53 protein-coding genes and 4 tRNA genes (2 of these 57 running past the window's edge) are annotated in these 57,671 nt (G+C 50.2%); 12 read left to right on the top strand and 45 right to left on the bottom strand.

Annotation, left to right across the window (positions count from 1 at the left end):
* The 7 genes from C508_RS0105395 to C508_RS0105365 all read right to left on the bottom strand — a co-directional run.
* Positions 1-239: the start of a M20 metallopeptidase family protein gene (locus tag C508_RS0105395; RefSeq protein ID WP_018702522.1), read on the bottom strand. 928 nt of this gene lie to the left of the window's left edge; 239 of the gene's 1,167 nt are visible here — the first part of the coding sequence; it begins with the start codon at positions 237-239; the stop codon falls past the left edge of the window.
* A 350-nt stretch (positions 240-589) separates the two neighbouring features.
* A tRNA-Glu gene (locus tag C508_RS0105390) sits at positions 590-664 on the bottom strand.
* 8 nt (positions 665-672) lie between these two features.
* Positions 673-747: transfer RNA gene (locus C508_RS0105385), tRNA-Ile, on the bottom strand.
* A 56-nt stretch (positions 748-803) separates the two neighbouring features.
* Positions 804-879, bottom strand: a tRNA-Asn gene (locus C508_RS0105380).
* A 61-nt stretch (positions 880-940) separates the two neighbouring features.
* Positions 941-2,044 carry an RNA polymerase sigma factor RpoD gene (gene rpoD / locus C508_RS0105375; protein ID WP_018702521.1) on the bottom strand — a complete coding sequence of 368 codons (1,104 nt, stop codon included), beginning with the start codon at positions 2,042-2,044 and terminating at the stop codon, positions 941-943.
* A gap of 39 nt (positions 2,045-2,083) precedes the next feature.
* Positions 2,084-3,874: a DNA primase gene (dnaG, locus tag C508_RS0105370; protein WP_018702520.1), complete on the bottom strand. Its 1,791-nt coding sequence runs from the start codon at positions 3,872-3,874 to the stop codon at positions 2,084-2,086.
* A gap of 177 nt (positions 3,875-4,051) precedes the next feature.
* Positions 4,052-5,056 carry a deoxyguanosinetriphosphate triphosphohydrolase gene (locus C508_RS0105365; RefSeq protein WP_018702519.1) on the bottom strand — a complete coding sequence of 335 codons (1,005 nt, stop codon included), beginning with the start codon at positions 5,054-5,056 and terminating at the stop codon, positions 4,052-4,054.
* A gap of 88 nt (positions 5,057-5,144) precedes the next feature.
* Between C508_RS0105365 and C508_RS0105360 the strand changes: the two genes are divergently transcribed.
* Both C508_RS0105360 and C508_RS0105355 read left to right on the top strand, forming a co-directional pair.
* Positions 5,145-5,627 carry an LptA/OstA family protein gene (locus C508_RS0105360; RefSeq protein WP_018702518.1) on the top strand — a complete coding sequence of 161 codons (483 nt, stop codon included), beginning with the start codon at positions 5,145-5,147 and terminating at the stop codon, positions 5,625-5,627.
* Positions 5,628-5,875: 248 nt separating this feature from the next.
* Positions 5,876-6,976 carry a glycerol dehydrogenase gene (locus C508_RS0105355; RefSeq protein ID WP_018702517.1) on the top strand — a complete coding sequence of 367 codons (1,101 nt, stop codon included), beginning with the start codon at positions 5,876-5,878 and terminating at the stop codon, positions 6,974-6,976.
* Between the two features lie 68 nt (positions 6,977-7,044).
* Here the strand turns inward: C508_RS0105355 and glyS are convergent, their stop codons facing one another.
* The 26 genes from glyS to lepA all read right to left on the bottom strand — a co-directional run bounded on the left by glyS (position 7,045) and on the right by lepA (position 34,484).
* A complete protein-coding gene (gene glyS, locus C508_RS0105350) occupies positions 7,045-9,105 on the bottom strand; it encodes a glycine--tRNA ligase subunit beta (RefSeq protein ID WP_018702516.1) in 2,061 nt (686 codons plus the stop codon).
* On the bottom strand, positions 9,098-9,982 hold the full coding sequence (gene glyQ, locus C508_RS0105345; RefSeq protein ID WP_026319374.1) for a glycine--tRNA ligase subunit alpha: 885 nt from the start codon (positions 9,980-9,982) through the stop codon (positions 9,098-9,100). Before glyQ ends, glyS begins: the two co-directional genes overlap by 8 nt.
* Positions 9,983-10,352: 370 nt before the next feature.
* Positions 10,353-11,111, bottom strand: coding sequence for a DNA repair protein RecO (recO, locus tag C508_RS0105335; RefSeq protein ID WP_018702514.1), 759 nt, complete (start codon positions 11,109-11,111; stop codon positions 10,353-10,355).
* Complete coding sequence (locus tag C508_RS0105330) at positions 11,108-12,397, bottom strand: hemolysin family protein (RefSeq protein WP_245553718.1); 1,290 nt, start codon at positions 12,395-12,397, stop codon at positions 11,108-11,110. The genes recO and C508_RS0105330 overlap by 4 nt, the downstream gene beginning before the upstream one ends.
* 125 nt (positions 12,398-12,522) lie before the next feature.
* The gene (locus C508_RS0105325) at positions 12,523-13,122 is read right to left on the bottom strand and encodes a DUF502 domain-containing protein (protein ID WP_018702512.1); all 600 of its coding nucleotides are present in this window, start codon (positions 13,120-13,122) and stop codon (positions 12,523-12,525) included.
* A gap of 3 nt (positions 13,123-13,125) precedes the next feature.
* Complete coding sequence (era, locus tag C508_RS0105320) at positions 13,126-14,025, bottom strand: GTPase Era (protein WP_018702511.1); 900 nt, start codon at positions 14,023-14,025, stop codon at positions 13,126-13,128.
* The gene (locus tag C508_RS0105315) at positions 14,018-14,425 is read right to left on the bottom strand and encodes a cytidine deaminase (protein ID WP_018702510.1); all 408 of its coding nucleotides are present in this window, start codon (positions 14,423-14,425) and stop codon (positions 14,018-14,020) included. The genes era and C508_RS0105315 overlap by 8 nt, the downstream gene beginning before the upstream one ends.
* The gene (ybeY, locus tag C508_RS0105310) at positions 14,422-14,865 is read right to left on the bottom strand and encodes an rRNA maturation RNase YbeY (RefSeq protein ID WP_026319373.1); all 444 of its coding nucleotides are present in this window, start codon (positions 14,863-14,865) and stop codon (positions 14,422-14,424) included. Before ybeY ends, C508_RS0105315 begins: the two co-directional genes overlap by 4 nt.
* On the bottom strand, positions 14,789-16,993 hold the full coding sequence (locus C508_RS17875; RefSeq protein WP_018702508.1) for an HD family phosphohydrolase: 2,205 nt from the start codon (positions 16,991-16,993) through the stop codon (positions 14,789-14,791). Before C508_RS17875 ends, ybeY begins: the two co-directional genes overlap by 77 nt.
* Entirely contained in the window at positions 16,990-17,991 is a 1,002-nt protein-coding gene (locus tag C508_RS0105300; RefSeq protein ID WP_018702507.1) for a PhoH family protein, read from the bottom strand. Before C508_RS0105300 ends, C508_RS17875 begins: the two co-directional genes overlap by 4 nt.
* Before the next feature lie 17 nt (positions 17,992-18,008).
* Positions 18,009-18,347 (bottom strand): hypothetical protein, encoded by a 339-nt coding sequence (locus C508_RS0105295; protein WP_018702506.1) that lies wholly within the window; start codon positions 18,345-18,347, stop codon positions 18,009-18,011.
* Between the two features lie 3 nt (positions 18,348-18,350).
* A complete protein-coding gene (floA, locus tag C508_RS0105290; protein ID WP_018702505.1) occupies positions 18,351-19,352 on the bottom strand; it encodes a flotillin-like protein FloA in 1,002 nt (333 codons plus the stop codon).
* Positions 19,349-20,638: an NfeD family protein gene (locus C508_RS0105285; RefSeq protein WP_018702504.1), complete on the bottom strand. Its 1,290-nt coding sequence runs from the start codon at positions 20,636-20,638 to the stop codon at positions 19,349-19,351. Before C508_RS0105285 ends, floA begins: the two co-directional genes overlap by 4 nt.
* Before the next feature lie 88 nt (positions 20,639-20,726).
* A complete protein-coding gene (locus C508_RS0105280; RefSeq protein WP_018702503.1) occupies positions 20,727-21,179 on the bottom strand; it encodes a GatB/YqeY domain-containing protein in 453 nt (150 codons plus the stop codon).
* A 23-nt stretch (positions 21,180-21,202) separates the two neighbouring features.
* Positions 21,203-21,379 (bottom strand): 30S ribosomal protein S21, encoded by a 177-nt coding sequence (gene rpsU / locus C508_RS0105275; protein ID WP_018702502.1) that lies wholly within the window; start codon positions 21,377-21,379, stop codon positions 21,203-21,205.
* A 100-nt stretch (positions 21,380-21,479) separates the two neighbouring features.
* Positions 21,480-21,827: a histidine triad nucleotide-binding protein gene (locus tag C508_RS0105270; RefSeq protein WP_018702501.1), complete on the bottom strand. Its 348-nt coding sequence runs from the start codon at positions 21,825-21,827 to the stop codon at positions 21,480-21,482.
* Positions 21,828-21,920: 93 nt separating this feature from the next.
* The gene (gene mtaB / locus C508_RS0105265; RefSeq protein WP_018702500.1) at positions 21,921-23,234 is read right to left on the bottom strand and encodes a tRNA (N(6)-L-threonylcarbamoyladenosine(37)-C(2))-methylthiotransferase MtaB; all 1,314 of its coding nucleotides are present in this window, start codon (positions 23,232-23,234) and stop codon (positions 21,921-21,923) included.
* Positions 23,222-23,971: a 16S rRNA (uracil(1498)-N(3))-methyltransferase gene (locus C508_RS0105260; protein WP_018702499.1), complete on the bottom strand. Its 750-nt coding sequence runs from the start codon at positions 23,969-23,971 to the stop codon at positions 23,222-23,224. Before C508_RS0105260 ends, mtaB begins: the two co-directional genes overlap by 13 nt.
* 1 nt (position 23,972) lies before the next feature.
* Positions 23,973-24,911 carry a 50S ribosomal protein L11 methyltransferase gene (prmA, locus tag C508_RS0105255; RefSeq protein WP_018702498.1) on the bottom strand — a complete coding sequence of 313 codons (939 nt, stop codon included), beginning with the start codon at positions 24,909-24,911 and terminating at the stop codon, positions 23,973-23,975.
* A gap of 141 nt (positions 24,912-25,052) precedes the next feature.
* Positions 25,053-26,189: a molecular chaperone DnaJ gene (gene dnaJ, locus C508_RS0105250; protein ID WP_018702497.1), complete on the bottom strand. Its 1,137-nt coding sequence runs from the start codon at positions 26,187-26,189 to the stop codon at positions 25,053-25,055.
* A gap of 22 nt (positions 26,190-26,211) precedes the next feature.
* On the bottom strand, positions 26,212-28,053 hold the full coding sequence (gene dnaK, locus C508_RS0105245) for a molecular chaperone DnaK (protein WP_018702496.1): 1,842 nt from the start codon (positions 28,051-28,053) through the stop codon (positions 26,212-26,214).
* A gap of 72 nt (positions 28,054-28,125) precedes the next feature.
* The gene (grpE, locus tag C508_RS0105240) at positions 28,126-28,671 is read right to left on the bottom strand and encodes a nucleotide exchange factor GrpE (protein ID WP_018702495.1); all 546 of its coding nucleotides are present in this window, start codon (positions 28,669-28,671) and stop codon (positions 28,126-28,128) included.
* Between the two features lie 28 nt (positions 28,672-28,699).
* A complete protein-coding gene (locus tag C508_RS0105235) occupies positions 28,700-30,274 on the bottom strand; it encodes a TCP-1/cpn60 chaperonin family protein (RefSeq protein WP_018702494.1) in 1,575 nt (524 codons plus the stop codon).
* A 23-nt stretch (positions 30,275-30,297) separates the two neighbouring features.
* A complete protein-coding gene (hrcA, locus tag C508_RS0105230) occupies positions 30,298-31,326 on the bottom strand; it encodes a heat-inducible transcriptional repressor HrcA (RefSeq protein WP_026319370.1) in 1,029 nt (342 codons plus the stop codon).
* Between the two features lie 117 nt (positions 31,327-31,443).
* On the bottom strand, positions 31,444-32,610 hold the full coding sequence (hemW, locus tag C508_RS17870; protein WP_018702492.1) for a radical SAM family heme chaperone HemW: 1,167 nt from the start codon (positions 32,608-32,610) through the stop codon (positions 31,444-31,446).
* 77 nt (positions 32,611-32,687) lie between these two features.
* Positions 32,688-34,484: a translation elongation factor 4 gene (gene lepA / locus C508_RS0105220; protein ID WP_018702491.1), complete on the bottom strand. Its 1,797-nt coding sequence runs from the start codon at positions 34,482-34,484 to the stop codon at positions 32,688-32,690.
* A gap of 187 nt (positions 34,485-34,671) precedes the next feature.
* Between lepA and C508_RS0105215 the strand changes: the two genes are divergently transcribed.
* Positions 34,672-34,756 (top strand) — tRNA-Leu (locus C508_RS0105215).
* Positions 34,757-34,989: 233 nt separating this feature from the next.
* On the opposite strand, the gene C508_RS0105210 is transcribed toward C508_RS0105215, so the two are convergent.
* Positions 34,990-35,874, bottom strand: a complete 885-nt coding sequence (locus tag C508_RS0105210; RefSeq protein ID WP_018702490.1) for a YitT family protein — start codon at positions 35,872-35,874, stop codon at positions 34,990-34,992.
* A gap of 40 nt (positions 35,875-35,914) precedes the next feature.
* On the opposite strand from C508_RS0105210, the gene C508_RS19360 reads away from it, so the two are divergent.
* The gene (locus tag C508_RS19360; protein ID WP_018702489.1) at positions 35,915-36,607 is read left to right on the top strand and encodes a M48 family metallopeptidase; all 693 of its coding nucleotides are present in this window, start codon (positions 35,915-35,917) and stop codon (positions 36,605-36,607) included.
* A gap of 15 nt (positions 36,608-36,622) precedes the next feature.
* Here the strand turns inward: C508_RS19360 and C508_RS0105200 are convergent, their stop codons facing one another.
* The 3 genes from C508_RS0105200 to dat all read right to left on the bottom strand — a co-directional run bounded on the left by C508_RS0105200 (position 36,623) and on the right by dat (position 38,834).
* Positions 36,623-37,504, bottom strand: a complete 882-nt coding sequence (locus tag C508_RS0105200; protein WP_018702488.1) for a DMT family transporter — start codon at positions 37,502-37,504, stop codon at positions 36,623-36,625.
* A gap of 63 nt (positions 37,505-37,567) precedes the next feature.
* The gene (locus C508_RS0105195) at positions 37,568-37,909 is read right to left on the bottom strand and encodes a hypothetical protein (RefSeq protein ID WP_026319368.1); all 342 of its coding nucleotides are present in this window, start codon (positions 37,907-37,909) and stop codon (positions 37,568-37,570) included.
* Between the two features lie 73 nt (positions 37,910-37,982).
* A complete protein-coding gene (dat, locus tag C508_RS0105190) occupies positions 37,983-38,834 on the bottom strand; it encodes a D-amino-acid transaminase (RefSeq protein WP_018702486.1) in 852 nt (283 codons plus the stop codon).
* A gap of 195 nt (positions 38,835-39,029) precedes the next feature.
* Between dat and C508_RS0105185 the strand changes: the two genes are divergently transcribed.
* The gene (locus C508_RS0105185) at positions 39,030-40,148 is read left to right on the top strand and encodes an acyltransferase (protein ID WP_026319367.1); all 1,119 of its coding nucleotides are present in this window, start codon (positions 39,030-39,032) and stop codon (positions 40,146-40,148) included.
* Positions 40,149-40,218: 70 nt separating this feature from the next.
* Here the strand turns inward: C508_RS0105185 and C508_RS0105180 are convergent, their stop codons facing one another.
* Genes C508_RS0105180 through C508_RS0105170 form a run of 3 tightly spaced genes read right to left on the bottom strand, consistent with a single transcriptional unit; the run spans position 40,219 to position 42,460 of the window.
* Positions 40,219-40,419, bottom strand: a complete 201-nt coding sequence (locus tag C508_RS0105180; protein ID WP_018702484.1) for a putative signal transducing protein — start codon at positions 40,417-40,419, stop codon at positions 40,219-40,221.
* A gap of 40 nt (positions 40,420-40,459) precedes the next feature.
* A complete protein-coding gene (locus C508_RS0105175; RefSeq protein ID WP_018702483.1) occupies positions 40,460-41,650 on the bottom strand; it encodes an FAD-binding protein in 1,191 nt (396 codons plus the stop codon).
* An 18-nt stretch (positions 41,651-41,668) separates the two neighbouring features.
* Entirely contained in the window at positions 41,669-42,460 is a 792-nt protein-coding gene (locus C508_RS0105170) for an electron transfer flavoprotein subunit beta/FixA family protein (RefSeq protein ID WP_018702482.1), read from the bottom strand.
* Between the two features lie 93 nt (positions 42,461-42,553).
* Between C508_RS0105170 and C508_RS19800 the strand changes: the two genes are divergently transcribed.
* A complete protein-coding gene (locus C508_RS19800) occupies positions 42,554-43,207 on the top strand; it encodes a YdcF family protein (protein ID WP_027936739.1) in 654 nt (217 codons plus the stop codon).
* Here C508_RS19800 and C508_RS0105165 read toward each other — a convergent pair.
* Entirely contained in the window at positions 43,113-46,514 is a 3,402-nt protein-coding gene (locus C508_RS0105165) for a DNA polymerase III subunit alpha (RefSeq protein ID WP_018702481.1), read from the bottom strand. The two genes, C508_RS19800 and C508_RS0105165, sit on opposite strands and share 95 nt — an antisense overlap.
* Before the next feature lie 137 nt (positions 46,515-46,651).
* On the opposite strand from C508_RS0105165, the gene C508_RS0105160 reads away from it, so the two are divergent.
* The 6 genes from C508_RS0105160 to C508_RS0105130 all read left to right on the top strand — a co-directional run bounded on the left by C508_RS0105160 (position 46,652) and on the right by C508_RS0105130 (position 54,738).
* Entirely contained in the window at positions 46,652-46,921 is a 270-nt protein-coding gene (locus C508_RS0105160; RefSeq protein WP_018702480.1) for a metal-sensitive transcriptional regulator, read from the top strand.
* 13 nt (positions 46,922-46,934) lie between these two features.
* Complete coding sequence (locus tag C508_RS0105155; RefSeq protein ID WP_018702479.1) at positions 46,935-49,331, top strand: heavy metal translocating P-type ATPase; 2,397 nt, start codon at positions 46,935-46,937, stop codon at positions 49,329-49,331.
* Between the two features lie 112 nt (positions 49,332-49,443).
* A complete protein-coding gene (locus tag C508_RS0105150; RefSeq protein WP_018702478.1) occupies positions 49,444-50,316 on the top strand; it encodes an ABC transporter substrate-binding protein in 873 nt (290 codons plus the stop codon).
* 51 nt (positions 50,317-50,367) lie between these two features.
* The gene (locus C508_RS0105145) at positions 50,368-52,299 is read left to right on the top strand and encodes a peptidase U32 family protein (RefSeq protein ID WP_018702477.1); all 1,932 of its coding nucleotides are present in this window, start codon (positions 50,368-50,370) and stop codon (positions 52,297-52,299) included.
* 242 nt (positions 52,300-52,541) lie between these two features.
* A complete protein-coding gene (locus tag C508_RS0105140; protein ID WP_018702476.1) occupies positions 52,542-53,834 on the top strand; it encodes an aspartate aminotransferase family protein in 1,293 nt (430 codons plus the stop codon).
* A 211-nt stretch (positions 53,835-54,045) separates the two neighbouring features.
* Complete coding sequence (locus tag C508_RS0105130; protein WP_018702475.1) at positions 54,046-54,738, top strand: RsiV family protein; 693 nt, start codon at positions 54,046-54,048, stop codon at positions 54,736-54,738.
* A gap of 34 nt (positions 54,739-54,772) precedes the next feature.
* On the opposite strand, the gene C508_RS0105125 is transcribed toward C508_RS0105130, so the two are convergent.
* The 4 genes from C508_RS0105125 to C508_RS0105110 form a co-directional block, all read right to left on the bottom strand.
* The gene (locus C508_RS0105125) at positions 54,773-55,861 is read right to left on the bottom strand and encodes a mandelate racemase/muconate lactonizing enzyme family protein (protein WP_018702474.1); all 1,089 of its coding nucleotides are present in this window, start codon (positions 55,859-55,861) and stop codon (positions 54,773-54,775) included.
* 60 nt (positions 55,862-55,921) lie between these two features.
* Positions 55,922-57,133 (bottom strand): threonine ammonia-lyase, encoded by a 1,212-nt coding sequence (ilvA, locus tag C508_RS0105120; RefSeq protein ID WP_026319366.1) that lies wholly within the window; start codon positions 57,131-57,133, stop codon positions 55,922-55,924.
* 17 nt (positions 57,134-57,150) lie between these two features.
* The gene (locus tag C508_RS0105115; RefSeq protein ID WP_156817576.1) at positions 57,151-57,534 is read right to left on the bottom strand and encodes a RidA family protein; all 384 of its coding nucleotides are present in this window, start codon (positions 57,532-57,534) and stop codon (positions 57,151-57,153) included.
* A 78-nt stretch (positions 57,535-57,612) separates the two neighbouring features.
* Positions 57,613-57,671 carry the 3' portion of a cell division protein SepF gene (locus C508_RS0105110; protein WP_018702471.1) on the bottom strand. 364 nt of this gene lie beyond the right edge of the window, so only the last 59 of its 423 coding nucleotides appear in the window; its start codon lies off the right edge, out of view; its stop codon occupies positions 57,613-57,615.

Here is a 57,671-nt window from a genome sequence, read left to right as displayed (position 1 = left end):
AGCAGCGCATCCATGTCCGCACGCACGGCAATGGTTTTACCAGGTAAAGCTCCTTTTATATCCGCAACAATTCCAGTTCCAGCTGCTTTCTTAGGCTGCAATCCCCATTCCATCAACAAAGCCATTATTTTTTTCTGGGTTTCAAATTCTTTGCAGCTCAATTCCGGATTTTTCCGAAATTCACGACGCCATGCAATAATCTCATCTTTTTGGTTCAATACAACCGCTTTAAAATCCATTTTTCATCCACTCCTCGAAAATACGCTTTCTGCACAGACATGTTTTGAAAAATAGTTTCATTCAATAGTATAATCAGGCAAAAGAACGCAATAAATATAAACAAAGTATACTAGAAATGAACTTTCGCCACAATGCGCATTCTCTTCCTTAATTCTTACCAAAGCGGTGTACATCGGTTGCCACCAGCGGGAATAGGCTTTTTTGTCTTGTTCCCTCAAAAATACTTAAAGATCCGCTGATTTAAGAACGGCTCCAGCAAGCAAGGTCTTACATGATAAAACACAAAGGCGCGCTTTCTCTGCAAGAAAAAACGCGCCTTTGTGTTTTATCGAAGTTACCTTATGCAATTTGGTGACCCGTAAGGGAATCGAACCCTTGTTCCCGCCGTGAAAGGGCGGTGTCTTAACCGCTTGACCAACGGGCCATTTCTAGTGGTGGGCCCACCTGGGATCGAACCAGGGACCGGCCGGTTATGAGCCGGCTGCTCTACCGCTGAGCTATAGGCCCTAATGAAGGAGAAAACAGGTTTTCCCGAAAGAGAAAGCCTGTTCATTATACGAAAATGGCTCCTCGAGTAGGACTCGAACCTACAACCCCGCGGTTAACAGCCGCGTGCTCTACCGATTGAGCTATCGAGGAATGCTGTCGACGTAACACATTATAATTCAGGAAGCCCTGTCTGTCAAGGGCCTAACCAGCTTTACTCCAGAAAATCCTTCAGCTTCTTGCTCCGGCTGGGATGACGAAGTTTCCGCAATGCTTTCGCTTCGATTTGGCGAATTCGTTCACGAGTAACGCCAAAATGCTGCCCAACCTCTTCCAAGGTGCGAGCTCGGCCATCATCAAGCCCAAAACGAAGACGCAATACCTTCTCTTCTCGCGGCGTCAATGTTTCCAAAACTTCTTCCAGCTGTTCCTTTAGAAGCATAAATGATGCTGCTTCAGCAGGCGCCGGAGCGTCCTGGTCTTCGATAAAGTCTCCCAAATGAGAGTCTTCCTCTTCCCCGATCGGCGTTTCCAACGAAACAGGTTCTTGGGCTATTTTCATAATTTCCCGTACCCGTTCTACGCTGATTTCCATTTCCTTGGCAATCTCTTCCGGCAACGGTTCCCGTCCCAGATCCTGCAACAAGTGCCGCGACACGCGAATCAGCTTGTTAATGGTTTCCACCATATGCACGGGAATACGAATAGTACGAGCCTGGTCTGCAATCGCCCGAGTAATAGCTTGGCGAATCCACCATGTCGCATAGGTGCTGAATTTATAGCCTTTATTATAGTCGAATTTCTCGACCGCTTTGATAAGTCCCAAATTGCCTTCTTGGATCAAATCCAAAAACAACATGCCTCTGCCGACATAACGCTTGGCAATACTGACTACAAGACGCAAATTGGCTTCGGCTAAACGCCGCTTTGCCTCTTCGTCACCTTGTTCCATCCGCTTGGCCAAAGCAATCTCATCATCTGCCGTCAACAGCGGCACCCGGCCAATCTCTTTTAAATACATGCGGACCGGATCGTCAATACTGATTCCCTCCGGAATAGACAAATCAATGTCTACTTCCTCATGCTGCTCATTATTAGCATCTGCGTCTTCAATAATTTCAACTTCCGCTATTTCATCGACAATCTCGATGCCTTTGTTGGAGAAAGACTCATACATATCGTCCATTTCGTCAGCCGAAAGCTCTTCATTTTGCAAGCTGTCCATAATTTCTCCATACGACAGGACGCCGCCTCGTTTTTCGCCTCGCTCCAACAACGAATCCATTTGTACTTCTGGACGTACTTTTTTCTCTGTCATTGCCTTGTCTCCCTCCTCCCACACAAATCATCGGTTTGATTATCGTGTGAACGCATTTGCATGCAATTGATCAATCTCATGTTTAATTCGCTGACTTTCTGCTAATTCCTGCAAAAAGCGGCTATCCCCCAAACGTTCTAATTCATCAGCCCTCAGGCGATGTTGCTCATACCTGCGGCGCAAGGCCGCAATATGCATGGTACGGATGCAATCGTCGACAAAAGCAATTCTATCTCCTTCCGGCAAAGGCTGTAAGGCAATCCCGGAAATAAAGCTTTGTTGCTTCTCCTGCAGCGAATGAAGCCAGCGTTGCAGACTTCCCTCGCCTTGTCGTTGCTGCATATATAGAGCGGAAAACAATTCCCGACATACAGGATCTACTAGATCTTCCTCAGGTAGTTGCGCTTCTACATAGGAAATCAGCGCTTCTTCTTCCAAAATAAACCGTAACAACAATCGCAAGGCCTCTTGCTCCGCATTTCGGTTTTGTTTGTTAACTACAATGGGCCTTCCCATTCTTCCTGAGGTATTGCCAGCGCTTTTTTTCACTTCCGCCCGAATAGCGGTTTCATCAATCTCCAGCATCTCCGCCATTTTGCGAATGTATGCGTCTGCTTCGACTGCGCTGTCCGCGCTGGCCAGCAGCGAAGCCATTTCAGAGACTACAGCCACCTTGCCCGCCAATGATCCTATATCTTGTTTACGAAGCGCATAACGAAGATGAAATTCCAGAAGCGGCAGAGCATCCTGCAGCAGTTGTTTAAATTCATCAGCGCCATGTCGCCGTAAAAACTCGTCAGGATCTTTGCCGTCAGGCACAGCAACTACTTTCAAAACCGCGCCGCAGTCCTTAACCGTATGCAACGCGCGCAAAATCGCTTCTTGTCCAGCGTTATCGCTGTCATACGCAAAAAGCATTTCTGTCGCTACTCTAGCTAATTGCTTAGCCTGCTGCGGGGTAAACGCAGTTCCCAGCGAAGCCACTACTTGCGAAAAGCCAGCCTGGTGCGCTGCAATTGCGTCCATATATCCTTCGACAACCACTGCCTGTTTTCCTTGCTTAATTGTAGGCACTGCCAAATGATATGCATATAAGACATGGCGTTTATTAAATAATGTCGTTTCAGGAGAATTTAAATATTTCGGATGGCTATCATCCAAAACCCGACCGCCAAAACCAATCACACGACCTTGATAATCCCAAATGGGGAACATCAATCGATTACGGAAACGATCATAGAGTCCGCCTCGAGATCGCTCCTGAGCCAACCCGGCTTCCAGCAAGGAAGCTTCCGTAATCCCCCGACGCGTAAGAGCGCTAACAAGCTTGTCCCATTGCGGCGGTGCAAAACCCAGTTGAAACTTTTCTATTGTTTCATCCGTAATACCCCGTCGCTTTAAATATTCGCGCGCATCTTTGCCATAATTGGTCTTGGTTAGGCAAGAGTGGAAAAAATCTCGCGCTAACATATTGACCTGGAACTGCGTTTGCCGCGCTTTCTCTCGTTCCAGCTCTTGCGGCGAACGTTCCTGCTCCGGCATTGGTATGTGCAGCTTTTCGGCCAATAATTTCACAGCTTCCGGAAATGTAATGTTTTCCACTTTCATTAAAAACTGAAAAACATCTCCGCCAGACTGACAGCCAAAGCAGAAAAAAAATCCTTTATCTTCGGACACTGAAAAAGAAGGAGTTTTTTCCTGATGAAACGGGCAGCACCCCCAGTGGTTACGCCCTTTTCGTTTCAGCGGCACATAATCAGAGACAACACTGACGATGTTGCTTTCCGAGCGCAGCCGTTCCAAAAAGCCTTCCCGTACAGCATCCCTCATGAATTCTCACTACCTATTTCTTAATTTTTCTTTAAAATACCGGTCATCCATGCCGGTTTGTTAGTATTCTACATCTCCAACCATATTCCTGCAGAAAAGATACAATCCTAAAAAAACAGTTTTTTCTTTCGATTCAAACAGTACCTTGCAGCAAACCACACATATTGTACTTATTCTTTATCTGCTATAGCCATGTCCCCAACGGACCGGAATAAAAAATCGTTCAAACAGATGAATTGCGTACTGATCCGTCAAGCCGGCAATGTAATCTACCACCGTAGTTTCTCGGCCCCACTGCGCCTCTCTTTCCTGGAATTCCAGAGGCAGCTGCTCTGGATGTTTCAAAAAAAAGGCAAAGAGATTTTGGATGACATACTGGCCTTTTTGTCTCTCCTCTTCTAATGGAGAAGCCCGATAAATTCGCGCAAACATAAACGCTCGAAACTCATCCATAGCCTGCTGAACTGTTGGAGAAAAGCCAATTTCCCCCTTGCTTTGAGACTGCTCAATCATATCGCTCACCATAACAGTAATCATATCTGATGTCTTAGTTCCCAAATGCGTTTTTACAAAATCAGGCAAGTCCTGAGGCTGCAGCATGCCAGCCCGAATGCCGTCATCATAGTCGTGACATAAATATGCCACCCGATCGCCTCGCCGTACAATGCCGCCTTCTAGCGTCAAAGGTTCTTCAACGCCGGTATGATGCAAAATCCCGTCACGAACTTCTCTTGTCAAATTCAATCCTTGTCCATTTCGCTCTAAATAATCTACGACACGCAAGCTTTGCTCGTTATGACGAAAATGTCCAACAAGCTGGCACAGCGCCTCTTCACCGGCGTGACCAAAAGGCGTATGTCCTACATCATGACCTAAGGCAATCGCCTCCACCAAATCTTCATTTAGCGCAAGCCCTCTGGCAATTGTTCGGGAAATCTGCGCTACTTCCAGGCTATGAGTCATTCGCATGCGGTAGTGGTCTTCCGGTGCAATATAAACCTGCGTCTTGTGCTTCAAGCGGCGAAACGATTTACTATGAATAATTCGATCTCGATCTCGCTGAAAAGCGGTGCGAATCGGACACTCCTCTTCCGGACGCTGCCGAGTCGCTTTCTGGCTGTAACTTGCATGAGACGCCAATATCTTTTGTTCTAATTCTTCACTGCGCTCGCGAAGCTTCATCACGCCATTCCCTCCATCGTCCTTCCTCTTGTGCTATAATAAAGGAAACTAAGCTTCTATTTGTAAAATAGGAAAGGAAGGTTATACTATGAAATCAACACACATTTGGGCAAGTATTTTTGCTTGCTTTCTGTTTCTTGCTTCGCTAGCTCCGGTCGCATCGGCAGCAGTTCCTGTCATTCAAGCCGATCAGCAATATTTCGATATCAAAAGCGGCCTGCATGTCTTAAAAGGAAATGTGACAATCAGCCATAACGGGCGTGTTGTCACCGCTGGCGAGGCGCGAACCAATATGTTGGAAGTCTGGGCTTCCGACAATGTCACCTTCACGCAAGATGACATTTCTTTCCGTGGCGACTCCGTCTATGTCAACATTCCAAACAACACGGCAAAAATCACTGGCAACGTCAGCTACAGCGATAATGGCACACGTATTCAATCACAACAAGTAGAATATGATTGGAGCTCTAAAATTGCCACGTTTACCGGTCAAATCACGCTAACACAAAATGGTGCGACTTCCTCTCATGAACAGTTACGTTACCATGTAATCGATCATACGTTGCTTTAAGCAAGGTTCTGGCTAATTCATTGTAGAGTTTTCCCTTAAATACCTCACCTCTTATTAATTACGCGCCCCTTCGTTAATTCCCTGCTATTCTACAAAAAGAGACCAAAAAGATGGTCTCTTTTTCTTTTACTCGCAACACAAGAAAAGACTGAGATAGAACAAAATACCACCAAGGACAACTCTTAAAAAAAGTGAATTTTTGAACTAATAGCTTGTTTTACTTTTCAGATTAAGAGGAGGTCGTAGTTGTGAACAAAGTAATGATTTCTCCTGGCCGTTATGTCCAAGGCAGCGGCGCCATTGCTCAATTGGGACAACATGTAAAATTGCTGGGTTCCAGCGCTATGGTTATCGGCGGAAAAAGGGGTCTCGCCAGCGTGCAAGATGCGGTAACGGCTAGCTTTAAAAAGGAAAACCTTGCTTGTCACTTCGAGGTATTTCAAGGCGAATGTTCTCGTAGCGAAATTGAACGTTTAGGATCTATCGCAAAAAAACAAAAGGCAAATGTGATTATCGGTATTGGCGGCGGCAAAGCACTGGATACCGCGAAGGCAGTTGGCCATCATCTAAGCTTCCCTACAGCCATCGTCCCTACTATTGCCGCCACAGACGCTCCTTGCAGCGCATTATCCGTCATTTATACGCCGGATGGAACTTTTGAATCCTATTTGGTATTACCCAAAAATCCTGATTTGGTTCTCGTCGACACTGCCGTAATTGCCAAGTCTCCTGTACGCCTTTTGGTTTCCGGCATGGGAGATGCTCTGGCTACCTGGTTTGAAGCGGATGCCTGCTCCCAAGCTTTGGCCGGAAACCTGCCAGGAGGGCGCACAACCACCGCGGCCTTGCAACTGGCGCGCCTATGCTACGATCTGCTGCTGCAATTCGGTTATCAGGCTAAAACCGCTGTCGAATGCAGCGTAGCCACGGAAGCGTTGGAAAAAGTCGTAGAAGCCAATACCCTCCTTAGCGGGCTAGGCTTTGAAAGTTCCGGCCTGGCTGCAGCACATGCCATCCACAATGGCTTCACGGTACTCGAAGAAACTCACCACTCCTATCATGGCGAAAAAGTAGCTTTCGGTACCTTGGTACAGTTAGTTCTAGAAAACCGTTCCCGCGAAGAGTTAAACGAAGTCATAAGCTTTTGTTTAAACGTAGGCCTGCCAATAACCCTTGCCGACATCGGCGTCACTTCACTCAATGCGGAACAGCTGATGCAAGTAGCGCAAACCGCTTGCGCTGAAGGAGAAACTATCCACAATGAACCGTTCCCTGTCACGCCGGAGGCTGTCTACGCCGCCATCTTAACGGCAGACGCCTTAGGCCGCAAAGTAAAAGGTCTTTCCTAAAATAAAGCTCAAAAAATCCTGGGCTCTCTTAGAGCCCAGGATTTTTCATTGGAGTACCAAACTGCTTTTTAAGCGATGATTATTTTTCCTAAATCACCAAAACCGGAAGCAAGTGAAACAATCTGTTTCAACAAAGCTAAGCGATTTGTTTTTATTTCCTCATCCGGATCCATAACCATTACCGCTTCAAAGAAAGCATGAATCGGCTCAGCTAAGGTCGTCAATTCCACAATCAGTTGTGCGTAGTCCCGCTGCTGAGAACTGGCGGCAACTCCTGCAGCCGCCTTTTGGTAGGCAGCATACAATATTTTTTCCTCATCTGCCGCAAAAGAGGTTTCTTTAATTTCGTCTCTCGTCGCATGTTTTACCAAATTAGCCGCACGAGTTAAAGCCTGTACCGCTTTCTTCAGAGAATCTTCCTCTGCAGCAACCAAAGCCTGCGCTTTTAACCAAGATTCATAGAGAACATCGGTATCGCCTTCCAAAATGGCATCAACTATATCATAACGCACATTCTGCTCTAATAACAAATTTTTCAATCGCAACCGGAAAAATTCAGCCACCTCTTGCTGCAACTTTTCCTGCACTTCAGCATCGGTCAACTTTAATTGCTCCAATGCATATTGAACCATAGCCCGCAAGGAAAATGCATACGGAGCTGCCAAGATTGTACTGAGAATGCCCTGGGCTTGGCGCCGCAAAGCGTAGGGATCTTGTGAACCTGTAGGAATCAAACCACGGCTGAAGGTAGCCACAATATTATCCAGCTTATCCGCAATGCTGACCAGACGGCCCGGCATTCCCTGCGGTAGCTCATCGCCGGCAAAGCGCGGCAAATAATGCTCATAAATGCCTTCCGCTACAGCGGCATCTTCGCCGTTAAGCTTAGCATATTCCCGGCCCATGATGCCTTGCAGTTCCGTAAACTCGCAAACCATCCCAGTTACCAAATCAGCTTTGGCCAAATAGGCTGTCCGCTCCACTTGCTTCAGAGTCGCCGCGTCCGCTTGCAGAACCTTCCCTAACTGCAGCGCTGCCGCCTGCACCCGAAGCACCTTATCATGCATCGTTCCCAGGCCGTCTTGGAACACAATGGTTTTCAAACGTTCCACGCGCTGCTCCAACGTCCCTTTCTGGTCTTCCATGTAGAAGAAGCGAGCATCTGCCAACCGAGCGCGCAGCACCCGTTCGTTACCATGACGAACAATATCCAAATGTTCTTTGCCGCCATTGCGAACCGTAATAAACAAGGGCAACAGCTTACCGGCCTGATCTAAAACCGGGAAATAACGCTGATGTTCTTTCATCGGAGTAATAACCGCCTCTTGCGGCAGCTCCAGATACTCTTCTTCAAAACGTCCGCATAAGGCAGTAGGATATTCGACCAAATGAACGACTTCTTCCAATAATTCCTCGTCCATGGCTACCACGCCGTTCTGTTCGCGAGCCGTTTCCTCCAACTGTTGCCGAATGATGCTGCGGCGCTTTTCCGGATCCGCCAAGACAAAATTACAGCTAAGAGATTCTTCATAAGCGGCTGCTTCGGCAATGGTAATTTCCTTTGCTCCTAAAAAGCGATGTCCCCGGGACACGCGACCACTGACCACGCCTGTCACTTCCAGAGGCACAATGTCCGATCCGTACAAGGCCACCAGCCAGCGAATCGGACGAACAAAGCGCATCTCCAAATCGCCCCAGTGCATGTTTTTAGGAAAATTAAGCTTATGCAGCATTTCCAACAACAAGTCCGGCAACAGCTCCGCCGTGGCCTTGCCTTGTTCATGAATCTGCGCATACACATAGCCGTCTTTCTCGACCAAATCATTTACATCGACCCCTTGGCCTCTGGCAAAACCTTGAGCCGCTTTCGTCGGTTTTCCTTCCGTGTCAAACGCAATCCGCACTGACGGTCCTTTATTTTCACTTTCACGGTCTTCTTGCTGTTCTGTCAGATTGCGAACCAACACCGCCATCCTCCGGGGAGTACCGAACACTTGGACATCTCCATGATCCAGGCGCAGCTCTTGTAATCGCTGGCGGCTGTAGTCGTTCAACTGCTGCAGAATGCCCTTCATAAAACGCGCCGGAATTTCTTCCGTGCCGATTTCAAATAGTAAATCCTTAGCCATGCTGACAATCTCCTTTCAACAACGGATAGCCAAGAGCTTCACGCTGCTCCAAATATCCTTGGGCGCACAAGCGGGCCATATTACGCACACGGCCAATAAAGGCGGTTCTCTCGCTTACGCTGATGGCGCCTCTAGCGTCTAGCAAATTGAAAGTATGCGAGCATTTCAGCACATAATCATACGCTGGCAGCACGAATCCTGCTTCCAGCACCCGTACAGCTTCTTTCTCATACAGATCGAACAAATGGAAGAGCAGCGCCGTATCCGCTAATTCAAAATTGTAATGTGACTGCTCCACTTCGTTGCGATGGAACACATCTCCATAGGAAACTCCTTCCACCCAAGTCAAATCATAGACATTTTCCACGCCCTGGATATACATGGCCAGACGTTCTAAACCATAAGTGATTTCCACAGAAACCGGTTTAACGTCAATACTGCCAACCTGTTGGAAATACGTAAACTGCGTAATTTCCATGCCGTCCAGCCAGACTTCCCAGCCCAAGCCCCAGGCGCCCAAGGTGGGAGACTCCCAGTTGTCTTCTACGAAACGGATATCATGCTTTTCCGGTTCAATCCCTAATTGCGCCAAACTTTCCAAGTACAACTCCTGAATATTGGCTGGCGATGGTTTAATAATCACCTGAAACTGGTGATGCTGGAACAGACGATTAGGGTTATCTCCGTACCGTCCGTCAGCGGGACGACGCGAAGGCTCCACATAGGCCACCTTCCAGGGTTCCGGGCCGAGCGCTCTCAAAAAAGTTGCCGGGTTCATCGTTCCCGCGCCCTTCTCCACGTCATAAGGTTGTTGCAAAATGCAATTTTGTTTGGCCCAAAAATTTTGCAGTGTCAGGATGATTTCCTGAAAAGTCATAGCCATTGCCATTTCCTCCTCCATTTTCTCTTGCGCTTGCCGAAACGCCAGCCTCTAAAAAACAAAAAAGCTCTCGTCCCTGCATCGCTTTCGCAATACAGGGACGGGAGCTTATCCCGCGGTTCCACCCTGCTTGGCTGTCTAACAGCCCGCCTTCGTTGTCCGGGCTTTACTATCTGCAAAAATCAATTCTTGCAAAGTTCCTCCCGTAGCTCCAGAACGCCTTCTTCCTCTCAAGAAACCTTGGTTTCCCAGCCAGGCTTTCACCATCCCTGACTCGCTGCTTGAGAAATACTACTTTCCTTCTTCGCCTATCTTAAATTGTGGCTTTAGGATACCACAAAACACTCTTCCATGCAAGAACGACCGCCTAAGCATTCCCTAATGCCGCAACTTGCCGAATGAACGCTGTAGACCGTAAAGGCCGCTCAATATGATGCTCCACATAGGATAAAAGCAAGGCCTCTAGCATAAGCAAAGCTTCCCGAGAAACTAAAAAGCCTTCCATTTGCTCCCACTGCAAATGCAAAAACCGCTGCAACAATTCGGCGGCTCCTTCAGAAAATAAGTTTTCTTCGTTAAAATTCTCCTGGCATTGGCGACAAACAACGCCGCCAGCTGCCAAATCGAATCCCGCCGGCCAGACCAGTTTTTCACCGCACTGCTGACAGACTTCACAAGCAGGTTCCAGTCCTGCCAACGCAAACAGTTGCCATGAAGCAGCCAGCGTCACCAAACGAGGATTTCGTTCCTCCATGACGTGCAACACTCGCAAAAGCCATTCATAAATTTCCGGCTCCGCCTGCCGTTCCGGGCACAGTTCGGTAATCAACTCCGCCAAAAAGCCGGTATAGGCCATGCGATTCAAATCTTCTCGCAACCCTTGAAAGGAATGAATCATTTCGCAACCCTTGACCGCCTCTACCTGTTTGCCTGCCAGTAAAGCCAGCTGCGCTTGCACAAAAGGCTGTAAGCCTCCTGCCAGTTGACTTCTAGGACGTCGCGCTCCATAGGCAATCGCCGTGATCAGTCCGTGCTCCTTAGAAAAGACCCGCACAAGCCGGTCCGCCTCCCCCCAATTGCGCACAGTCAACACAACCGCCTCTACTTGATACCGTCCCGTTGTCATTCTTCTTGCTCCTTTTCCGGCAAATTCGGCAAAGGCACCGCCCTCACCCGGGTAATACGAAAGCCGGTGACTCGCAGCACCGTAAACTGGTAGGAATCAATAGACACACTGTCGCCAATTTCCGGGCGGCGTCCCAGCTTGCCAAAGATATACCCGCCCAGCGTATCTTCTTCATGTTCGTCTTGACGTAAATTCAATAAGGAAAAGACCTCATCCAGCAATACCAGCCCATCGAATTCAAAAGACCCGTCCAAGCCCCGCTGAACTTCTCGCTCCAGCACTTCATCATGTTCATCCTGTATTTCCCCGACGATCTCTTCAATCACGTCTTCTAGAGAAACAAGGCCGGCGGTGCCGCCATATTCGTCAATGACCACTGCCATGTGAATGCGCCTGCGCCGCATGAGCTGCAATAGTTTAGCTACAGAAATGCTTTCCGGCACCACCAAAATTTCCCTCATCAACCGCTTTATATCCCCCAGCGGCGTTGTCTCGAACTCGTTATACATTAAATCCCGCAAATGAATCATGCCAATCACATGATCCTTATCCCGCAAACACAAAGGATAGCGAGTATGATTGCTTTCTTTCACTACCTGAAGATTCTCTTCATACGATTTTTCCATGAAAAGACACACCATATCTTGTCTCGGCACCATGACTTCCCTGGCAATGCGGTCTGCAAAATCGAATACATTATCGATCAGCTCGCTCTCCATGGGGTCCAATACGCCTCCGCGACGACTGGCGCTAACCAACATCCGCAATTCTTCTTCCGAATGAGCCAGCTCGCTTTCACTGGCGCGCTTAATGCCAAGATGGCGCAAGAAGAAAGCGGCCGTATGATCAAACAGCGTAATAACAGGATAACCAACCTTATGAAACAGATAAAGCGGCCGTGACACCAACAGCGCCATTTTTTCCGTCTGTTGAATAGCCAATGATTTAGGAATAAGTTCCCCCAACACAACATGCATCAAGGTGATTAAAGTAAAACCAACAACAATACTAATACTCTGCACCAACAACATGCTATTAGGCGCTACAAAACGCAACGCAGGTTCCAGCAAGGAAGCAATCGCCGGTTCTCCCAGCCAGCCCAAAGCCAACGACGCCAAGGTTACGCCCAATTGAATAGCGCTCAGATACGTATCGATCGCCATAACAATGCGCTGGGTCAGCTTAGCGCGAAGATTCCCTTGATGAATCAATTCCTCCAGCCTTGTTTTGCGCACTCGCACTAAAGAAAATTCGGCCACAACAAAAAAGCCGTTAATAGCAACCAAACATAAGGCAGCCACTACCTTTGCCAAACTATATAGAGACGAATCGATAAGGCATCTCTCCTCCGACCTAACGGTCGCCGTCTTCTCTATAAACGGCTTTAATCAAGTACCCCAGGAATAAGAATCTATACCTTCGGCGTTGTTCCCTTAGGCATAATAGCCCCGCCAGTCAAAACATACTGCAAGGCGCTCTCCGGCGCTACATCCAGAAAAACAACATCCTTGCGCGCCACAATCAAATTCAGACCGGCGGTCATATTAAAACTAAAAGGTATATATACGCATACAGACTCCTCATCCACTGCATCTGCCAGCTCTGTAGAAAGAGGCGATGCCAAAAAGCCGATAGCTTTTGCTTCCGTCCCTGGATACGCCACCAATACAGCTTGACGAAATGTCTGCTGAGATCCCAGCATAGCTTTGGATACTTGCTGCACGCTTTTATACAAAAAGTTGACTACTGGAATGGATGCTATCATCCGATCGCCAAAACGAAGAATTTCCTTCATGATCCAGTTGGATGAAAACCATCCAACCAAAACTATCAGCAACGCTACCGCTAATACTCCCATCCCCGGAAACTTAATCGGCAGCACCTTACCAATCCATGTTTCCGTAAAGTTAAAAATAGTCAAAACCACAGTCAATGTAATTGTAACCGGAACTAAAATAATGAGTCCGTTTACAAAATACTTGGAAATGGAAAAGCGGAAAATGCGTTTCATGTATTACTCACCCTTATATCCTAACGTGCGCAGCATCACATCGCGGTTGCGCCAATCTTTCTTTACTTTTACCCATAAATCCAAATACACTTTAGAACCCAAAAGGCCTTGAACATCCTCCCGCGCCAAGCGGCCAATCTCTTTCAGAAGTCCTCCTTTAGCGCCAATAACAATGCCTTTTTGAGACTCCCGCTCCACATAAATAACCGCGCGCACATAAAGATCTTCATTCGGTCTTGTTTTAATCTCTTCAATTTCTACGGCAATGGCATGCGGAATTTCCTCGCGGGTTAAATGCAACGCTTTTTCACGGATCATTTCCGCAATTACCAGGCGTTCCGGCTGGTCTGTAATCATATCCTCCGGATAATACTGCGGCCCTGGCTCCAAATGGGTTTTAATCTCGTCAACCAAAGCCTCCAGTTGGATATGCTCTAGCGCTGAAATCGGTACAATAGCCTGAAAATCAAAGCGCTCCTGATACTGGCGAATAATAGGGAATACCGCCTCTTTGCTGAGCATGTCAATTTTATTGATCGCCAAAATCACCGGCGTACGAACCGCTCGCAGTTGTTCTATAATATATTCTTCTCCAGAACCGAAAGAAGCCGTACCGTCGGCCACCATCAGCACCACATCCACTTCTTTTAGCGTGGATTGAGCTGTTTGCACCATTAATTCTCCCAGCTTATGCTTAGGCTTATGAATACCAGGCGTGTCAATAAAGAGAATTTGCGCATCCTCTTGGGTCAATACGCACATAATCTTATTGCGCGTTGTTTGCGGTTTATCGGACATAATCAAAACTTTTTGCCCTATCAGGCTGTTAATCAAGGTGGATTTCCCTACATTAGGTCGTCCGACAACTGCCACAAAACCAGATTTAAAATTTTTATCATTCATGTTTTATCGTTTCCCCCCGAAATGCTGCTGGCAGCAGTTCCTCCAGCCGATAGACAGAGACGTCTCCGGCCAGATTCGCCAGCACAATAGTATCTACTTCAAACTCCGCCATCACTTGGCGGCATGCGCCGCATGGCGCTACGGGCTGCGGCGTATCCGCCACAACCGCCAGCAAAGAAAACTCACGTTCTCCTGCCGCTATTGCTTGAAACAAAGCGGTTCGCTCAGCGCATACAGTTAAACCATACGAAGCATTTTCCACATTGCAGCCGCTGTAAATTACACCGCTTTTCGTCTGCACCGCCGCTCCTACAGCAAATCGAGAATACGGCGCATACGCACGGGTTCTCGCCGCAAGAGCCGCCTCAAGGACAGCTTGCCATCGTTCTGCAGAACTCATTCTTCCTGTCCTCTCACAATGCCCAAAGCCGCTAAGACCGCCTCTTCCTCCAGGCGCATTTCCGCTTGATCTGCTGGCTCTTCATGATCATACCCCAGTAAATGAAGCATGCCATGTACTGTCAAATACGCTAGCTCTCGTTCTAAACTATGCCCGTATTCTTCCGCTTGCCTGGCTGTTGTTTCCAATGAAATCAAAATGTCCCCCAACAGCTCTTCCTCCGGCGCATCGACAATTTCCGGCTCATCACCTTCATTAAGGGCAAAAGAGAGCACGTCCGTAGGCCGATCTTTATCACGATAGTCACGATTAAGTTCTTGAATGGCAGCATCGTCCAAAAAAGTTACGCCGACCTCTACGCCTTCACTGAGCCCGTAAAGTTCTGCCGCTTTCCCCAGCACTTTCTTCACTGTTTCCTCCATCGCCGGGGTCACTGCCATCTTTTCCTGTCGGTTGCTTAAGACTATTTCCATTTTTCCCTTTCCGCCTCTCCAATTCCCTCAAATTATCAGGATACTCAATGCGAGTATAAAACATGCTGGACAATACTCGTACAAACACATCGCCAATAGCTTCTAAATCGCGAAAAGCCAAGGGACATTCATCCAGTTGCCCGTCATGAAGACGCTCTTTGATCATTTTTCGCACCATCATCTCAATGCGATTTTGGTTGGGTTTTCCTAAGGAGCGAACCGAGGCCTCGCAAGCATCTGCCAGCATAAGCAGCGCCGCCTCCTTGGTTTGCGGCTTGGGCCCTTCATAGCGAAAATCTTCTTCTGCTAAACACTCGCCATGTTCTTCATTGCAAGCGCGCTGATAAAAATAAGAAACAAGCATCGAACCATGATGCTGCTCAATCAGCTCAATAATGGCCTGAGGCAAGCCATACTCGCGGCATAACTCCACGCCGTCCCGAATATGGGAAGTAACAATAAGAGTGCTCAGCGAAGGCGCCAGCTTGTCATGAGGATTCTCCCCTTCGACTTGATTTTCACTAAAGAAGCAAGGCCTCTTAATCTTCCCTACGTCGTGATAATAGGCGCCAACACGTACAAGCAACGGATCCGCCCCGACTCGTTCCGCCGCCATTTCCGCCAAGTTTCCCACCAGCACGCTATGATGATACGTGCCTGGCGCTTCAAACAGCAGGCGCTGCAGCAAAGGATGGTTTGGCCTTGAAAAATCAAGAAGTTTAATGGGCGTAGTAATACGAAAAGTTTGCTCCAAATAAGGCAGCAAGCCAATCGTAATTACTGCTGAAGCAATTCCGTTCATGACGGCAATAACCGTCTGCATGCCGATATAACTGGGCGCTAAATCATCCAGCAAGCCAATAGCCAACACAGTCACAGCCTGCACCAAGGCCATCCAAATGCCTGTGCGAGGCAAGCTATAGCCATGATCAATGCGAGAAAGCGTAAATACGCCCATCCAGCTTCCCAGGATAATCATAAGGATCGGCCGCAAATCGAACCCGCTAATAACTCCAAATAACGCCCCCAGCGCCACGCTGATCATAAAACCGGTTTTAGCTCCTAACAGCACCGTGCTCAGAAGAACCCCCGCAGCCAATGGCGCCGCATAGTCCGAATACAAATGCGCCAGTTTCCCCAAAAATAAGGTGCCGGTAACAATAAGGCTCAGTAGCAGCATGCGTTTAGGATCCTGATATACCGTCGGTATAAACTTATAAAAGAAAAAAGTTCCCATCCCCAGAACCAACGCGGCCAGAGCCGCTAAGCCTGCAAACTGCCCTATGCGCAGTTCTGTGTCATGGTAAAGGCCGGACTCGCGCATGGCTTGGATGTGCTCCGGAGTGATAACATCGCCCCGCCGCACAATCATCTGCCCTTTCTTTATCGTTTCCCGTACCGGCTCGACGCTACCCAGCGCCTGCTGTCGTCGCCGCTCTGTCTCTTTCGCGTTTTGAAAAAAATTAGGCGCTATAAGAAGCTGCGTCGTTTCGTTGGCTAAAGACGCTGCCGCAGTATTTTCCGTCAGCAATGCGATTTCTGAAGGCAATTGCTTGCGCACGGCTTCTACTTCCTCTTCACGCACGCCCCGCTGTAAAATCAAACGCAGAGCTTGTTTACTCACCTGTTCTCCCTGTTCCAGCAGTTCCGCATCCGCTCGCGCCAGTCGCGCCAAAAATTCCTTTGGCAAAGAAGAGACAGCCATGCTGTTCAACAGTTCTTCGCGTTTAGAAACATCCGTTTCTCGCAAAGCCAGACGGGCTCCGTCAAAAATCTCCGTAACGCGCCGTTCCGTCTTGCGAAGCACTTCTCCATCCAGATCATACACTGTTGGCACGCTGTTTAATACATCGGACTCTAAGCGCTTCGTTTTCACCACGTCTACATAGGAAATGCTGCGCGGCGCCAGCACATCTCGGTCACTCACGTCCCCTGGGCGAAAAGACATAGAATCCACCGCAAAATCAGTGCTTAACAAAACGCAAACGAAAAAAAAGGTGGCGCACCATATGGACAACCGCCAAAGCAGCGGCTTGTTTCGTCCTTCTGTCAGCACCAGCCAAATTGTCTGCCAATATCTCAGGTACTCCCTCATTCGGAAATCCCTCGCTCCTCCTGCCGTCCCTGCTCTTCAAACACTTCGTAGGCTTTGATGATCCGCCCTACTAACTCATGCCGCACTACATCGCCTTCGTTAAGCTCTACAACGGCAACTCCTTGCAATCCTTCTACAACCTTTTTTCCTTGCCGCAATCCGGACGAAATGCTGCGTGGCAAGTCAATCTGCGTTATATCTCCAGTTACCACCATCTTGGACCCAAAGCCCAAACGAGTCAAGAACATTTTCATTTGCTGCGGCGTCGTATTTTGCGCTTCATCCAGGATAATAAAGGCGTCTTCCAATGTTCGACCTCGCATATACGCAAGAGGCGCAATCTCAATAGTCTGTTTTACAAGGTAGCGCTGCACCGTCTCTACGCCTAACAAATCATACAACGCATCATATAAAGGTCGCAAATAGGGATCTACCTTGTCTTGAAGGTCCCCAGGCAAAAAGCCAAGTTTTTCGCCCGCTTCCACCGCCGGACGGGTAAGAATAATCCGCTCTACGACTTTTTGCTTCAATAAATGCACTGCCATCGCCACCGCCAGATAGGTCTTGCCTGTACCAGCCGGACCGATCCCAAAGGTAATCTCATGATGTCGAATAGCTTCCAGATAGATCCGTTGCCCAATGGTCTTGGGCCTCACCTGCCGGCCGCGCGCCGTAACTGCAACCTTATCCGCAAACATTTGACGCAACGCTTCTCCTGAACCGGCTTCCAGCATGCGCAGACTGTACTGTATATCATGTTCTGTAACCGGATTTCCCTCACGATACAACTGCCCTAACACTTGCAGCAATTGTTCCAGCCGAGACACTTCCGCCTCCTCGCCGTGAGCGTTTAATTCCTCTCCTCGTGATAAAATCCGACACGCAAAGCGCTCGCGAAACAGCCGCAAAAACTCATCCTGCCGTCCTAGAATCGCTACCGCTTCTTGCATGTTTGAAAACGTCCAATGCAAATCCAAAAAGAAAACCTCCTGCGCCATCTTCCGAGACAGTTAGGCTAGCTTCTCCTTATCCGTCCCATTTCTCTCTGTCGCTTGCTTAAGGGCGGCTTTAAAAGTTCCGCCCAAATCACGCCTTGCACGATAGTTTGCGGAGTCAAGCGTCCAGAAGGGCTCGACACTTCTCGCAACGGCCTCCGTGCAGGCTCAGATTCTTTTTCTAATTTCGCCGTTTCAAGCCCATCTTCCTCCTTAGGAGCCATTTCCACCTCTAAAGGAACCACAGGAGGAGACGGCGGATACTCATAGCGAGGCGCCTGCTGTTGCCGCAGTTTTTTCAAAAGCTCCGGCAACAAATATAAGGCCAGAATTAAAAGCAAATACCAAATTCCTTCCATGGCTCAGCCTCCGTGCCGCGGCGGCGTGTCTTGTACCGCTTCCGGCGCTAAACTGCCGATAGTTTCCCTCATTTTTGTATCAGCCATGAGATTGCTCAAATTATAGTAATCCAACGCTCCCAATTTCCCCTCTCGCAGCGCCGTTGCCAGCGCTTGGGGAACCTCCGCCTGAGACTCAATCACTTTAGCCTGCATTTCCTGCGTATAAGCGCGCATTTCCTGTTCTTTGGCCACAGCCATGGCGCGCCGCTCCTCCGCTTTCGCTTGGGCAATTCGCTTATCCGCTTCCGCTTGGTCGGTCTGCAGCTCCGCGCCGATATTTCGTCCCACATCCACATCGGCAATATCAATCGAAAGAATTTCAAAGGCCGTACCGGCATCCAGCCCTTTCCCCAATACCGTGCGTGAAATATGATCTGGATTAGCCAATACATCGCGATGATCATGAGAAGAACCAACAGTAGTAACAATGCCTTCGCCTACGCGCGCCAACACCGTAGCCTCGCCGGCGCCGCCCACCAGGCGATCGATATTAGCCCGCACCGTCACACGCGCTTTAATCTTCAGCTCAATTCCGTTCATCGCCACCGCTGACACCAGCGGCGTTTCCAACACTCGGGGATTAACGCTCATTTGCACGGCTTCCAGCACATTCCGGCCAGCCAAGTCAATCGCCGCCGAACGTTCAAAAGGCAATGGAATTTGCGCTCGCTGTGCGGCAATAAGCGCATCCACTACCCGATCTACATTGCCACCGGCCAAAAAATGAGCCTCTAATTGATTTACATTTACTTCCAAACCAGCTTTGTTCGCTTTGATCAAGGGCATCACTATCTTGGCCGGAGGCACCCGGCGCAAGCGCATGCCCACCAGCGTAAAAATTCCCACCCGGACCCCTGCCGCCAATGCGGAAATCCACAAACCCAAAGGTACAAAATGCAAGAATACCGCAATAGCCACAACCGCTACAAATAAGACAAACACCGAACCAAATAATGCACTCATTTTTCTTCCTCCTCTTCATGATATCTGCGCACGACAATCGTAGCGCCTCGCAACTGACTCACAACCACTTTGCAGTCGACAGGAAGATATTCTCCCTCTGAAACGACATCAAGAAGTTCGTCATCCAGACGAACCGTGCCAGCTAGGCGCAGCGGCGTCACTACTGTACCGATTTTTCCCAGTAGCTCTTGGCGCACCGTCTGCGTCATAAACCCTGCAGCCGTTGTTTCCGCATCTTCCAAGATCAGGCGACGTCCCAAGGGACTGGATGGCAGCCGTTTCAGCAGCCACCAGAACAAAATGGAAGCGATAAGTAGGCTTAAAGCCATCCATCCTACTGCGGCGCCATCTCCTCCTAACGCAAGAAATACTGCTCCTAGAATACCGGCAATCCCCAAGACGCCGAAAAGGCCAAAGCCTGGGACAACCATCTCTATCAACATACATAAAACGCCGCCGGCAAACAGCCAAGTCTCCAAACCAAAACCACCGCCGCCAAGCCATGGCTCGCCAAAAAGCAAAGCCGCCGCCCCAAGGCCTATCAAGCTAGCGACGCCGGTGCCAGCGGTTTTAATTTCCGTCATAACCGCTAAAAACAAAACAGCAACAAGTAATGATTTCACTACGGGATGCGCCAAAAAAGCCGCCAAACCATCCTGCCACTGCTCCTGCCGCGGCTGAAGCGTACTGCCGGCCAAACCACCCAAGCGCAATACCTCTTCACGGCTATCAGCCACGCCGTCCGCCAAACCTGCTTCCTTAGCCTGCAGAGAGGTAAGAGCTAAAATTTGTCCAGGCGCTGCATAAGGCGCATAGCCCATGGTTTTGTCCACCATCGCCGCCGCGGCCTGGGCATTGCGATTTCGCTGTCCCGCTGTCGCTGCAAATTCCGCCTTTAGAGCTGCAATATTTTTTTCTGTAGCCGGAATGGGTTCGGCCGCTCCGATGCTGCTCCCAGGGGCCATATAAATCCGCTCGCAAGCCAAGGCGATTAAAGCCCCAGCAGACCAGGCCCGAGGCTGCACATAGCAAAAAACAGGCACCTGCGAGCGCAGCAGGCGATCCCGCATTCGCACGGCAGCATCCACTTGCCCGCCAAAGGTATCAATCTCAAGCAAAACTGCCTCTTGTCCCGTTGTCTCTGCGTGTTCAATGGCCCGAGATAATTTAGCCGCTTGCACGCCATTAATTTCTCCTTGCACTTGCACCAAGGAAACAGCGCCTTCACAAAGCGGAGACAACAAACAGCTTATCATAAACAAGCATAGGCAAACATAGCGCTTCATGGACCTCTCCTTTCCGCGTACACACGCCACTGCCTTCTCAGATTGGCAAAAAACCCGGTACTTAGTGCGTCTAAGTACCGGGTTTATCTTATTGATTGAGTCGTTCACGCACCAGCGTATTTACCAATTTCCCATCAGCTTTGCCTTTCACTTGGGGCATGAGAATAGCCATAACTTTTCCCATATCCTTTGCTGTGACCGCCTGGGCTTGGGATACTGCCTGGTCTACCAACGCGCGAACCTCTTCCTCGCTCAATTGCGCAGGAAGATATTCAGCCAAAATGGCAATTTCTTCCTCAAGTGCAGCTACCAAGTCCGGCCGATTTCCTTTACGGAAGTCTTCCATGGAATCCCGGCGCATCTTCACTTCTTTAGCCAATACATCCAAAACTTCTTCATCGTTTAGTTCTTTCTTACGATCAATTTCAAGATTTCGAATGCTGGCTTTGACCATTCTAAGCACGCTTAGACGACTTTTGCCGGCTTCTCGCGCTTTCATGGCCGTTTTTACGTCCTCAGTCAATCGTTCTTGCAACGACATCTTTGGCACCTCCAAACGACGAATTAATGGTAGCGGCGTTTGCGGGCAGCCTCGGATTTTTTCTTGCGACGGACGCTAGGTTTTTCATAGTGTTCGCGTTTTCTCACTTCAGCAAGTGTTCCGGCCTTCTGGCAGGTACGCTTGAATCTACGGAGTGCGCTATCAATGGTTTCGTTTTTTCCTACCTTGACTTCTGACATCGATTCTCCCTCCCCTCCACCGACCGTTACGGGAGTGTATGTTTCTTCACAATACACCTCGTTATTATACACGACCACCTGTTCCGTTGTCAATGGCTGTTTAGCCTGGCGGCCACTGCATTGCTCTACCGCCGAGAATATGCCAATGTAAATGGCCCACCGTCTGACCGCCGTCTTGCTTAATATTGCTGACCACCCGAAAGCCCTTTTCCTCGAGCCCCAGAGATGCCGCTACTTTAGCAATCACCTTCATCATGTGCGCCAAAAGAGGAGCGTCGCTTTCCTCAATGGCCAGCAAATGATCAATATGGCGTTTAGGAATGGCCAATACGTGAACTGGCGCCGCCGGCTGAATATCATGAAAAACCAATACTTGTTCATCCTCATATACAATTTGAGAAGGAATTTCTTTTTGCGCTATCTTGCAAAAAATACAATCCTGTGACATTTTAACACCTCCTCTCATTGCATAACAGTTCATTACTATTCGGTTTATTGTCTTAATTTTCCTTCTTTTGCGAGAAGAAAATAAGGAAACACGTTAAGATTCGCTCAAACAACCTTCCAACCAATCTTCACGAACTTCCAGAAGTCGCACCGCCATCGTCCGTCCCGCCAAGTCCTCCGTCTGCGGCGGCAGCTTAACCCGCAAATAATTACCAGTTAGCCCTGTAGGCCTGCCGTCTAGGCCAGGATGCTCGAAGAGAACCTCCATGGTGCGTCCGACAAAAGTTTGGGCAAACCGAGCGGCGCTTTTGGCAGCGACAGCCTGCATTCGCTGCGCTCGCTCTTTTTTTACGTCTTCCGGTACTTGCTGCGCGAAAGACGCCGCCGGTGTTCCGATTCGACGAGAATAAGGAAACACATGCACTTTGGCAAAACCAAGACGCTCTACAAACGCCAGAGAATTGGCAAACATTTCTTCTGTTTCTCCGGGAAAACCGACAATAATATCCGTGGATATAGCTACATCGGGCAGAAGAGCTCTAATTTCTGCGGCCTGCGCGGCAAAATCCTCTGTGCTATAGTGTCGGTTCATAGCCTGCAACAGACGATTGTCGCCGCCTTGCAACGGCAAATGCAGATGCGGACACAACCGCTCGTCCCGACTCATTACTTGAAGCAGTTCCGGCTCCACTTCGATGGATTCCATGGAGCTGATGCGCAAGCGTCCCAATCCAGGCAAGGCTAAAATTTCCCGAACCGCTGCCGCCAACGTTCTTCTCTCATCCTGCCATTCTCGTCCATAAGCGCCCAAATGAATGCCTGTCAGCACAATCTCCGCAAAGCCTTGGCGCACCAACTTGGCCGCTTCCCGGCGCACGCTCTCCAAGGAACGGGACCGCAAGCGTCCTCTAGCATAAGGAATAATGCAATAGGTGCAGTAATTTTCGCACCCTTCCTGGATTTTCAGGAAAGCACGCGTCCTCCCGGAAGTTTCTTCCGCCAACGGCACTTCTTCAAAGGCGTCGGCCTTCATAATATCGCTGACCTCCTGAACTTGTCCATCTGCACTTGCCGCCTGTTCCGCTAATTCAACAATGCGTTGACGATCTTGAGTGCCCACGATAAGATCCACTCCTGGAATAGCCGCCACTTCTGCCGCCGCCACTTGCGCATAGCATCCGGTAACCGCCACTACCGCTTCCGGATTCGTTCGTATGGCCCGGCGAATGCATTGGCGTGACTTTCTTTCGCCCAAATGCGTAACTGAACAAGTATTCAGCACATATACATCCGCCACAGAATCAAAAGACACCACTTCATAACCGCGGGCGGCAAACAGCCCCTGCATGGCTTCCGTATCCGCTTGATTGACTTTGCAGCCTAATGTCATAAAGGCTACTTTTGACATGATGTTCCTCCCAAATCTCCTAGCTCATACATTACAACTGCAGCCGCAGCCACCGCAGCCGTCTCCGTCCGCAAAATGCGCGGCCCCATGCGCACTACCAACGCGCCATGTTGGCGCGCCAACGCCACTTCCTGCTGCGTTAGGCCTCCCTCCGGCCCGACAAGTAACGCAACTTCTTGCGGACGCTCCTGTAGAGCCGTCAATGCTTCCTTAAGACCCAAGCTTTGCTCGTCTTCGTATAAGACCAAAAGCAGCGCGCCCTCAGGCAGCGCTGCCAAGGCATCTTCCAGGGAAGCTACAGGCCTAACTACTGGAATGCGGCTGCGCTTGCATTGTTTAGCCGCTTCCAGCGCTATGCGTTCCCAGCGTTCCTGCCTGGCAACAGCCTTCTTTGCATCAAGGCGCAGCACACTGCGTTCAGCGGCTATAGGAGCAAAAAAGCGGCAACCTAGCTCAACCGTTTTTTGCAGCACCCATTCCATTTTTTCGCCTTTAGCCAAGCCCTGCAAAACATGCAATCCAAGCTCTGCTTCTGCGGTATCCTCTATCATGCGAAGAATCCGTAACACAACCAGCTCCTCGGATACATCCGTCACTTCGGCTTCTGCGCTGCGGCCTTCTGCGTCGCAAACAGCAATGACTGCCCCCGGCTGCAACCGCAGTACTTTTGCCGCATGCAGCGCCTCCGTTCCTGTCAACACAGGGTTTGCTAACGAACCTAAGAAAAACCGCCTCACTTTATGCCCCGCCTTTTCTGGCAATGATCGCTACCCAGCCGCCTTCTTCCATTACCTTATCCACGTTTAATCCCTGTTCTCTTAAGGCAGCCGTTACATCAGGCAAACGTTCCGAGATAATACCGCTGCCGATAAACGTACCCCCTTCGCGCAAACGCCCTGGGATATCCGGCAGCAGGCGAATAATCACATCTGCTATAATATTGGCCACCACTACGTCTGCTTGGCCGCTAAAACCGGTCAGCAAATCACCTTCGCGCACTTCCACGCGATCTTCCACATGATTCATGACTACGTTTTCCTTAGCCACCCGTACCGCTACGCTATCTAAATCTACGGCGCGAACACTGGCAGCGCCTAATTTAGCCGCCGCCACCGCTAAAATGCCAGAGCCGGTTCCCACGTCAAAAACAACTTGGCCGGGAGTCACTACCTCTTCCAATGCCCGACAGCACAGCATGGTCGTATGGTGGGTGCCGGTGCCAAAGGCCATCCCTGGATCCAGCTCAATAATCAATTCCTCCGGCAAAGGCTGATAGCTTTCCCATGATGGTTTAATAACAATTTTTTCGCCAATTTTCACAGGATGAAAATATTCTTTCCAAGAGGTAGCCCAATCTTCTTCTTGAATTTCCTTGTAGGCAATTGTTCCTTGGCCTTTATCCAAATTATGCTGCGCTAATTCATTAACCAAGCGCTCAAAGGAGCGTAATTTTTCCTCCAAATCTTCGTCAACAGGCAAATAGGCTTTAACTACAACGGTTTCCACGTCTTCCTGCTCCGGAAGCTCGCAATAGTCCCATGTGCCGGAACGCCGATAAGAATTAATCAGTTCCGGATCTTCAATGACGACGCCGCTTGCTCCGAGGTCGTGAAAAATATTAGCCACCGCCTCAGTAGCCTCATGTGTCGTGGCAATGCTTATTTCTGTCCATTTCATAGTTATACGACCTCGCTTTCTTTAAAAGAGCCATAAAAGGCAAAGACACGTCTTCGCTTCCCAAGGACATTTTGAAACCTCCTGGGCAAGACCGTGTCTTTGCAAAATGGCAGCCAGCGACTCCTTTCATTAAAACAGGAATCAACCGCCGAATACATCCTTCATCTTTTTGAACCAGCTTTTTTCTTCGCCGTATACCTGATCGCCGCCAGCTACAGCAAAGTCGCGCAGTAATTCTTTTTGTTTATCGTTCAGCTTTTGCGGGGTTATTACCTTCACCCGCACATGCTGATCGCCCCGACCGCGACCATGCAAACGAGGCACGCCTTTTTCGCGCAAACGGAACACAGTACCGGATTGAGTGCCTTCGGGAATCGTCAACTTGACCTTCCCATCCAACGTTGGTACATCTACTTCCGCTCCCAAGGTTGCTTGTACAAAGCTGATGGGCACTTCGCAGAGCACATCGTAGCCCTCGCGTGTAAAAAGGGGATGCTCTTTGATGAATAAATAGACGTACAAATCACCAGCCGGGCCGCCGCGCGTACCGGCTTCGCCTTTACCTGACACTCTGAGGCGCGAACCATTATCTACGCCCTTAGGAATGGTTACCTGAATCTTATGCCGTCCGCGAACCGTACCGGTGCCGCGGCAGACATGGCATGGCTTCTCGATAATCTTGCCGGCGCCTCGGCATTGATCGCAAGCGCCTACATTAACCATACGCCCAAAGGGAGTATTCTGTACGTATTGAACCTGGCCTGTCCCTTTGCACTTAGAACAGGTTTCCGCCTTTGTTCCCGGCGCTGCGCCGCTGCCATGGCAGGTTCCGCATTCTTCCGTACGAGGCACTTCAATTTCCACTTCATGCCCAAAGGCAGCCTGTTCAAAGGTAATTTCCAGATCGTAGCGCAGGTCGGCGCCCTGTTCCGGTCCATGCTGGGGCCTCCTGCCGCCAAAGCCGGACTGTCCGAAAAACATATCGAAAATATCAGAGAAACCGCCAAAATCCCCCTGAAAGCCACCCGCCCCGGGGCCGCCGGCCCCGGGTTCAAAGGCGGCATGTCCAAGCTGATCATACCGCGCACGCTTATTAGCATCTGACAACACTTCGTACGCTTCGTTGATTTCCTTGAACTTCTCTTCCGCTTCTTTCGGATTGTCACGGTTGACGTCAGGATGGTACTTGCGTGCCAGCTTGCGATACGCTTTTTTTAATTCATCTTCCGAGGCGGACTTGTTTACGCCAAGCACCTCATAATAATCGCGTTTTGCCACGTGTCACCATCCTAGCTTTGGATTATTTTTTATCTTCGTCAACCACTTTAAAGTCAGCATCTACAACATTGTCATCTTGTTTCTTGCCAGCTCCGCCAGCCTGCTGAGCGCCTGCAGCGCCTTCTTGAGGCTGTTGCTGCTGATACAAAGCGCCTGCCAGCTCATGCAGCGGCTTCGTCAATTCTTCCGTATCAGCTTTAATCTGCTCCAGAGTACCACTTTTCAAGGTTTCTTTCAACTTATCAGCGGCAGTCTGTACTTTTTCGGCCAAAGCCTTATCAACTTTGTCGCCAGCTTCTTTAATTGTCTTTTCTGCTTGATATACCAGGCTGTCCGCCTGATTGCGCACTTCCACCTCTTCACGGCGCTGTTTGTCTTCGGCCGCATGGGCTTCGGCTTCTTTCACCATGCGCTCAATATCATCCTTGTTAACGCCGGTAGAAGCGGTAATCGTGATCTTCTGCTCTTTGCCTGTGCCAAGATCTTTCGCCGACACATGCACGATACCGTTGGCATCGATATCAAAGGTAACTTCGATTTGCGGTACGCCGCGGGGAGCCGGAGGAATATCGCCCAATTGGAAGCGTCCCAATGTTTTATTGTACGAAGCCATTTCGCGTTCGCCTTGGAGCACATGGATTTCTACAGAAGGCTGATTGTCAGCCGCCGTGGAGAAAACCTGGCTTTTTTTCGTAGGAATCGTCGTGTTGCGTTCGATAATCTTGGTGAAAACGCCTCCAAGAGTTTCGATCCCAAGAGACAACGGCGTTACGTCCAGCAGCAGAACGTCTTTTACTTCTCCAGCCAGCACGCCCGCCTGGATAGCAGCGCCTACAGCTACGCACTCGTCCGGGTTCACTCCGCGGAAAGGCTCTTTACCCAAGAATTTTTTGATAGCTTCTTGAACGGCAGGAATACGAGTAGAACCGCCAACCAAGATAACCTTGTCGATTTCGTTTACGCTCAATCCGGCATCGGCCAGAGCTTGGCGCGTGGGTCCCATGGTGGATTCCACTAGATCGCTTGTGAGCTCTTCAAACTTAGCCCGGGTCAAATTGACGTCCAAATGCTTGGGACCAGTTTGATCCGCAGTAATGAAGGGCAGATTGATATTGGTCGTCAACACGCCGGATAATTCGATTTTCGCTTTTTCCGCCGCTTCGCGCAAGCGCTGCACCGCCATGCGATCCTGAGAAAGATCAATGCCTGTTTCTTTTTTGAACTCTTGAGCCAAATATTTTTCGATACGCTCGTCGAAATCATCGCCGCCTAAACGGTTGTTACCATTAGTAGCTTTTACTTCAAATACGCCTTCGCCCAGTTCCAGCACGGATACGTCAAAGGTGCCGCCGCCCAGGTCGAATACTAAAATCGTGTGATCTTCGCCTTTATCCATGCCATAAGCCAACGCTGCGGCAGTAGGCTCGTTAATAATACGCAATACTTCCAGACCTGCAATAGTGCCAGCGTCTTTGGTAGCCTGACGCTGAGAGTCGCTGAAATACGCAGGTACGGTAATAACCGCCTGGGTCACCGTTTCTCCCAAGTAAGCTTCAGCATCAGCCTTCAGTTTTTGCAAAATCATCGCCGAAATTTGTTGCGGCGTATAGGCCTTGTCCTCAATCGACACTTTCCAGTCAGTACCCATATGACGTTTTACGGAGCTAATGGTACCATCGGGGTTTGAAACCGCCTGGCGCTTAGCAAGTTGTCCCACCAAACGTTCACCGGTTTTGGAAAAGCCTACTACCGAAGGAGTCAGACGACTTCCCTCTGCATTGGCGATTACTGTCGCCTCGCCGCCTTCCATTACCGAAACAACAGAGTTTGTTGTACCTAAGTCAATACCAATTACTTTTGCCATGTTTCAATTCCTCCTTATTTCGTTTCACGCCAACAGCCAATTTCAAGCTGCCAGCCGACATTATACAATTGGTTAGCCAACTACCTTAACCATGCTTGGGCGGATGACTTTGCCTTTTACGCTATAGCCTTTTTGCAGTTCCTGGACAATCGTTCCTTCCGCTTGATCAGCGTCTTCTACGCGCAATACCGCTTCATGATACTGAGGATCAAACTCTTTACCTTCAGCCTCCACTACGCTAAGCCCCGCCTTTTCAAGAGCGCCAAAAAGCTGACGGTAAATCATGGAGACACCGGAGCCTATGCCTGCGGCTTCTTCTTCACTCAGACTGCTCAAGGCGCGTTCAAAATTATCCAGCACCGGCAGCAGTTCTAAAATTAGATTCTGCGCCACTACATTCGATAACTCTTCTTTTTCCTGGCGCGAACGACGACGGAAATTGTCAAAATCCGCATAAAGACGCTTATAACGATCTTCAGCTTCCGCCAAAAGCCGTTCCTTCTCCTCTTGGACTGCTTCGACCGTCACAGTTTGATCTGTTTCGGCTTCTTGACAGCTTTCCTGGGCGGAGACGTCTTGATTTTCTTTGTTTTCTAGATCTTCGTGGTTATTGGCCACTCTTTCCACCTCTTTGCATTTTACTTTCTCAAAAATCAGGCAAGCCTTCTTCCATGCCTTGTTGAGGAGCGCCATTTTCATCACGCTTTCGAATAATCGTGTCAATACGCAAAATGGCTACGGCCACTTCTCCGGCAGCTTTCAATGCATGCAGCTTGACTTCCAGCGGATCCATGATCCCCGCCTGCAGCATATCCGCCACTGCGCCGCTTTCACAATCAATCCCCAGCAATTCCTTGCTTTGAGATGCTTGCGCCGCCAACACTTCCTCCACTTTTTCCAGCGGATTAAAGCCAGCGTTATCCACAATCTGCGCCAGAGGACGCTTTAATGCGGCACTCACGCAATCAAGACCATAAGCGGCCATGCCTTTCATACGGTCTCTGTGACGTTCTAATTCGCGGGCCACGGCAATTTCTGCAGCGCCGCCGCCCGGAAGATATCCGCTTTTCACCGCGGCCTGCACGCTAGAAGCAGCGTCCTTGGCAATGCGTTCCCGCTCGCCAACGACTTCCGCCGTAGCAGCGCCCACTAAAATAGTAGCCATCGGTTTGCCAGCGCCGCCGAGCATACGAATATGCCCCAGCTTTTCTTCAGCATACACGCGCTCAACCTTGCCCAGATAGCGCTGCAGCTCGGCTTTTTCCTTTTTCAACGCGGTCCGCTTCACCATACGCGCACCGGTATGTTCCGCTACGCGGCGCAAGTCTGTCGCATTCACCTGACTCACCACAAACATACCGGCGTCGGTAAAGGCTTCTTCCGCCGCTGAGTCAACAGCGCGATCGGTCAGGACCACCTGAATATCCATTTCCACCAGCTTCGCTATATTCTGCCGAAATTCTTCCTGTAGTTCCAGATAACGCTTAAAACCGGCTTCCGTTCCTAAGGCTTCCTCGCCCAGTTCTTCCGGCGCTAGCGCATCGTCCAGCACCATGACTTTAGCATCTTCCACAGTCAGAGGCATGTCTTGATTCAAACGTTCTTTTTCAATGATAACGCCAAGGAAAACCTCATTTTCAGCGCCTTCTTGAGCCAAGACCGTATCGGAAAGCTTAAAATGAGCTTCTTTCAACTTACCTCTGCCAATTAAGCGGGCCGCCTCTACAACTAGGTGAGCAATGTCCACATATTCTCTGCCAGCAATCCTCGCTACATCAAAAAGGCAGTCCGCCTGCACATCGTCAACAGTAACAGCGCGAGCCTTCAACTGCTTAGCCGCCTCTTCAATACCGAAACGAATCCCTTCGATTACCCTGGCTACCGGCACGCCTCGCAACACCTGAGTCAGGCCTTCCGATACAAGAGCGCCTGCCATAATCGTCGCCGTAGTTGTACCATCGCCAACTTCATCCTTTTGCGCTCTAGCCGCATGAATCAACATTTTCGCAGCCGGATGATTTATATCCATCTTTTCTAAAATTGTTACGCCGTCATTGGTAATAATGACTTCTCCGAAACGATCTACCAGCATGGTATCCAGCCCCTTGGGGCCTATCGTTCCTTCTACCGCCGAAGTAATGGCGCGCACCGCTTCAGCATTGGTCATCAACGCCGCTAATGCGCTATCCGCATCAGCGCCTCCGCCTTGCTTTCGACTCACAGACTACGCCTCCCTCTTAAAAATCACAGCTTATAATGCTTCAATATTTCACTAAGATTGTGGTTCATAAATTCCAAAGTTGCCATGATTTTGGCATAATCCATGCGCGTCGGGCCGAGTACGGCAATCGTACCTACAACCTCACCGCCCAAACAATAGGTGGCTCGCACCATACTGCAATCCTGGATACCGCTGAATTTATTTTCTCGGCCAATCGTTACCACAACACCATCGTCACTAGGCGCTTCTAAAATATCATACAGCAAACGCTCTTCTTCCAGCATATTCAACAGACGTTTGAATTTCTCCACATCTTTGAATTCCGGCTGATTCAACATCTGTGTAGCGCCGCCAAGATATACTCTTTCTTGATGCCGGCTGCTTAAGGTATCAGCTAAAATAGCCAAGGCTTCCTCAAATTCACGAGCCTCGCCTAAAATGCTGTCGCGGACATCCTGGAACATCCTCCCTCGGAAATTTCGAAAAGGAATTCCTGCTAAACGATTATTCAGTTTTTCGGCGATAAGCTGCATTTCTTCTAAAGTTGTACCCTTGGGCAAAGGCAGCAGCTTATTTTCAACAGCGCCGCTGTCGGAAACAACCACCAGCAACACCTTATTGTCATCGAACGGCAGAAATTGCAAGTACTTAAAAGAACTGGGACTTGCCTGCGGCGCCAGTACTAAAGAAACATTGCCTGTCATCCGCGAAAGAATCTTAGCGGTTGTCTGAAACACCTCATCCAAACGCCGCACTTTGGCTTGATACCAATTGCGAATTAAAGAGATTTCCTTTTCCGACATTTGCGTCGGAGACAGCAGGGCATCCACATAAAACCGATAGCCTTTGGCTGAAGGAATGCGCCCGGAAGACGTATGCAATTGCTCTAGAAAACCGAGAACTTCCAAGTCCGCCATTTCGTTTCGAATCGTCGCAGGGCTGACGCCAAGATCATATTTACGAGCAATCGTCCTGGAGCCAACCGGTTCTGCGGTGGATACATAATCATCGACAATCGCTTGCAATATACGACGTTTCCGTTCATCAAGCATGTCATCCACCTCCATTGTTAGCACTCTTCTCTAAGGAGTGCTAACATCTATAAAAAACATACCACTCTCCTCTTAAAATGTCAATATGTCTAAGTCAATCGACTCCAGTATTTCGCTTCATTTTTCATCAGACTTGCCGCCCGCCCCGGTTGCCAAAAAGGCTGCAAAGGCACGGTTGCCAAAACGCAGTCCCAAGGGAGTAAGATACGTCCGCCCCCTTTGCTTTTCCACAAGACCTTCCGTTAGTAGCTGCTCCAAAACAAGGGTGTAACGCTGCCAAAGCTCCACGCCAAAGGTTGCTTTAAATTGATAATGAGAAATACCGCCCCTGGTGCGCAGCGCCAAAAAGCAAAACTCCTCCTGCAGCTGCGCCGGCGTCAGCACGGGCTGCTTTCCATATTCCCACCGCTGCTGCGGACGCAAAGACAGATATCGTTCCAAAGGGAAACACCCTTCCCAACGCCGCCCTTCCAAAAAGGAATGCGCCGCCGCTCCCAGGCCTAAATACGGACGAAAACGCCAATAGCGAAGGTTGTGCCGACAAGCGCGTTTTTTTTGCGCATAATTCGATATTTCGTAGCGCTTGTAACCATGAGCCGGCAGCCAGCTTTCCAGCCAGTTGTCCATAGCTGCGGTTTCGTCTTCAGCTGGCAAAACTAACAACCCTTTTTCTTCGAGGCTGGCAAAAGGCGTACCTTCTTCTATTTTCAAAGCATAAATTGATAAATGCTCAACAGAAAGTTCCGCCGCTTGGCGCACGCTTTGCTGCAGCAAAGCCAACGTCTGCCCTGGCAATCCGGTCATCAAATCTACATTGCAATTGTCAAAGCCAGCCTGTCTGGCAGCCTCTAGGGCCGCAAGCGCCGCCGCGCCGTCATGAATACGGCCGCAGTTTTGCAGCAGCGCATCATCAAAAGACTGCACGCCTAGACTGAGACGATTGAACCCTGCCGAACGCAACAGCCGCAGGTCGTCAGCGGAAACCGTGCCCGGATTCGCTTCCAAGGAGATCTCCGCTTCCGGCAGCACCAAAAACCAGCGCTGCAGCTCCTGCAGCAACCGTACTAGCGCCTCAGCGCCGATAAGAGTCGGCGTACCGCCGCCAAAAAAAATCGTGTCTACCGTCGCTTTTCCCAGCCGGTTTCCCTGCCAAGCTATTTCCTCGCACAATGCTTCTATATATTGTTTTTGCAGTAAAGCGCTCCCTGTTTGAGACGGAAAGTCGCAATAAGCGCACTTCTGCCGACAAAAAGGAATATGCACATACAAGCCTAACATCCCCATGTTCCCGCCCTCCGGAAAACCAGAAAGAGGGCCGCCTCAATCGCTCTCGAGGCAGCCCGCTTTATATTTTAAACAACTCAGTCAATCTTTAAAATAGCCATGAAGGCTTCTTGCGGAACTTCTACGCTCCCCACCTGTTTCATGCGCTTTTTGCCTTCTTTTTGTTTCTCCAGCAATTTGCGTTTCCGGCTAATATCGCCGCCATAACATTTGGCCAGTACGTCCTTACGCATGGCGCGCACCGTTTCCCTGGCGATAACCTTATTGCCTATGGCCGCCTGCACGGGGATTTCAAACATCTGCCTGGGAATAATACCGCGCAGCTTCTCAACCAAAATACGGCCCCTGTGCGTCGCTTTCTCTTGATGCACAATAACAGACAGAGCATCTACAGGATCGCCATTTAAAAGAATATCCAGTTTAACCAGCGCCGACTCCTGATAGCCCGACAATTCGTAATCCAACGAAGCATAGCCGCGGGTAGATGATTTCAGGCGATCAAAGTAATCATAGATAATCTCGCTCAAAGGCAAATGATAGGTCAACAATACCCTTGTCGTATCGAGATATTTCATGTCCTTAAATTCGCCTCGTTTTTCCTGAGACAATTCCATCACCGCCCCCACAAACTCGTTGGGAACGATAACCGTCGCTTTTACGTAAGGTTCTTCAATATGTTCAATTTCCTGCGGCGTAGGAAGTTTCGAAGGATTGTCAATCTCTAGCTTTTCCCCGTCCGTCTTGTATACATGATAAATAACGCTAGGCGCCGTTGTAATCAGAACAATGCCATATTCACGTTCCAGCCGTTCTTGGACGACATCCATATGCAGCAACCCTAAGAAACCGCAGCGAAAACCAAAACCAAGAGCCACAGACGTTTCCGGTTCAAAGACCAACGCCGCATCGTTAAGCTGCAATTTTTCCAACGCATCCCGTAGGGAATCATATTCCGACGATTCCACCGGATACAAGCCGCAGTATACCATCGGCGTAATTTTCCGGTATCCTTCGAGCGCCTGCGTTGTTGGGCGCGCCGCATCGGTTACCGTATCGCCTACGCGCACGTCTTTAACGTTTTTAATACTTCCCGCCACATAGCCAACCTGACCAGCGGTCAGTTCTGAAACATTCGTAGGCACCGGGCGAAATACGCCGACTTCAGTAGCCTCAAAAACTTTGTCCGTCGCCATCATGCGCAGTTTCATGCCAGGCGCCATGCGCCCGTTTATAACACGCACATAGGCGATAACCCCTTTATAGGCGTCAAAATGCGAATCAAAAATCAGCGCTTGCAGCGGCTCTTCAACTTTGCCAGCAGGCGCCGGCACCCTCTTTACAACAGCCTCTAGCACTTCCGGGATGCCAATGCCCGTCTTGGCGCTAACTAAGATGGCTTCTGACGCGTCAATGCCAATAACATCTTCAATTTCCTGTTTAACTCGTTCCGGGTCGGCGCTAGGCAAGTCAATTTTATTAATGACCGGAATAATTTCCAAATTGTTTTCCAGCGCCAAATATACATTCGCCAGCGTTTGCGCCTCAATGCCTTGCGCAGCATCAATTACCAACAAGGCGCCTTCACAGGCAGCCAAGCTGCGAGACACTTCATACGTAAAATCAACATGTCCCGGAGTATCAATCAGATGCAGCATATAGGTCTGCCCGTCTTGGGCCGTGTATGCAATACGCACGGCCTGCGATTTTATGGTAATGCCTCTTTCACGTTCCAGTTCCATCTGGTCGAGCACTTGCTCTTCCATCTCCCGCGCTGAAAGCGCGCCGGTATATTCAAGCAGGCGATCCGCCAGAGTGGACTTACCATGATCAATATGAGCGATGATCGAAAAATTGCGGATATTCTTTGTGTCCATTCCAAGCTCCTCTTTTCTAAAACTGAATGCAAGCCCGCTATAGTTCGGTCCTGCCCTAACTTATTCTTAGGCTTATTGATGTCGCTAATCGATTATAGCATCCTTATAACGCCCTCTGCAAGAATTTGCATTTCGAGTGTTGACAACCATACGAAGAGATGATATTATTACACCTGTGCCAAGCAGTGCCGGAGTGGCGGAATGGCAGACGCAGATGACTCAAAATCATCCGGGTTCGTCCCGTGGGGGTTCAAGTCCCTTCTCCGGCACCAAACTTCAAAAGTAAAAGAACCCTTGATTCAAGGGTTCTTTTTTTATTTCTGCATCAATATTTCTCACTTCGTGCTTTTCGCAATTTTCGCGGTTGAATAATAAATTGGAGAAACGTTGATAAAGAACCGCGCAACACACGAAAGACGCGAAAAGCTTTTGAGGTCGTTTTTCTCCTGCGTACCCTCCCGTGACTCCCGCGACTCCTGTTCAACTCTATCGTACCTCCAACAACTTAAAGCGCCCCGGGACGCTTAAAGCCTCGGCCAATCACTTCCGCCGTATCAATGACCATAAAGAAAGCGCCCTGGTCCGCTTCATCCACAAAACGCTTCACATGGGCGATTTGCGCTCGGGAAATGACTACCATGAGCACATCCTTGCTTTCACTGGTATACGCACCGCGCGCCTGCAAGAAAGTAGCCCCTCTGCCTAATTCTTCTAAAATGCGTTTCGCAATCTGTTCTCGTTCTTGTGAAATAATGAGCAGCACCTTCCGTCGGTTAAAGCCTTCAATGACTTTATCTACTACTGTACTGCCCACAAACATGGAAATGAGCGTATACATACCAATTTCCAGGCCGAACAACAGCGCCCCACAGGCCACCACTACCACATTGACAGCAAATGCCGCCGTACCGATCTCCATACCATAGCGTTTTTTAGCAATCATTCCGACTACATCCGTACCTCCCGTAGAGGCGCCGGCGCGAAATACCATGCCCAAACCGAGACCGCCAAAAACGCCTCCATATAAGGAAGCTAAAAAAATATCCTTAGTAGGACTATGCTGCTGCAAAAAACCGGTAACATCCACAGCCGCCATGAATACGACAATGCCTGCCAAGGTACTATAAAAGAAATCCTTGGAAAGCCAGCGATAGGCTGCGTATAAAAGAGGCACATTCATAATACCGATAGCCACACCTACCGGCGTCCCCAGGAGATAATATAAAATAATGGCAATACCGCTGACGCCTCCGCTGAGCATATGAAAAGGCAATACAAATAAATTTAGCGAGGCCCCGCAAAGAAACGACCCTATGAGAATCGCCAGTACCCGGCGCCAGGAAATTTTCCGTTTTGTCAGAGGTCCCCAAGCATTCTCTTTTTTGTTCATTGCACATATCCTTTCGCAGCTTTTTTAAGGAGGCTTTTAAATGAAACAATGGCTGGTGGAGCAGCAGGCTCTCTCTTTGCAAATCTCTCGGCGCGCGGGCAGCAAGCATATCCGTTTGCGTTTTTTGCCTGACGGTACGCTGAGCGTTACTTTGCCCTGGCACTGTCCAACCGACCGCTTGCGCCAAGTGCTTGAAAATCAGGAGGATTGGTTGTCCCAGCAGCTAGCCGCACGCCAAGCGCAGCAACAAACTGACTGCTGCCTCTTCCAAGGCAGTTGGTATCGCCTGCAGGAAACAGAGCAATTGCCGCGCAACACTTTCGTCTTCCTAGACGCGCCTTTTCTTAAAACAACGCCTGCTTCACTGGAAATAAGAAACCTTCACTTACGACAATGGTATTATCATGAAGCGCAAACTTGTTTCACAAAACTTATACAACAATGGAGCGCCCGCCTGAGAGTTTCCGTACAACGACTAAGCATCCGCGAACAACGTACCCGTTGGGGCAGTTGTTCCAGCAAAAAAAACGTCAATCTCAATTGGCGTCTCATTTTGGCCCCTTTGCCGATTATTGAATATGTAGTAGTGCACGAACTATGCCATATGCACATCCCTAATCATTCCCGTCTCTTCTGGGAAGAATTGCAGAGCCATTTGCCGGACGGTCTCGCCCGCCGCAATTGGCTCAATCTCTACGGACAGGGACTGCTTGCCCAGCCGCCGCACCGTTAGCGCGCTCAGGATAATTCAAATCTGGCGCTTAGCCAAAAAGACCCCAGCCAAAACGAGCACTGCCCCCAACCCCTGCAACCAGCTTAGCTGCTCTCCTAGCAGCCACACCGCAAGCAGTAAGGCTAACGGCGTCACCAAATACATATACACCATCACCTGGTTCGAGCCCAGGCGCTCAATACCATAATACCACAAAAGCAAACTGATCACCGTCACCGGAATAGCTGCATAAAGAAGCGCTCCCCAACCTGCCAAGGTAACCGTTTCCCAAGGAAACAACCATAAGTCTCCAGCTGTTGCCGCAAGCAATAGCAAGGTCCCCGCCAAAGAAGTATGGCAGGTCGCCCACAAGCCGGAGCCTCTTTGAAGTATGGGCAGCATAAGCACTGGATAAACGCCCCACAGCACCCCCGCCGCCAAAGCCAGCATATCCCCAAAAAGAGTCTCTTCCCGAAAGCCCCAACTGCCGCCAGCGGCTCCCAACACAAAGATAAGGCCCAGAAGAGCCAGCAAACAACCGGCCACCATCTGTCTTCTCAAGCGTTCATACCCTAAAAATGCAGCTACAAAGGCCGTTGAAATAGGAGATAACCCCAACATTAAAGCCACTGTAGTCGCCGTCGTGTATTTTAAGGCGGCAATAAACAGCGTCTGGTAGATGGCAACCCCCACCGCTCCCACCAAAAGGCAGCGCCCCCAAGGGACCTGCCCAAAAGACAGTTTGCCTTCACGCCAGAACAAAACAAGATACATCAGCGGCGTCGCAATAGCAAAGCGCAAGCAAGTAAAAATCTGCGGCAAGAACTCACGCATGCCGATTTTACCTACAATATAATTTCCCGCCCAAATAAGTACAACCATCCACAAAGCCAATTCCAAGCCCCAAGCGCGACGCACCGCTTCACCTCCTACAAAGAACGGCCGCACTTTTCTAAGCGCGGCCGTCATTGACGCAAAATATTACTTATTCCATTTATGCCGTTGCTGACGTCGCGCGGAACCACCACCGCCACCGCCGCTGCGGCTGCGGTATATCATCCAGCCCACTAAACCTAATACGGCAAAATTCCCCATCCAAGCCTCTAAAATTCCCAAGTCCACAACTACATTGATCGCCGTTAATGCGCCCAAAAGCTTCATGCTATGAGGCACATTCACCAGAGGATCCCGTTTCAGCACCTGATATGCGGCGCCAAGAATCACCAAATCAATGCCCACCCAAATTAAAGGGTGTACCAGCAGCATTTTTATCAGGCTGCCGCCCATTAGCAGGGCAAATACTATTAACCACGTCTGATTCACAGGCACTGTTTCCTCCTCATTCTTCTTTGCCTCTTATCCTATCATCCTCTGGTTACCCGCGTCAACCGCCGCGTCAAATTCCTTCTTGGACCAGCTTCCGATATTCCGCTAGCAACCGTAAGGTGAGCGCTCCCGGCTTGCCATTCCCGATTGTTTGCCGACCCAGCTTGACTATAGGCATCACTTCTGTGCTGGTTCCTGTTAAAAAGACTTCATCCGCTCCATAAGCAAATTCAGGGGTAACGGCTTTCTCCAAAACGGCGAGGCCTAAAGGTTTAGCAATTCGGTCTAAGACAATCTGCCGGGTAATACCTGGCAAGATCAAATTATTCAAAGGATGCGTCCATAACACTTCATCCTTAACGACAAAACAGTTGCTTGACGTACCTTCCGTAATTTTCCCGTCTCGCACCAGCACGGCCTCATAGCAGCCAGCCTCTTTCGCTTCTTGTTTACCGAGGATGTTCGGCAATAAGTTCAAGGATTTAATATCGCAGCGCAGCCAACGGATGTCGTCCAATACCAGCGCCGAAACACCTTGCAGATGCACATCCTCCTCCGTCTGCGCCTGCGGGCGAATAGTCATCGTGAGAACCGGACAGCTCTGTTTAGGAAAAGCATGACTTCGCGGCGCTGCTCCTCGCGTAAGTTGCAAGTAGATGGCGCCATCAGCAATGCCGCTTTCCCGTATTAACTGCTCGTGCATCTCTTGAAATTCTTCCATAGTATAGGTGACTGGAATGCGCAATTCTCGTAACGAACGATATAAGCGAAACATATGCGCTTCAAAAGCAATCAATCGCCCCTGGTGAACTTTGGTAACTTCATACACACCATCGCCAAATTGATAGCCCCGATCTTCCAACAACACTACTTCTTGATCTAATTCCACAATACGTCCGTCAATATACCCCAAAGCCTTCATGTTCGTCTTCCTTTCCTGTCCTCTGATTGATGATAATCATCTTCTATAATGCTCTCGCTCTTGACCGCAGCTTCTCATGCTTTTAGTATAGTAGTATGCTTGAAGAGCGTCAAATGACCTTTTTCTAATAATTTGACATTTTCCAATCTATCAGTACCTATAGTTTCGCAAATACAGCGATAATCGAGGTGTTTCATGGCCAAAATACACTTATTTTCTCTAGAAGCCACTAGAGGCATTGCTATGCTTGGAGTAGTCGGCATTCACACAGGCGCTTTTTCTCTTTCCTATGCGCAGCCGGATATTCATCTGTTCGCCCTGTTGGAAATCGCCAGCCGTTTTAGCGTACCTATCTTTTTTTTCATTTCCGCCTTCGGCTTATTTTTAAACGATGACTTGGAGCAACCTTTTCAATACGGGCGCTTTCTGATTCGGCGTCTGCGGACCGTTCTGGTTCCCTATCTTACCTGGTCTCTTCTCTATATGACACACTATACTTACACAAGCGGCGACGATCACATCTGGGATGATCCTTTTTTACAATCTTATTTCCTCTTTGGCTTAGGATCCTATCAACTATATTTTTTGGTCATCTTGCTTTGGTTTTATCTCTTCATGCCTTTGTGGCGTCCTCTAGTGCGCCAGCTATCCGGCAAAAGGATCTGGCTGCTTCCCTGCCTTTTTTTTCTGCAGATGGCCTTCAACTATTGGTCCTACGCCCTCTTCCGTCCGCATGAAGAAGATTACTGGCTGAATTTACTTCTCCAATACCGCCTCAGTTACTGGCCGTGGCATTATGTATTTCTCTTTTTACTAGGAGGTGTTTGCGCCGTCCGTGTATCTCAATTTCGCAAGCTCCTGCAACGATATTTTTCATCCCTGTCTTTTGCCGCTTTGGCTTCTTTGGGCCTATTGCTTGGCTACTACTACATACTGGTCCTTCAGTTGTCTTATTCTCTGGAAGACGCCGTCAATGCCGCGCAGCAGCTCAGCCCCCCCGGCATGCTGTATACCCTTGGCGCCACCTTTTGGCTCTTCGCCCTCTTTGATCGTCCCCTGCCCGGCTCGCTCTCCTGGCTCCTTTCCCTTTTGGGACGGCATTCTTACTTCGTATACCTCGTACATCCTTTTTTTATGTACTATGCCATGGAATGGCTTACCGACGCTTCGCTGGAACTGACTCCTGAACGCATTCCTCTCTTTTTCCTCTGGGCTGCCGGCGGCAGTCTCTGCGCCGCCATAGCCTTTCGTTTTCTCAGCCGCTTTATCCCCGGCCTCTCCTGGATTCTCACCGGTTCTGGATCTCGTCGATGAAAGAAAAAAAGAAGAAGCGTAAAAGGGCTCTCGCTCTTACGCTTCTTCTTTTCATTTCTGATCACATAGTTTACTTGATTGCATGCTCGCATAAAATAGCATGCGCCTCGTCCGCTTCCGATTCAAGAACCAGAATCTCATGCAAGCCGTCATTGGCGGCTGCCATGGCACCCGCAGGCCGGATGTTGGCCAAAATTCCTTCTTGGCACAGCAACTCTTTCAGTTGTTCCGCCTGAGCACGGTTTGTGGCAATATAAATGACAGTCCACATACGCTTTTCTTTGCCTCCTAAATTCCTGGCTCGCTGTACTTCAGCCTCTTTTGCTCTCTTCCACTGCCCGAATCAACGCCGGGATGATTTCCAACACATCTCCCACAATACCAATGTCGGCCATGCGAAAAATGGGAGCATCCGGATCTTTGTTCACAGCCACCACAATATCGGCGCCGCCAATGCCAGCCAAATGCTGCACCGCACCGGAAATTCCACATGCAAGATACAGTTTAGGTCCAACGGCTTTACCGCTTTGGCCCACTTGGACCACATGCGATTGCCAGCCCGCATCTACCGCCGCCCTGGAGGCGGCTACAACACCACCCATAGCGTCAGCCAACTGCTGCAGCAATTGAAAATTTTCAGCACTGCCCATGCCTCGGCCTCCGGCAATAATAACCGAAGCTTCCTCCAGCTTGACTGCCGCCATCTTTCCAGGTCGAAATTCTAAGATTTTCGCCGCCAGCGACGGCAAGAGCACTTCTTGACGAACGGAAGAACCGCTTCGTCCCGGTTGTTGCCTGGGCCGCTTAAAAATTCCAGGCCGCACTGTTCCCATTTGCGGATATTTATCGCTGACAATGGTTGCCATAATGTTACCGCTAAAAGCCGGCCGCGTCCAAACAATTCGCCCCGAATCCTCTTGATAGGCCACACTGGTGCAATCTGCGGTCAACCCAGTTTGCAGTCTTGCTGCAACCCGAGGCGCCAAATCCCGCCCATTGGCCGTAGCGCCCAAAAGAAGGGCTGCTGGCTTATGCTCTGCCGCTAAGCTGCTCAGAGCGCTTGCATGCCCATCTGTAGTATACGGCTGCAAGCCGGGCGCTATCGCATTGTAAACCAAATCTGCGCCGTAAGCAAAAAGAAAGGGTTCCCATTCCTGGGTTCCATCCGAACAGACAACAGCCGCCAAGCTCTGCCCAGCGGCATCAGCCAACGCCCGACCGACTCCCAAAAGTTCCAATGAAACACTGCGCAGATCATCCGGTCCATTTCCCTCTATATATACCCAAATGTCTCGCCCTGCCGCCGAGTCCTTCGCCTCTTTTTTTAACACGGCTTGCTCAATTGCATCTAAAGAGCAAGCTGATACACAAGCGCCGCAAGAAGTACAAAGTCCTTCTTCCACGCTGACTTTGCCGTCTTTCAAGTCCAAGGCGGCAAAAAAGCAGGCTTGCAAACAGGCGCCACAGCCGCTGCACTGATCCGTCCGAATCTTCACTGCCATTTTTCTTCCTCCCTGTCCTCAGAAGACACCAGCTTGTTTTAATCGAATGGCCAGCAAATCAGCAGCTTGACGGGGAGCCATTCCTTGAATGACTTCGCCCCCTTTGCGAGTTTCCGGGGCAAAAATTCGCACAACCCGTGTCGGAGATCCCTGCAAGCCTGTTTCTTCTGCTCGCAGCCCTAAATCTTCCAGATTCAGAATGGGAATCGGTGTTTTATTCGCCCGCAGGCGTCCTTTGATACTGGGATAGCGTGGCTCGTTTAAGCATTTTGATATAGTCAGAACGGCAGGAAAAGGAAGCTCCAACACTTCATGTCCGTCCTCTACTTCCCTTTCAGCAATCAACCGTTGTTGTTCCGGGAACACTTCCAAACCGGACACGCAGGTAACTTGCGCCATATTTAAATGTTCAGCCAGTTCCGGCCCCACCTGCGCCGTATCGCCGTCAATCGCTTGTTTGCCACAGAAAATGAGTTCTGTCGGCCCCAGTTTGCTAATAGCAGCCGCCAGCGTCCGGCTTGTGGCTAGAGTATCAGCTCCGGCAAAGGCCTTATCACTGAGCAATACCGCTTCGTCCGCGCCCAAGGCCAAACACTCTTTCAGCACTTCCTGCGCCTGCAACGGGCCCATGGTCAAAACGCTCACCGTGCCGCCGCAGCATTCCTTCACGCGCAACGCCGCTTCTAAGGCGTGACGGTCAAAAGGATTAAGTATGCTAGGGACATCCTCTCGCTGTAAAGTATTAGTCTCTCTATCGATGCGCACTTCTGTCGTATCAGGCACTTGCTTAACGCAAACTAGTATTTTCACCGCCTGTCAGCTCCTCCACACGCGTCACTATTCATTTGGAGTCCATGTTATACTAATACTAATTCATGATACCATATTCGACGGAGGTCTGCCATGAAGACTTATAAAAAAATCACATCTCTATTACTCACTGCGGTTGTATTTTTCTTGCTCATCGGCGAGGCCTTAGTTCTAAAAGACGCTTTCTCGGAAACACCTGTTCCCAGCCAGGCGATTCTCATTCTCGGAACCCGCGTCTACGGGCAAGATCCAGGACCGATGCTGCAGCTGCGTTTAGAAAAAGCCCTGACTTTATATCGCCAGGGCTATGCTCCATACATCGTGACCAGCGGCGGTCAAGGAGCTGATGAAGGCATTAGCGAAGCCGCCGCCATGCGTAACTATCTAGTGGCCCGCGGCGTTCCCGCCGCCGCTATTTTTTTAGAGGACAAATCCACAAGCACTTATGAGAACCTGCGCAACAGCGCTGCTATTCTTCGAGAAAAAGAATTGAACCAGGTAATCGTCGTCACCAATCGTTCTCATGTTTTCCGTTCCTTATATTTAGCCCGCCTTCACGGACTCGACGCTAGCGGAGGCGCCGCGCCCATGAACGACCGGCCTCTCGCCTCGGCATATCAGTTCTTTCGAGAAGGGGTTGCTGTCCTTTCACTCATGCGGTATGAACGCTTCCTGTCCCCAATACCCGCTCCAGCTCCTCCAAGGTCTGGGGCGTTGCTTCAATCCAAAATCGCTCTTCTGTCGTAATAACTCTGCGGCTATCCACTAAATGCAACAGTACGCGGCACGAGCCATGATTTCGAGAAAAAACCGCTCGCAACGCCTCAAATACAGACGGAGTCTCTTGCTCCTTTCGCAGTTGCAGCCGCACTTCATTCGGTTGTTCCGTCAAAAGACTTATCCGCTCGGCCAGCACTTTCACTCCTTCTTCACTCACACTAACCTTCCCTTGCACAATCACCGGCGTATCCGGCACAAGAAGAGGCATGGATTGGTGAAAAACGCGGGGAAAGACCACTACTTCCATCTGCCTTGTAAAATCCTCCAGCGCTACAAAACACATCATATCCCCATTACGCGTGCTGATCCGTTTGGCCGCCGCCACCATGCCGCCGATGCGTATTTTTTTTCCATCCGCTGGCTGCGCCTGCAGTTCCTCTAAAGAAGTCAGGGAGGCCAATTGCTGCCGAAACGGTTCCAAAGGATGACCAGTGATATAAAAGCCGGTCATTTCCTTTTCGAGGGCAATCAACTGCGGCATCGGCAGCTCCGGCAAATCCGGCAATTCCAAGGAGCACGTTTCCGCCAGTTCTTCCTCTCCAAACAACCCCAGTTGTCCGCTCTGAGCATCACGCTGACAACCGGCTCCCACATCCACCGCTCGATCCAACACCGCCAGTAATTGCGAACGTTTAGCGCCTGTAGAATCAAAAGCGCCGCATTTAATCAGGCTTTCCATTACGCGCTTATTGACAAGACGCATATCTACGCGACTGCAAAAATCAACCAGCGACGCAAACGGTCCTTCTGCCGCTCGAGCCGCCATAACGCTTTCGATCGCTCCTTCGCCGACGTTTTTTACGGCTGACAATCCAAAACGAATGGCGTCGCCATCAACGCTGAACCGGCTCTCACTGGCGTTGACATCCGGCGGCAAAACAGCAATGCCCATGCGTCGGCATTCCTCAATATAATGGCCGACTTTATCACTGGCCCCCATAATACTGGTCAAAGTAGCCGCCATAAATTCATGAGGAAAATGCGCTTTCAAGTATGCCGTCTGGTACGTAACCAGCGCATACGCAGCGCTATGGGATTTATTAAAGCCGTAGTCTGCAAAATGGGACATCAACTCAAAGACGTCTTTCGCCAGGGAAGTATCAAGCCCTTTGGCGGCTGCGCCCTTCAAAAAGTTCTCCTTCTGCGCTTCCAGAACGGAGTGCTTTTTTTTGCCCATGGCGCGCCGCAGCAAATCGGCCTGCCCCAGACTGAAGCCAGCCAAGGTGGACGCAATTTGCATAACCTGTTCCTGATACAAAATAACCCCAAAGGTGTCTTTTAAGATAGGCTCCAGCCAGGGATGCATATAGGTCACTTCTTTGCGCCCGTGACGACCATTGATAAAATCAGTAACCATGCCGCTGCCTAAAGGACCTGGCCGATAGAGCGCCACAAGCGGAATTAAATCCTCAAAGCGTTCCGGCCGAAGTTCCTTTACCAAATTCGTCATGCCGGACGACTCCACCTGAAACACGCCAGCCGTATCGCCGCTAGCCAGCATGGCGCAAGTGGCGGCATCATCCAGGGGAATGGTTTCTAAGTCGACTTGAACGCCTCTGTTTTTAGCCGCCAGCTCTAGGGTATCGCCAATTACCGTCAGCGTACGCAAGCCCAAAAGGTCCATTTTCAACAAGCCGATTTCTTCTACGCGGTCTTTGTCATACTGCGTAGTTAAAAAACCTTCGGAAGAATGCTGCAGCGGAACCAGATGCGTCAGGGGTTCTTTGGCAATCACAAGCCCTGCCGCGTGAGTAGAGGCATGTCGAGGCAGCCCCTCCAGCGCCATCGCCAAATCCAACAGCTTCCGAACGGTCTCTTCGCCTTCATAGGCTTCTCGTAAAGGAGGGCTGGTTTCCAAGGCGCGCTTCAGGGTAATCCCCAGCTCGCCGGGAACCATCTTGGCGATCCGGTCTACTTCGCTATAAGATAAGTTCAGAGCCCGCCCCACGTCGCGAATAGCCGCCTTCGCCGCCATCGTCCCGAAGGTAATAATCTGCGCCACCCGATCACTGCCATAACGCCTGGATACATAATCAATGACTTCGCCTCGGCGCACATAGCAAAAGTCAATATCAATATCAGGCATGCTGACTCGCTCTGGGTTCAAAAAACGTTCAAAAAGTAAACCATACCGTAGGGGATCAATATCGGTAATACCCAGCAAGAAAGCGACAATGCTGCCTGCGGCGCTGCCGCGGCCTGGGCCTACGGCAATTTTCTGTTCCTTCGCATAGTTAATAAAATCCCAGACAATCAAAAAATAGCTGGAATACCCCATTTGCTTAATAACACCCAGTTCATACTGCAAACGCTCCCGAACTTCCGCTGTTTCTTCAGCATATCTTCGGGGAAGCCGTTCTTCGCAAAGCTGGGCCAAATACGCGTCCGCCGTCGTACCTTCCGGTAATGGGAATTGCGGCAAATGAAAATGTTCGAAATCGAAATCCACCTGGCAGCGCTCGGCGATACGGCAGGTATTGGCTAGCGCTGCCGGATATGCGTTAAAGAGCGCCGCCATTTCTTCGCCGCTTTTCAAGTAGAATTCATCGCTGGGAAAACGCATCCGACCTTCCTCATCCACGGTCTTGCCCATTTGGATGCACATAAGCACGTCATGGCTTTCGCTGTCTTTTTTCTCTACATAATGCAAATCATTCGTTGCTACCAAAGAAATACCCAGCTTGGCCGCCAAAGCCGCCAAGAGCGGATTGAGTTCCTTTTGCTCCGGCATACCGTGATCCTGCAGCTCCATGTAAAAATGCTCCGGCCCAAAAAGCTCCAGGTATTCCCGCGCCAGAGACTCTGCTTTTTCCTCTTGACCGCGCAGCAATGCCGCCGGAATCTCCCCCGCCAGGCAGGCGCTTAAGGCTATGATTCCTTCCTTATAAGTCGCCAATATCTCATGATCGATACGCGGCTTATAGTAAAAGCCTTCACAATAGCCTTTAGACACCAATTCTACTAAATTACGGTAACCAACTTCATTTTCCGCCAACAGCACCAAATGATACGCGTATTCACCATCCACGCTGGCTTTTTCCTGCCGCGAGCGCGGCGCCACATAGACTTCGCAGCCAATTACAGGGTGAATGCCCTGTTTTTTCGCTTCTTTATAGAAATCAACGACCCCGTACATGGTCCCATGATCGGTAATCGCCAACGATGTCATGCCCAGTTCCTTGGCCCTGGCTACCAGATTTTTAATACGGCTAGCGCCGTCAAGCAAGCTATATTCAGTATGCACATGCAAGTGCGTAAACGGTACCTTGGACATAGCAACCTCCCGAAGTTCTTCTTGTCTCATTTTCCTTCAATCCTCGGGTCTTGTCAAATTGATTTCCTTGACTATTTTTCCAGATAGACGTATGCTTAATATACCATACGGGGGTATTGCATAAAGGAGGACGTTTTATGCTGAATGAAAAGGAAAAGAAAAATCTCCAGCAACGTTTAAAAAAAGTCTCCGGTCAAATTAACGGCATCGATAAAATGATCGACGACGGCCGCTACTGCGTAGATATTTTGCAGCAAATTCTCGCCGCTCGGGCGGCGCTAAACCAAGTCGCCCTGCTTATTTTGGAAAGCCATACCAAAAGTTGCGTGGTCAACGCCATCAAAGCGGATCACGCCGACGAAAGCATTGCCGAACTCATGACCGTTCTCAAACAGTTTAATCGCTAAAGGATGTGAGCGTATGTCTGCTGAACAGCAAACGACCTTGAAAATTTCCGGCATGTCCTGCGCCGCCTGCGCCAAGCGCATTGAAAAAGGGCTCTCCCGCCTGGACGGCGTCACCCAGGCGCAAGTCAATTTCGCCACCGAAGCCGCCAGTGTCACCTATGACACCGCCAAAGTCCTTGAACCTCAATTAGCGGAAAAAGTGGCAGCCCTAGGCTTCCAGGTAATTCTGGAAAAGGCGGATTTTAAGATATCCGGCATGACCTGCGTCAACTGCGCCGCCCGCATTGAAAAAATGCTGGCCAAAGTTCCCGGCGTTCACTCTGTCCAGGTTAATTTCGCCTCGGAAAAAGCCAGCATTCAATATAATACCAGCGTTCTTGTCGCGTACGACCTGCAGGAAAAAATACGGCGCCTTGGCTATGAAGCAACCCTTGTCACCGAAAGAGCGTCCTTAGATCAAGAAAAGCAGCTGCGTCAAAAGGAGCTGCGCACTCAGAAACAGCGTCTGCTTTTTGCAGCAGCCTTATCACTGCCGTTGCTGCTGGGCATGATTTTTCATACCCTGCAATGGGAAGCGGCTCATTGGCTAATGAACCCGTATGTGCAGCTGTTATTGGCTACGCCAGTGCAATTCGGCGCCGGCTGGGCTTTTTACCGCGGCGCTTATCACGCCCTGCGCAGCGGCAGCGCTAACATGGACGTTTTAGTCGTTTTAGGCACCTCCTCCGCCTATTTCTACAGCCTCGCCAATATGCTGCAAGCTCAGCCGCAGCTATATTTCGAGACCTCCGCCGTCTTGATTACCCTCATTATTTTGGGTAAGTTCCTAGAAGCCACCGCGAAAGGACGCACATCGGAAGCCTTAAAAGCGCTGATGGGCCTCCAGGCCAAAACAGCCCATCGCTTGTCGCAAGGAGAAGAAGCCGATGTGCCGGTGGAAGCCGTCCTTCCTGGCGACGTTCTGCGGGTACGTCCCGGTGAAAAAGTGCCTGTAGACGGCGTGGTCTTAGAAGGCGCCTCGGCCTTAAATGAGTCCATGCTGACCGGCGAAAGCCTGCCTGTTGATAAAAAGGCAGGCGACACGGTTATCGGCGGCACCTTAAACACTTTTGGCGCATTTACCTTCCAAGCCACTAAAATTGGTAAGGACACCATGCTGGCGCAAATTATGCGCATTGTCGAAGAAGCGCAAGGCTCCAAAGCGCCGATACAGCGTTTTGCCGACAAGGTGTCCGCCTATTTTGTTCCGGCTGTGTTATTGCTGGCGCTGGCTACCTTTCTAGTCTGGTACCTGCTAGTGGTTCCAGGCGACTTTGCCACCGCCTTAACCCACTTTACAGCGGTCCTGGTTATCGCCTGCCCTTGCGCGTTAGGTCTGGCCACGCCTACGTCCATCATGGTCGGCACAGGCATTGGCGCCGAGCGAGGAATTTTAATCCGCAACGCCGAGCACCTGGAAACAGCCCACCGCCTTACGGCCATTGTCCTCGATAAAACCGGCACCCTGACCAAAGGGCTGCCGGAAGTAACTGATATTTTGCCGGTTGCCGGCGTAACGCCCCAGGAATTGCTGCTCCTTGCCGCGCAAGGAGAAAGCAGCTCTGAGCATCCCTTGGCGCAGGCCATCGTCCGGCACGCCCGCGCCCAAAGGCTGCCGGTGCTGTCTCCGGCAGCCTTTCGGGCCATTCCCGGTTTTGGCATTGAAGCTGTCACCGTTGAAGGCAAACAGCTTTTTCTAGGCACGCGTCAATGGCTTCTTACGCAGCAAGTCGATGCCGCTTCGCTGGAGGAAGCTATGCACGAACTAGAAGCTCAGGGAAAAACCGTAATCTTAGCCGCCCAGGAAAATCAGCTTCTGGGACTCATCGCGCTGGCGGATACGCTAAAAGAACATTCCGCCGCTACCGTCGCCGCTCTACAGGACATAGGCCTTGAAGTCTGGATGCTCAGCGGCGATAATACCCGCACCGCCAACCATGTCGCCTCCTCCCTCGGCATCAAGCATGTCCTGGCGGAGGTTCTGCCTGAAAACAAAGCGGCTGAAGTAGCTAAACTGCAGCAGCAAGGGCATGTCGTCGGCATGGTAGGAGACGGCATTAATGATGCTCCGGCCCTGGCCCGCGCCGACATTGGCTTTGCCATCGGCACCGGTACGGACGTAGCCATGGAAGCGGCGGACATTACCCTGATCAGCGGCGATTTGCAAGGCGTCATCCAAGCCATACGTCTCAGCCGCGCTACCTTGCGTAACATTAAGCAAAATCTTTTTTGGGCGCTCTTCTACAACTCCATTTGCATTCCTGCCGCCGCTGCCGGCTTTTTGTCTCCTATTATGGCCGGAGCCGCCATGTCTTTTAGCTCCATTTCCGTAGTATTGAACGCGCTGCGCCTCAAAAAAAGCAAGTGGTAACCCGCCAGCTTCATTCATCTCTTGTTTTTTTATCCCGACTGCAGCATAATTATAAAGAGAAAGCCTGCCCAAAAGGGAGGCCGCTTATTTTTCTATGAATACGAGGTGGATTATGATCCGTATTGGAATTTTACAACTAACCCAGATGCTTGATGATGCCGTAGAAGGCTTTCAAGAAGGACTCCAGGCCTTGAACGTAAAGGCGGAATTTATTTATCGCAATGCTGACGGCCAGCCCTCCCGGCTGCCGCAGTTAGCGGCGGAACTGGCGGCAGCCGATGTAAGCTTAATCTTCGCCTGCACCACTCCGTCCGCCTTGGCGGCGATCGCATTGCCTGCGGCTATACCTGTCGTCTACACGCCTGTATTTGATCCGGTCGGCGCTGGCCTAGCCGCCTCTCTCGAGCAACCAGGCGGCAACGCCACCGGTGTTTCCGGTATGGTTTCCGCTGCAGAAAAAATTACTTTTTTGCGCCGTTTGCTGCCCAACCTGTCTCGCTTGGGTATTTTATTTCACACCCAGGATACCAACGCCCAATTAGAAATGAAGCATTTCCGCCAGGCGGCGTCCGCTGCAGGCCTGTGTTGCGTAGAAATTCCCCTGGAAAAAGCCGAAGATATCTCTTCCTTGCCGCAGCTGCTGCCGGAAGGTTTGGACGCGGTCTTTTTGCCCATCGGCAAGGCCCTTGAGGATAATTTCGCCTCCATTGTCTACTATACAGATGCGTTATCCTTGCCGATTGTTGCTTCCCATGCTCCCAACGTCCCTGCCGGCGCTTTAGGCGCGCTTGTTGCGGACCACCGCCAATTAGGCAAAGCCTGCGCTGCCAAAGCCGCTGCCATTCTTAACGGAACCCCGGCCGGCAGCATTGCGGTAGACATCGTAAAAGAACCTCATATTTTGCTAAATTCCTTTGCCGCCATGAATCTCGGCTTGGAGCTCGCAGCCGACCTGCAGGCAGAAGCGCGGGAGATTTTTGAATAAAGCCAGCCTCCTTTGAGTGAGATTGTTGAAAGATATGGAGAGATGAAAAAAATGGAACTGACTCGTCAAAGCGTGGAAATTCTTGCCCCTGTCGGCAACTGGGATGTACTGGAAGCCGCCATCGGCGCCGGTGCGGATGCTGTATATCTCGGAGGCAAACGCTTTAATATGCGTATGCACCGCACTGACACCAATTTCGATGATGAAAAACTGGCTCGAGCCATTGCCTACGCCCACGAACGCAATGTCAAGCTGTATGTAACCGTAAACAATTTGATCAGTGACCGGGAAATGCCAGGCATGCGCCAATACTTGGAACTATTGCAAAAGCTGCAGCCTGACGCCCTGATCGTACAGGACCTGTCCATTCTGCAGTTGGCCAAGGAAACCGGCTTTACGGTTCCCTTGCATGCCTCGGTCATGATGAACACCCATAACGAGCATGCCGTGCGGCAATTGCAAGCTTACGGCCTGACCCGCGTTGTTACCAACCGGGAAATGACGCTGGATCAGCTGCGTCTTCTTAAAGAACGCACAGGCATTGAAATTGAGTACTTCATTCACGGCGACATGTGCATCGCCCAAAGCGGTCAATGCATTCACTCCGGCGTACTCTTCGGACAAAGTTCCAACCGCGGCCGCTGCCTCAAGCCCTGCCGCTGGCCGTATCAGTTGGTTGACGCCAAAACCGGCGACGTCTTGGAGTCCGGCGAGCAGGGACCCTACAAGCTGGCTTTAAAAGACATGTGCCTGTATAATCACCTGCCGGAACTCATTCAAGCCGGCGTATGCTCCTTTAAGATCGAAGGACGCATGCGCACCGCCGACTTTGTGAGCAACATTGTCCGACTCTACAGCAGCGCCATTGATCGTTATTTTGACGATCCCACCGGCTATTACTTAACCGAAAAAGAGTGGCAGGAGATGCAGGAAAACCGTTCCCGCGATCTTTCCACCTGCTATTCCTTCGGCAATCCCGGCGCCGCCGCCATCGGCTACACAGGCGAACGAGAGCCGCGGTTTTTCAGTCAAGCCGTTGTAGAGCCCGGTCTCGATACGCCAATCGCTTTGCCGAAGCAGCCAAACGCCGCCGATTTCCCTCATAATCCAAAGTTGTCCGTACGCGTAGCGGACCGCGCCGCTGCGGCAGAAGCTTTGGAAAACGGCGCCAATACCTTGTATGTAGGCGGCGAAAGCTTTCTGCCCCACCGTCCTTGGACGAAAGAAAATTTAAAAGCCCTGGCCCAAGAAGCGCATGCGGCAAACGCTAAAGTGGTTGTTGCAGCCCCCCGTATTACCTTGGAACGAGAGTGCAGCGAATGGTCTCATTTGTTCAAACATGCCGCTGGGTTGGGCCTTGACGGCCTGATGGTCAGCAGCATCGGCATGCTTCGTCTAGCAAAGGAACATGCCGTCTTGCCGATCTATGGCGATCTTTCTTTGAATCTGTTTAACGGCGTTACCGCCAAGTGGCTGCAAGACAACGGCCTACGCCAAGGAACCGTCTCCGCAGAAGCAACCTGCGAACAGATTTGGGATCTTTGCCAACACACCCCCTTGCCGCTGGAAATGATTGTCCACGGACCGTTAGAAGCCATGATCATGGACCACCATTTGCCGGAAGCTATCCTTGGCTTGGAAAAAGCGAACGCTGACCGTTCCTACGGACTGCTGGACACCGCCGGGCAGATTCACCCCATTGCCATCGATCAGTATGAGCGCAATCATGTTCTCTTCGCTAAAGATCTTTGCCTGCTGCCCTTCCTATCCGCGTTGACCTCTGTCGGCAGCTATCGTATTGAAGGCCAGCATTACGCTCCAGCTTTGGTGGGGAAAATCACCAAAGCTTACCGCAAAGAACTTGACGAACTGGCTGCAAAAAAAGAAGCGTATGCGTTCTCTGCTGACGCTTTAACCGCCTTAAGCGAAGCCAGCCCACGCCCCTTGGGCATTGGCGCTTTCCGTTACCGTATTTCTCGTTAAAGTCAGAGAAACCAGTCTTTAAACAAGAGTAAAGGGAGTACTCGGAGGGCACGAATGAGGGTTGTGAAAGATATATAAAAAAGCAAATGCTTACTTTGCTTATCATAACCAAAGGAGCCGGCCCGTTTACGGGTCGGCTGCCGTACATAAACCCACTGCTTTCATGAGAGCGCCGAATCAAGACCTTTTTAGCGTGAGCTGCGAATAAAGCAGTATTTCCTTAAAAGAAAGGTGGTTGTTTTATGAGTCAGTTTATCGGTCCAGAGGAAATTCTTCGCAAAAAGAAAGAATATATGATTCCCTGTGTCTACCATTTTTTCCAGGAGCCCATGCAGCTGGTACGCGGCAGTATGCAGCATCTTTACGACCAGAACGGCAAAGAGTATTTGGACTGTTTTGCCGGAGTGTCTGTCGTTAACTGCGGCCACTGCAATCCGGAAATCACCAAAGAAATCTGCAAGCAGGTGGAAACGCTCCAACATACCTGCACTATTTATCTTACCGAGCCCATTGTCAATTTAGCAGAATCCTTAGCGCAAGTAACGCCTGGGGAACTGCAAAAAACATTCTTTTGCTCCTCCGGCACCGAAGCCAATGAAGGCGCCGCTTTGCTGGCAACCTTACATACAAACCGCCATGAATTCATCGCGCTGCGGCAAGGCCTGCATGGACGCACGAAACTGACTATGAGTCTCACAGGCATCGGCATGTGGCGCACCGATCCGGCTCCTGTAGGCGGCATCCACTTTGCGCCTAACGCGTATTGCTATCGCTGTCCTCTGGGCAAGCGCCATCCGGAATGCAATCTGGCCTGCGCCGACGAAATAGAAAATGTTATCAAGTTTTCTACCTCCGGACAAGTCGCCGCTTTTTTTGCCGAACCCATCCAGGGCAACGGCGGCATCATCACGCCGCCTGCCGGTTATTTCCAGCGCGTTAAGGAAATCCTGGATCATTACGGCATTCTTCTGGTCATTGATGAAGTACAGACCGGCTTTGGCCGTACCGGCAAATGGTTTGCCTGCGAGCACTATGGCATTACCCCGGATATCATGACCATGGCTAAAGCCCTCGGCAACGGTACCCCGGTGGGAGCGTTCACTGCTACCGCTGCTGTCGCCGACAGCTACACCCGCCCCGGTGCCTCTACACTGGGCGGCAACCCAGTGACCGCCACCGCCTCCTTGGCTACTTTACGCTATCTCAAGGAGCATAATCTGCCCGAACGCGCCGCCAAACTTGGGGCTTACCTAAAAAAAGGACTGCAGGAACTGCAACAGCGCCATCCAGCTATCGGCGACGTACGCGGCCTAGGCTTAATGCTCGGCGCAGAAATTGTCCTACCAGACGGCTCTGCCGCCAGCGACTGGGTAGATGCTATTTTAGAAGACCTCAAAAACAAAGGCTTCTTGATCGGCAAAAATGGCCCGGGCCGTAATGTACTGGCCTTCCAGCCTCCTCTGGTTATTGAGGAAAGCGACCTCGCCCGGCTCCTTGACGCCCTGGACGACTCTCTTACAAAGATCTGCCGCTAAGACCTTTATAACATGAATCAAAGCCTTCTTGGACATGCGCAATGCCGTCCGAGAAGGCTTTGATTTTTTGATTCTGATCCATTTGTCTTCATAATGCTCTTGAAAAATTCCCTCTCCTTTTTGCTTTCTCTTTGCTCCTCACGCCCAGAAGGTTTTAGCATCTAGACAGCGAATTACTCCTACAAGAACTGACTTCAAAGGAGGTCCTCTGATGAAACAAGCCTGCTTTGCGTTTTTACTGCTTGCCTGTCTAAGCGTATTTCCTACAGCCAAGGCCGACGCTTTCTTTCAAGTTGTCCCTCAAGCGTTTGCCGAAACCCCAAAAGGCAGCGCCTTCATCCCGCAGCTGCAGCGAACCCAGCGGCCTAAGCTGGAATTTCAAATCAACCAATTGCTGCTGCTAGAAGTGCAAAAAGACTGGGAAAAATATCAGTTGGAAATCCACCGTATGACCGCAGACGGCCAGCTTCCTTTGGAATACAACCAGCGCAACCATTTTTTCTCGGAATACTATGTAGCCTATAATGGCGCAGACGTACTTAGCCTCACCCAAAAAAGCTACGCAATTTTTGACGCTTCTCCTGATTTGGTTAAATTTCATACTATGACCTTGCGTTATCAAAAAGGGCAGGTTCTAGAATTAAAGGATTTATTTATTCCCCAAGCCGCCTATCGCGACCGCCTCGAGCAATGGATTCGGGACGACATTAACCGCCGCAGCGGCTCTCACTGGGACTTCCGAGGAATAACCAATCAAAAGGCTTTCTACTTGACCCCCGAAGGGCTTGTGCTTTACTACGAACCTTGTGAAATTAGTCCTGCCAGCGATGGCATCCTGCGTTTTGTCGTCCCCTTTGACGCCCTCAAGGACATATTGGTGCCCGAACTGGCTTTGGACAATTAAAAAGGAACCGCTGCCTCCTGCAGCGGTTCCTTTTTTAAATCTCTTCCCAGCCAACTACTTCCGTGATACCCAGTCCGGGTACTTCTGAGAGCAGAATTTGATTGCCGGCGTAAGAAACGCCGCCCGCTACCGGTTCTTCCGCCAGCAGCACCGCCGCATCCAAATCGGCTCTAGTAATGTTCTTTCTGGCAGCAGCCAGGCTGGCCGCAGCAGTAATGCCTACATTGCTTTCCAGCATGCAGCTCATCATGCACTCTACGCCCATGGTTTCGGCTAAATTAAGAATTTTTACGGCATTATAAATACCGCCGGCTTTCATCAGCTTAATGCTGATCAGATCGCATGCTCGCATAGACAAGAGCTGAAACACCTCTACCGGACCAAAAGCCGCTTCATCCGCCATAATATTAGTTTCCACATTCTCAGTAACATATTTGAGTCCAGCAAAGTCATGCGCCGCCACCGGCTGTTCGATTAGTTCAATATCAAGCCCTTTATCTTCAAAACTCCGAATGGTTCGCACCGCTTCTTTCGCTTTCCACCCTTGATTTGCATCTAAACGCAGGCGAATCTCATTCCCTACGGCCTGGCGGATGGCTTGGACGCGCTTCAAATCCAAGGCCGCATCGGTGCCTACCTTGATTTTCAGTTCCCGGTATCCTGCCGCGACAGCAGCCAAAGAGTCTTCCACCATTTCTTCCGGCGCATTAACGCTGATAGTCAGGTCCGTCTGCAGACTTTGACGATAACCGCCCAGAAAGCGATGCAACGGCATGCCATAGCGTTTGCAAAACAAATCATGGATTGCAATATCCATAGCGGCTTTCGCCGAATAATTTTGATGCAGCGCCCCTTGAATGGTCGTCATAATTCCTTCAAGATTGTCCACATCCATCCCCACCAGCTTAGGAGCTAATACCTCTCGTATCGCCGCCGCAACCGACTGCTGGCCGTCGCCAGTGATTACCAGCGTAGGCGGGGCATTGCCAAAGCCAACTTCGCCAGTATCCGCCACGACCTGCACAATAATATCCTCGGCAAAAAAAACTTCTCGCAGGGCGGTTTTAAAAGGCTTTTTTAAAGGAATACGCACTTTCCCCAAGCGAATCTGTTGAATTTTCAATTTTATATCCTCCTTAAAAAGCCGGCAAGCTCTCTTTTAACGAGTACTTGCCGGCTTTTTTTAATCCCGCTCTACCGCATAACCCCGTGCTGTCAACTCTTCCAAAATACTTTGGCAATGAGCCTCATCCCGCGTCTCCAGACTGATTTCCACCACCGCCTGTCCTAACGGCAGGCAGCGCTCAGCGCGGTCATGAAAGACCTGCATAACATTGCCGTGGAGCTGCGCAATGCGGTCCAGCAAACGACTTAGTTCTCCGGGACGATCCGCAATACGGGTCAGAATTTTCACTCGCCGCCCCGACTTGACGAGACCATGCTCGATAATCTGGGAAATGAAATTCACGTCAATATTGCCGCCCGAAAGAACCGCGGCAACTTTACCTTTGCAGGAGAGTTTCTGGAACAGCAGCGCGGCTAACGAAGTAGCGCCAGCGCCTTCTACCATCAATTTGGAGCGTTCCAAGAGCAATAAGATCGTTTCTGCAATCTCTTCATCTTCTACTACGACTACATCGTCCACGTACTTTTGGACAATATCATACGTCAAATTGCCTGGCTGCTTCACGGCAATGCCGTCCGCAATCGTTACAGCGCATTCTGTAGTCTGATAGCAGCCGGCTTTTTTCGATAAATGCATAGCCGGCGCTCCTGCAGCTTGGACGCCATACACTTTAACATGAGGCGCCACTTGTTTAACCGCCAGAGCGATGCCGGCAATCAGACCGCCGCCGCCCACAGGCACCACAATGGCCTCGAGATCCTGCAAATCTTCCAGAATTTCCAAACCGATCGTACCTTGTCCCGCCATGACATAGGGGTCATTGAAGGCATGTACAAAGACCAGCCCCCGCTCGCGCTGCAGGCGGCAGGCATGTTCATAAGATTCGTCATAAGTTGCTCCAGCCAAGACAACTTCTGCACCATAGCCTTTAGTAGCTACCACTTTCGCCAAAGGCGCATGCTCCGGCATAACAATGACAGACGGAATGCCAGCCTGCGCCGCCGCATAGGCCACCCCTTGCGCATGATTGCCAGCAGACGCCGCAATTACACCGCAGGCTCGCTCCTCCGGCGTGAGAGTCTGAATTTTATTATAAGCGCCCCGGATCTTAAAGGAGCCTGTTTTCTGGAGATTTTCCAGCTTCAAATAGGTTTCACAACCTGTGATGGAACTGAAAGTATGGCTATGATCCAATAAAGTTCGGTGAATGACGCCTTTAAGGCGTCTAGCCGCCGTATAAACTTCCGGAAGCGTCAATTCCGGCTTCATTTTTTGAATTTCTCCGCTCATGGCTTAATAATAACAACCGCTTCAATTTCTACCAGCACGTCTTTCGGCAATCGCGCCACTTCTACGCAGGACCGCGCAGGAGCTTCGCTGGCAAATACTTTAGCATACTCCTCATTAAAAGCTTGAAAGTCCTGAAGGTCCTTTAAAAATACCGTCGTCTTGACAACCGCCTGTACCGTAGTGCCTGCCTCCGCCAAAACAGCTTGTATATTCTTCAAAACTTGGCGAGCCTGCGTGCGCACATCAGTGCCTGCAACTTCGCCGGTTGCCGGGTCCACAGGAATCTGTCCAGATAAGAAAAGCCATTCTCCTGCGCGAATTGCCTGAGAGTAGGGTCCAATCGCCGCGGGGGCTTGTGAAGTAAATACAACTTGTTTCATAAAAAAACCGCCTTTCATGCATTGTTGAAAAATGAAGTAAAAAAACCTCCCCTATTGGGGAGGTTTCGTACCCGTTTTTTAAGCGTGTTTGCCATAAGCAGGAACGGAATATCCGCCAAAAAGCTGCTTTTCAATCT

The organism is Anaeromusa acidaminophila DSM 3853 (assembly GCF_000374545.1).
GTDB lineage: Bacteria > Bacillota > Negativicutes > Anaeromusales > Anaeromusaceae > Anaeromusa > Anaeromusa acidaminophila.
This window is presented reverse-complemented; position numbering and strand designations above follow the sequence as displayed.

Coding starts and splice junctions, on each gene's coding strand:
- rpoD (WP_018702521.1), bottom strand. CDS start 2,044: ATGACAGAGAAAAAAGTACGTCCAGAAGTACAAATGGATTCGTTGTTG.
- dnaG (WP_018702520.1), bottom strand. CDS start 3,874: ATGAGGGATGCTGTACGGGAAGGCTTTTTGGAACGGCTGCGCTCGGAA.
- C508_RS0105365 (WP_018702519.1), bottom strand. CDS start 5,056: ATGAAGCTTCGCGAGCGCAGTGAAGAATTAGAACAAAAGATATTGGCG.
- C508_RS0105360 (WP_018702518.1), top strand. CDS start 5,145: ATGAAATCAACACACATTTGGGCAAGTATTTTTGCTTGCTTTCTGTTT.
- glyS (WP_018702516.1), bottom strand. CDS start 9,105: ATGGCTAAGGATTTACTATTTGAAATCGGCACGGAAGAAATTCCGGCG.
- glyQ (WP_026319374.1), bottom strand. CDS start 9,982: ATGACTTTTCAGGAAATCATCCTGACACTGCAAAATTTTTGGGCCAAA.
- recO (WP_018702514.1), bottom strand. CDS start 11,111: ATGACAACGGGACGGTATCAAGTAGAGGCGGTTGTGTTGACTGTGCGC.
- C508_RS0105325 (WP_018702512.1), bottom strand. CDS start 13,122: ATGAAACGCATTTTCCGCTTTTCCATTTCCAAGTATTTTGTAAACGGA.
- era (WP_018702511.1), bottom strand. CDS start 14,025: ATGAATGATAAAAATTTTAAATCTGGTTTTGTGGCAGTTGTCGGACGA.
- C508_RS0105315 (WP_018702510.1), bottom strand. CDS start 14,425: ATGAGTTCTGCAGAACGATGGCAAGCTGTCCTTGAGGCGGCTCTTGCG.
- ybeY (WP_026319373.1), bottom strand. CDS start 14,865: ATGGCAGTGACCCCGGCGATGGAGGAAACAGTGAAGAAAGTGCTGGGG.
- C508_RS17875 (WP_018702508.1), bottom strand. CDS start 16,993: ATGAGGGAGTACCTGAGATATTGGCAGACAATTTGGCTGGTGCTGACA.
- C508_RS0105300 (WP_018702507.1), bottom strand. CDS start 17,991: ATGGCGCAGGAGGTTTTCTTTTTGGATTTGCATTGGACGTTTTCAAAC.
- C508_RS0105295 (WP_018702506.1), bottom strand. CDS start 18,347: ATGGAAGGAATTTGGTATTTGCTTTTAATTCTGGCCTTATATTTGTTG.
- floA (WP_018702505.1), bottom strand. CDS start 19,352: ATGAGTGCATTATTTGGTTCGGTGTTTGTCTTATTTGTAGCGGTTGTG.
- C508_RS0105285 (WP_018702504.1), bottom strand. CDS start 20,638: ATGAAGCGCTATGTTTGCCTATGCTTGTTTATGATAAGCTGTTTGTTG.
- C508_RS0105280 (WP_018702503.1), bottom strand. CDS start 21,179: ATGTCGTTGCAAGAACGATTGACTGAGGACGTAAAAACGGCCATGAAA.
- rpsU (WP_018702502.1), bottom strand. CDS start 21,379: ATGTCAGAAGTCAAGGTAGGAAAAAACGAAACCATTGATAGCGCACTC.
- C508_RS0105270 (WP_018702501.1), bottom strand. CDS start 21,827: ATGTCACAGGATTGTATTTTTTGCAAGATAGCGCAAAAAGAAATTCCT.
- mtaB (WP_018702500.1), bottom strand. CDS start 23,234: ATGTCAAAAGTAGCCTTTATGACATTAGGCTGCAAAGTCAATCAAGCG.
- prmA (WP_018702498.1), bottom strand. CDS start 24,911: ATGAAATGGACAGAAATAAGCATTGCCACGACACATGAGGCTACTGAG.
- dnaK (WP_018702496.1), bottom strand. CDS start 28,053: ATGGCAAAAGTAATTGGTATTGACTTAGGTACAACAAACTCTGTTGTT.
- hrcA (WP_026319370.1), bottom strand. CDS start 31,326: ATGCTTGATGAACGGAAACGTCGTATATTGCAAGCGATTGTCGATGAT.
- hemW (WP_018702492.1), bottom strand. CDS start 32,610: ATGGGGATGTTAGGCTTGTATGTGCATATTCCTTTTTGTCGGCAGAAG.
- lepA (WP_018702491.1), bottom strand. CDS start 34,484: ATGGACACAAAGAATATCCGCAATTTTTCGATCATCGCTCATATTGAT.
- C508_RS0105210 (WP_018702490.1), bottom strand. CDS start 35,874: ATGAACAAAAAAGAGAATGCTTGGGGACCTCTGACAAAACGGAAAATT.
- C508_RS19360 (WP_018702489.1), top strand. CDS start 35,915: ATGAAACAATGGCTGGTGGAGCAGCAGGCTCTCTCTTTGCAAATCTCT.
- dat (WP_018702486.1), bottom strand. CDS start 38,834: ATGAAGGCTTTGGGGTATATTGACGGACGTATTGTGGAATTAGATCAA.
- C508_RS0105185 (WP_026319367.1), top strand. CDS start 39,030: ATGGCCAAAATACACTTATTTTCTCTAGAAGCCACTAGAGGCATTGCT.
- C508_RS0105180 (WP_018702484.1), bottom strand. CDS start 40,419: ATGTGGACTGTCATTTATATTGCCACAAACCGTGCTCAGGCGGAACAA.
- C508_RS0105175 (WP_018702483.1), bottom strand. CDS start 41,650: ATGGCAGTGAAGATTCGGACGGATCAGTGCAGCGGCTGTGGCGCCTGT.
- C508_RS19800 (WP_027936739.1), top strand. CDS start 42,554: ATGAAGACTTATAAAAAAATCACATCTCTATTACTCACTGCGGTTGTA.
- C508_RS0105165 (WP_018702481.1), bottom strand. CDS start 46,514: ATGTCCAAGGTACCGTTTACGCACTTGCATGTGCATACTGAATATAGC.
- C508_RS0105160 (WP_018702480.1), top strand. CDS start 46,652: ATGCTGAATGAAAAGGAAAAGAAAAATCTCCAGCAACGTTTAAAAAAA.
- C508_RS0105155 (WP_018702479.1), top strand. CDS start 46,935: ATGTCTGCTGAACAGCAAACGACCTTGAAAATTTCCGGCATGTCCTGC.
- C508_RS0105150 (WP_018702478.1), top strand. CDS start 49,444: ATGATCCGTATTGGAATTTTACAACTAACCCAGATGCTTGATGATGCC.
- C508_RS0105145 (WP_018702477.1), top strand. CDS start 50,368: ATGGAACTGACTCGTCAAAGCGTGGAAATTCTTGCCCCTGTCGGCAAC.
- C508_RS0105140 (WP_018702476.1), top strand. CDS start 52,542: ATGAGTCAGTTTATCGGTCCAGAGGAAATTCTTCGCAAAAAGAAAGAA.
- C508_RS0105130 (WP_018702475.1), top strand. CDS start 54,046: ATGAAACAAGCCTGCTTTGCGTTTTTACTGCTTGCCTGTCTAAGCGTA.
- ilvA (WP_026319366.1), bottom strand. CDS start 57,133: ATGAAGCCGGAATTGACGCTTCCGGAAGTTTATACGGCGGCTAGACGC.
- C508_RS0105115 (WP_156817576.1), bottom strand. CDS start 57,534: ATGAAACAAGTTGTATTTACTTCACAAGCCCCCGCGGCGATTGGACCC.